At 36.2% G+C, this 57,671-nt stretch carries 55 protein-coding genes and 1 pseudogene (1 of these 56 running past the window's edge); 14 read left to right on the forward strand and 42 right to left on the reverse strand.

The window, feature by feature from the left end:
- Positions 1-316 precede the first annotated feature (316 nt).
- The 4 genes from ACQV2X_RS03800 to ACQV2X_RS03815 all read right to left on the reverse strand — a co-directional run bounded on the left by ACQV2X_RS03800 (position 317) and on the right by ACQV2X_RS03815 (position 6,714).
- Complete coding sequence (locus tag ACQV2X_RS03800) at positions 317-2,101, reverse strand: ABC transporter ATP-binding protein (RefSeq protein ID WP_428873375.1); 1,785 nt, start codon at positions 2,099-2,101, stop codon at positions 317-319.
- On the reverse strand, positions 2,088-3,851 hold the full coding sequence (locus ACQV2X_RS03805) for an ABC transporter ATP-binding protein (RefSeq protein WP_428873376.1): 1,764 nt from the start codon (positions 3,849-3,851) through the stop codon (positions 2,088-2,090). The genes ACQV2X_RS03800 and ACQV2X_RS03805 overlap by 14 nt, the downstream gene beginning before the upstream one ends.
- 132 nt (positions 3,852-3,983) lie before the next feature.
- Complete coding sequence (locus tag ACQV2X_RS03810; RefSeq protein ID WP_428876429.1) at positions 3,984-5,825, reverse strand: heavy metal translocating P-type ATPase; 1,842 nt, start codon at positions 5,823-5,825, stop codon at positions 3,984-3,986.
- A gap of 211 nt (positions 5,826-6,036) precedes the next feature.
- On the reverse strand, positions 6,037-6,714 hold the full coding sequence (locus ACQV2X_RS03815) for an LPXTG cell wall anchor domain-containing protein (protein ID WP_428894256.1): 678 nt from the start codon (positions 6,712-6,714) through the stop codon (positions 6,037-6,039).
- Positions 6,715-6,879: 165 nt separating this feature from the next.
- Here ACQV2X_RS03815 and ACQV2X_RS03820 point away from each other — a divergent pair, with 165 nt between their 5' ends.
- Entirely contained in the window at positions 6,880-7,161 is a 282-nt protein-coding gene (locus ACQV2X_RS03820) for a DUF1294 domain-containing protein (protein WP_428873381.1), read from the forward strand.
- Between the two features lie 45 nt (positions 7,162-7,206).
- On the opposite strand, the gene fsa is transcribed toward ACQV2X_RS03820, so the two are convergent.
- The 3 genes from fsa to ACQV2X_RS03835 form a co-directional block, all read right to left on the reverse strand.
- Positions 7,207-7,863, reverse strand: coding sequence for a fructose-6-phosphate aldolase (gene fsa / locus ACQV2X_RS03825; protein WP_428875247.1), 657 nt, complete (start codon positions 7,861-7,863; stop codon positions 7,207-7,209).
- Between the two features lie 98 nt (positions 7,864-7,961).
- On the reverse strand, positions 7,962-8,624 hold the full coding sequence (locus ACQV2X_RS03830) for an HD domain-containing protein (protein ID WP_428893166.1): 663 nt from the start codon (positions 8,622-8,624) through the stop codon (positions 7,962-7,964).
- Positions 8,605-9,282, reverse strand: coding sequence for a deoxynucleoside kinase (locus ACQV2X_RS03835; protein ID WP_428873385.1), 678 nt, complete (start codon positions 9,280-9,282; stop codon positions 8,605-8,607). Before ACQV2X_RS03835 ends, ACQV2X_RS03830 begins: the two co-directional genes overlap by 20 nt.
- Positions 9,283-9,457: 175 nt before the next feature.
- Here ACQV2X_RS03835 and nth point away from each other — a divergent pair, with 175 nt between their 5' ends.
- Positions 9,458-10,090 carry an endonuclease III gene (nth, locus tag ACQV2X_RS03840; protein ID WP_428875221.1) on the forward strand — a complete coding sequence of 211 codons (633 nt, stop codon included), beginning with the start codon at positions 9,458-9,460 and terminating at the stop codon, positions 10,088-10,090.
- Here nth and ACQV2X_RS03845 read toward each other — a convergent pair.
- The 5 genes and pseudogenes from ACQV2X_RS03845 to lspA all read right to left on the reverse strand — a co-directional run bounded on the left by ACQV2X_RS03845 (position 10,068) and on the right by lspA (position 13,088).
- Positions 10,068-10,418, reverse strand: coding sequence for a pyruvate kinase (locus ACQV2X_RS03845; protein WP_428873386.1), 351 nt, complete (start codon positions 10,416-10,418; stop codon positions 10,068-10,070). The two genes, nth and ACQV2X_RS03845, sit on opposite strands and share 23 nt — an antisense overlap.
- A pseudogene (locus tag ACQV2X_RS03850) lies at positions 10,418-10,630 on the reverse strand (hypothetical protein); the annotation flags it as partial. The gene ACQV2X_RS03845 and the pseudogene ACQV2X_RS03850, both read right to left, overlap by 1 nt.
- Positions 10,631-10,943: 313 nt before the next feature.
- Positions 10,944-11,672, reverse strand: a complete 729-nt coding sequence (locus ACQV2X_RS03855; protein ID WP_428873387.1) for a DUF2786 domain-containing protein — start codon at positions 11,670-11,672, stop codon at positions 10,944-10,946.
- A 22-nt stretch (positions 11,673-11,694) separates the two neighbouring features.
- Entirely contained in the window at positions 11,695-12,633 is a 939-nt protein-coding gene (locus ACQV2X_RS03860; protein ID WP_428875189.1) for an RluA family pseudouridine synthase, read from the reverse strand.
- A complete protein-coding gene (gene lspA / locus ACQV2X_RS03865; protein ID WP_428875190.1) occupies positions 12,630-13,088 on the reverse strand; it encodes a signal peptidase II in 459 nt (152 codons plus the stop codon). The genes ACQV2X_RS03860 and lspA overlap by 4 nt, the downstream gene beginning before the upstream one ends.
- Before the next feature lie 128 nt (positions 13,089-13,216).
- Between lspA and ACQV2X_RS03870 the strand changes: the two genes are divergently transcribed.
- Entirely contained in the window at positions 13,217-13,849 is a 633-nt protein-coding gene (locus ACQV2X_RS03870; RefSeq protein WP_428873392.1) for a YkyA family protein, read from the forward strand.
- Positions 13,850-13,868: 19 nt separating this feature from the next.
- Positions 13,869-15,224 carry a putative glycoside hydrolase gene (locus tag ACQV2X_RS03875; RefSeq protein WP_428873393.1) on the forward strand — a complete coding sequence of 452 codons (1,356 nt, stop codon included), beginning with the start codon at positions 13,869-13,871 and terminating at the stop codon, positions 15,222-15,224.
- A 43-nt stretch (positions 15,225-15,267) separates the two neighbouring features.
- Here ACQV2X_RS03875 and ACQV2X_RS03880 read toward each other — a convergent pair whose 3' ends face one another.
- The gene (locus ACQV2X_RS03880; RefSeq protein ID WP_428873394.1) at positions 15,268-15,717 is read right to left on the reverse strand and encodes a hypothetical protein; all 450 of its coding nucleotides are present in this window, start codon (positions 15,715-15,717) and stop codon (positions 15,268-15,270) included.
- Positions 15,718-15,927: 210 nt separating this feature from the next.
- On the opposite strand from ACQV2X_RS03880, the gene ACQV2X_RS03885 reads away from it, so the two are divergent.
- Positions 15,928-16,233: an N-acetyltransferase family protein gene (locus ACQV2X_RS03885; RefSeq protein WP_428894257.1), complete on the forward strand. Its 306-nt coding sequence runs from the start codon at positions 15,928-15,930 to the stop codon at positions 16,231-16,233.
- A 143-nt stretch (positions 16,234-16,376) separates the two neighbouring features.
- On the opposite strand, the gene ACQV2X_RS03890 is transcribed toward ACQV2X_RS03885, so the two are convergent.
- The 4 genes from ACQV2X_RS03890 to ACQV2X_RS03905 form a co-directional block, all read right to left on the reverse strand.
- Positions 16,377-17,003, reverse strand: a complete 627-nt coding sequence (locus ACQV2X_RS03890) for a hypothetical protein (RefSeq protein WP_428881777.1) — start codon at positions 17,001-17,003, stop codon at positions 16,377-16,379.
- Positions 17,004-17,027: 24 nt separating this feature from the next.
- Positions 17,028-17,384 (reverse strand): thiol reductase thioredoxin, encoded by a 357-nt coding sequence (locus ACQV2X_RS03895; protein ID WP_428873397.1) that lies wholly within the window; start codon positions 17,382-17,384, stop codon positions 17,028-17,030.
- A 55-nt stretch (positions 17,385-17,439) separates the two neighbouring features.
- Positions 17,440-19,104, reverse strand: a complete 1,665-nt coding sequence (locus ACQV2X_RS03900; protein ID WP_428894258.1) for an LPXTG cell wall anchor domain-containing protein — start codon at positions 19,102-19,104, stop codon at positions 17,440-17,442.
- Between the two features lie 80 nt (positions 19,105-19,184).
- Positions 19,185-20,330, reverse strand: a complete 1,146-nt coding sequence (locus tag ACQV2X_RS03905) for a CapA family protein (protein ID WP_428892639.1) — start codon at positions 20,328-20,330, stop codon at positions 19,185-19,187.
- Between the two features lie 200 nt (positions 20,331-20,530).
- On the opposite strand from ACQV2X_RS03905, the gene ACQV2X_RS03910 reads away from it, so the two are divergent.
- Both ACQV2X_RS03910 and ACQV2X_RS03915 read left to right on the forward strand, forming a co-directional pair.
- Positions 20,531-21,700 carry a helix-turn-helix domain-containing protein gene (locus tag ACQV2X_RS03910; RefSeq protein WP_428873400.1) on the forward strand — a complete coding sequence of 390 codons (1,170 nt, stop codon included), beginning with the start codon at positions 20,531-20,533 and terminating at the stop codon, positions 21,698-21,700.
- Positions 21,701-21,799: 99 nt separating this feature from the next.
- Positions 21,800-23,512, forward strand: a complete 1,713-nt coding sequence (locus ACQV2X_RS03915) for an Rqc2 family fibronectin-binding protein (RefSeq protein WP_428894259.1) — start codon at positions 21,800-21,802, stop codon at positions 23,510-23,512.
- Between the two features lie 49 nt (positions 23,513-23,561).
- Here the strand turns inward: ACQV2X_RS03915 and ACQV2X_RS03920 are convergent, their stop codons facing one another.
- The gene (locus ACQV2X_RS03920) at positions 23,562-24,491 is read right to left on the reverse strand and encodes a manganese-dependent inorganic pyrophosphatase (protein WP_428873403.1); all 930 of its coding nucleotides are present in this window, start codon (positions 24,489-24,491) and stop codon (positions 23,562-23,564) included.
- Positions 24,492-25,117: 626 nt separating this feature from the next.
- On the opposite strand from ACQV2X_RS03920, the gene ACQV2X_RS03925 reads away from it, so the two are divergent.
- Complete coding sequence (locus tag ACQV2X_RS03925; RefSeq protein WP_428875200.1) at positions 25,118-25,393, forward strand: hypothetical protein; 276 nt, start codon at positions 25,118-25,120, stop codon at positions 25,391-25,393.
- Between the two features lie 270 nt (positions 25,394-25,663).
- On the forward strand, positions 25,664-25,882 hold the full coding sequence (locus ACQV2X_RS03930) for a hypothetical protein (RefSeq protein WP_428894260.1): 219 nt from the start codon (positions 25,664-25,666) through the stop codon (positions 25,880-25,882).
- An 82-nt stretch (positions 25,883-25,964) separates the two neighbouring features.
- Here ACQV2X_RS03930 and pflA read toward each other — a convergent pair whose 3' ends face one another.
- The 4 genes from pflA to parE form a co-directional block, all read right to left on the reverse strand.
- On the reverse strand, positions 25,965-26,735 hold the full coding sequence (gene pflA / locus ACQV2X_RS03935) for a pyruvate formate-lyase-activating protein (RefSeq protein ID WP_428891755.1): 771 nt from the start codon (positions 26,733-26,735) through the stop codon (positions 25,965-25,967).
- Between the two features lie 87 nt (positions 26,736-26,822).
- A complete protein-coding gene (pflB, locus tag ACQV2X_RS03940) occupies positions 26,823-29,078 on the reverse strand; it encodes a formate C-acetyltransferase (protein WP_428873407.1) in 2,256 nt (751 codons plus the stop codon).
- 282 nt (positions 29,079-29,360) lie between these two features.
- A complete protein-coding gene (gene parC / locus ACQV2X_RS03945) occupies positions 29,361-31,835 on the reverse strand; it encodes a DNA topoisomerase IV subunit A (protein WP_428876251.1) in 2,475 nt (824 codons plus the stop codon).
- Positions 31,835-33,988: a DNA topoisomerase IV subunit B gene (gene parE / locus ACQV2X_RS03950; protein ID WP_428873409.1), complete on the reverse strand. Its 2,154-nt coding sequence runs from the start codon at positions 33,986-33,988 to the stop codon at positions 31,835-31,837. The genes parC and parE overlap by 1 nt, the downstream gene beginning before the upstream one ends.
- Positions 33,989-34,255: 267 nt before the next feature.
- Between parE and plsY the strand changes: the two genes are divergently transcribed.
- Entirely contained in the window at positions 34,256-34,864 is a 609-nt protein-coding gene (gene plsY, locus ACQV2X_RS03955; RefSeq protein WP_428873410.1) for a glycerol-3-phosphate 1-O-acyltransferase PlsY, read from the forward strand.
- Positions 34,865-34,912: 48 nt separating this feature from the next.
- Here plsY and ACQV2X_RS03960 read toward each other — a convergent pair whose 3' ends face one another.
- From ACQV2X_RS03960 to ACQV2X_RS04015, 12 genes are all read right to left on the reverse strand, one after another.
- Positions 34,913-35,806: an aldose 1-epimerase family protein gene (locus ACQV2X_RS03960; protein WP_428873411.1), complete on the reverse strand. Its 894-nt coding sequence runs from the start codon at positions 35,804-35,806 to the stop codon at positions 34,913-34,915.
- Positions 35,807-35,823: 17 nt separating this feature from the next.
- A complete protein-coding gene (gene hslU, locus ACQV2X_RS03965) occupies positions 35,824-37,230 on the reverse strand; it encodes an ATP-dependent protease ATPase subunit HslU (protein WP_428876253.1) in 1,407 nt (468 codons plus the stop codon).
- A 20-nt stretch (positions 37,231-37,250) separates the two neighbouring features.
- Positions 37,251-37,781 carry an ATP-dependent protease subunit HslV gene (gene hslV, locus ACQV2X_RS03970; RefSeq protein WP_428873413.1) on the reverse strand — a complete coding sequence of 177 codons (531 nt, stop codon included), beginning with the start codon at positions 37,779-37,781 and terminating at the stop codon, positions 37,251-37,253.
- Positions 37,782-38,714 (reverse strand): tyrosine recombinase XerC, encoded by a 933-nt coding sequence (gene xerC / locus ACQV2X_RS03975; RefSeq protein ID WP_428894261.1) that lies wholly within the window; start codon positions 38,712-38,714, stop codon positions 37,782-37,784. It abuts the gene before it with no gap.
- A gap of 208 nt (positions 38,715-38,922) precedes the next feature.
- Positions 38,923-40,983: a type I DNA topoisomerase gene (gene topA / locus ACQV2X_RS03980; protein ID WP_428873415.1), complete on the reverse strand. Its 2,061-nt coding sequence runs from the start codon at positions 40,981-40,983 to the stop codon at positions 38,923-38,925.
- Between the two features lie 90 nt (positions 40,984-41,073).
- Positions 41,074-41,940, reverse strand: coding sequence for a DNA-processing protein DprA (dprA, locus tag ACQV2X_RS03985; RefSeq protein ID WP_428876254.1), 867 nt, complete (start codon positions 41,938-41,940; stop codon positions 41,074-41,076).
- Between the two features lie 138 nt (positions 41,941-42,078).
- The gene (locus ACQV2X_RS03990; protein ID WP_428873417.1) at positions 42,079-42,864 is read right to left on the reverse strand and encodes a ribonuclease HII; all 786 of its coding nucleotides are present in this window, start codon (positions 42,862-42,864) and stop codon (positions 42,079-42,081) included.
- Positions 42,848-43,714: a ribosome biogenesis GTPase YlqF gene (ylqF, locus tag ACQV2X_RS03995; protein WP_428873418.1), complete on the reverse strand. Its 867-nt coding sequence runs from the start codon at positions 43,712-43,714 to the stop codon at positions 42,848-42,850. Before ylqF ends, ACQV2X_RS03990 begins: the two co-directional genes overlap by 17 nt.
- A 26-nt stretch (positions 43,715-43,740) precedes the next feature.
- A complete protein-coding gene (gene lepB, locus ACQV2X_RS04000; RefSeq protein WP_428873419.1) occupies positions 43,741-44,313 on the reverse strand; it encodes a signal peptidase I in 573 nt (190 codons plus the stop codon).
- A gap of 1 nt (position 44,314) precedes the next feature.
- A complete protein-coding gene (locus tag ACQV2X_RS04005) occupies positions 44,315-45,796 on the reverse strand; it encodes a S41 family peptidase (RefSeq protein ID WP_428875206.1) in 1,482 nt (493 codons plus the stop codon).
- Between the two features lie 23 nt (positions 45,797-45,819).
- Positions 45,820-46,533, reverse strand: a complete 714-nt coding sequence (gene deoD / locus ACQV2X_RS04010) for a purine-nucleoside phosphorylase (protein ID WP_428873422.1) — start codon at positions 46,531-46,533, stop codon at positions 45,820-45,822.
- 12 nt (positions 46,534-46,545) lie between these two features.
- Positions 46,546-46,764, reverse strand: coding sequence for a YozE family protein (locus ACQV2X_RS04015; protein WP_428873423.1), 219 nt, complete (start codon positions 46,762-46,764; stop codon positions 46,546-46,548).
- Positions 46,765-46,951: 187 nt separating this feature from the next.
- Here ACQV2X_RS04015 and trhA point away from each other — a divergent pair, with 187 nt between their 5' ends.
- The gene (gene trhA / locus ACQV2X_RS04020; protein WP_428875208.1) at positions 46,952-47,623 is read left to right on the forward strand and encodes a PAQR family membrane homeostasis protein TrhA; all 672 of its coding nucleotides are present in this window, start codon (positions 46,952-46,954) and stop codon (positions 47,621-47,623) included.
- Positions 47,624-47,680: 57 nt separating this feature from the next.
- On the opposite strand, the gene proC is transcribed toward trhA, so the two are convergent.
- The 4 genes from proC to ACQV2X_RS04040 are packed head-to-tail and all read right to left on the reverse strand — an operon-like array spanning position 47,681 to position 51,843.
- Positions 47,681-48,493 (reverse strand): pyrroline-5-carboxylate reductase, encoded by an 813-nt coding sequence (proC, locus tag ACQV2X_RS04025; protein ID WP_428873425.1) that lies wholly within the window; start codon positions 48,491-48,493, stop codon positions 47,681-47,683.
- A complete protein-coding gene (locus ACQV2X_RS04030) occupies positions 48,494-48,985 on the reverse strand; it encodes a dihydrofolate reductase (protein WP_428893481.1) in 492 nt (163 codons plus the stop codon).
- A 15-nt stretch (positions 48,986-49,000) separates the two neighbouring features.
- A complete protein-coding gene (locus ACQV2X_RS04035) occupies positions 49,001-49,939 on the reverse strand; it encodes a thymidylate synthase (protein WP_428875212.1) in 939 nt (312 codons plus the stop codon).
- A gap of 11 nt (positions 49,940-49,950) precedes the next feature.
- Positions 49,951-51,843 (reverse strand): ABC-F family ATP-binding cassette domain-containing protein, encoded by a 1,893-nt coding sequence (locus tag ACQV2X_RS04040; protein ID WP_428894262.1) that lies wholly within the window; start codon positions 51,841-51,843, stop codon positions 49,951-49,953.
- Between the two features lie 145 nt (positions 51,844-51,988).
- Between ACQV2X_RS04040 and ACQV2X_RS04045 the strand changes: the two genes are divergently transcribed.
- Positions 51,989-52,648 (forward strand): lysostaphin resistance A-like protein, encoded by a 660-nt coding sequence (locus ACQV2X_RS04045; protein WP_428873432.1) that lies wholly within the window; start codon positions 51,989-51,991, stop codon positions 52,646-52,648.
- A 12-nt stretch (positions 52,649-52,660) separates the two neighbouring features.
- Here ACQV2X_RS04045 and ACQV2X_RS04050 read toward each other — a convergent pair whose 3' ends face one another.
- On the reverse strand, positions 52,661-53,338 hold the full coding sequence (locus tag ACQV2X_RS04050; RefSeq protein ID WP_428885038.1) for a uracil-DNA glycosylase: 678 nt from the start codon (positions 53,336-53,338) through the stop codon (positions 52,661-52,663).
- A 120-nt stretch (positions 53,339-53,458) separates the two neighbouring features.
- Here ACQV2X_RS04050 and ACQV2X_RS04055 point away from each other — a divergent pair, with 120 nt between their 5' ends.
- Positions 53,459-54,022, forward strand: coding sequence for a 5-formyltetrahydrofolate cyclo-ligase (locus tag ACQV2X_RS04055; protein WP_428875215.1), 564 nt, complete (start codon positions 53,459-53,461; stop codon positions 54,020-54,022).
- A gap of 69 nt (positions 54,023-54,091) precedes the next feature.
- Entirely contained in the window at positions 54,092-54,985 is an 894-nt protein-coding gene (locus ACQV2X_RS04060; RefSeq protein WP_428873435.1) for a fructose bisphosphate aldolase, read from the forward strand.
- Between the two features lie 62 nt (positions 54,986-55,047).
- On the opposite strand, the gene ACQV2X_RS04065 is transcribed toward ACQV2X_RS04060, so the two are convergent.
- The 3 genes from ACQV2X_RS04065 to purH all read right to left on the reverse strand — a co-directional run.
- Complete coding sequence (locus tag ACQV2X_RS04065) at positions 55,048-55,941, reverse strand: mechanosensitive ion channel family protein (RefSeq protein ID WP_428873436.1); 894 nt, start codon at positions 55,939-55,941, stop codon at positions 55,048-55,050.
- Positions 55,942-56,012: 71 nt separating this feature from the next.
- Positions 56,013-57,266 (reverse strand): phosphoribosylamine--glycine ligase, encoded by a 1,254-nt coding sequence (gene purD, locus ACQV2X_RS04070; RefSeq protein WP_428875217.1) that lies wholly within the window; start codon positions 57,264-57,266, stop codon positions 56,013-56,015.
- Positions 57,267-57,281: 15 nt separating this feature from the next.
- Positions 57,282-57,671 carry the end of a bifunctional phosphoribosylaminoimidazolecarboxamide formyltransferase/IMP cyclohydrolase gene (purH, locus tag ACQV2X_RS04075; protein ID WP_428893482.1) on the reverse strand. It continues 1,176 nt past the right edge of the window, so only the last 390 of its 1,566 coding nucleotides appear in the window; its start codon lies beyond the right edge, outside the window; its stop codon occupies positions 57,282-57,284.

Below are 57,671 nucleotides of genomic sequence, written 5' to 3' on the forward strand. Positions count from 1 at the left end.
TTCCTTTCGCTAAGTTGTTTGTATATCTTTAGTGTAACAGAAGCTCCCTATTTTTATTTGTTTTATGTCACATATGTATTATCGCCTAACAATTGGTAAACCAATAGTAGCAATTTTACCCAAGACTCCTAAATATAAGCCTGCTTTATTAGCAAGATTTTTCTTATTTGTGCCTTTGAACCTTGTAATAATCTATCTAATAGATTCAATACATCAAGTAAGCCCATCATCAACTCTTTAAAGTTTTATTATTTAAGGATAATGTAAAAATTAAGAAAGAATTACTAAAACGCTGACTGAGGCTTTAGCAACTTAACTATTTTTCTTTTAAGGACTGTAAACGGTACATATCGTAATAGATTCCTTGATGAGCAATTAGTTCATCATGTTTGCCAACTTCAATAATATTTCCTTTATTCAAAACGTAGATTTGATCAGCTTTTTTAATGGTTGATAAACGGTGGGCAATCACTATTAAAGTAGCTTGTTGTCTAATTTTATCTAAACTTGTCTGAATATATTGCTCACTTTCAGTATCCATGGAGGCCGTTGCCTCGTCAAGAATTAAGATTTTAGGTTGGCGAATCACCGAGCGCGAAATATTGATTAATTGTTTTTGACCAGCTGATAGGGAAGCTCCTCCCTCGGTTACTAAATGGTCATAACCATCAGGGAAAGCTTCAATAAAGTGATCAGCTCCGGTGAATTTTGCAGCTGCAATTACTTCTTCATCCGAATAGTCTCCATGCAAACGAATATTATCCTTGATACTACCATAGAACATAAAAGCGTCTTGTTGTACTAAGGAGACTTGGTCTTTTAGGGTCTCTATGTCATAGTCTTTGATAGAGACTCCGTCAAAATTAATTTCTCCTTGATCAAAGTTATAAAACCGCATTAAGAGATTGATGATGGTCGATTTACCAGATCCAGTGTGGCCGACCAAAGCAATCATCTGACCTTGATGGGCTTGAATATTTATATCTTTAAGCACCAGTTGCTCTTGGTCATATGAAAAGCTTAAATCTTTAGTTGAAACTTCGCCATCCAATTGTCTTTGAATTTTCTTATTAGTTTGGCTGGGGTTAATATCTGAGTTTGATAACAGCTTACGCCCTCTGGAAGCAGATACCAGGCCATCTTGATAAACAGAAAGACTATCCAACATATTACCAATTGGATTAAAGAATGACTTGGAGTAAGAGGTGAAAGCATAAATTATACCGATATCTAAGTTGTTTCCTTTTAATAGTTGATTACCAAAAATCCAAATTACTAATACTAGAACAATTTGTTCAATCAAATTAACCGCTGGCATTAAAAAGATCGCATTCATTTTGAACATATTCGTTCTTGCTTTAACATATTCTTGGTTAACTTGGTCAAACTCATCTTTCATACGCTCGGTCTGATTAAACTGCTGAATTAACCACATTCCCATAGTCGATTCGGCCAATTTAGCATTCACTCGTGCCAGAGCAGACCGCATCTTGCGGTATACGACTGTCGATATTTTTTGATAAATATAAATTAGAATAAACACTAAAGGTAGAAAGGCAATAAACATCCAAGAAATACCAGCGTGTAAACTAAACATAGCTGTTCCAACGGTTACAGCATTAATGAAGCCATCAAAAAAAGTTAAGAAAACATTCCAGAACTCTTTAATTGTTTCAGTGTCATTTGTAATGCGCGAAACAACTTCGCCGTTAGGAGTTTGGTTGAAATAGTTCATACTTAACCGGCCTAGTTTTGAATACAGACGGTTACGCATACTTGCCACAGTGTATTCGCTCGCCATAAAGAAGTAAAAATCTTTGGCATAAATCAAGATCATTCTTATAATCAAGAGGCCCAAATAAGTTAAAGCCACTTTGATGGTGATATTAAAACTTGTCACTTGACCAGCTGAAATACTGTCTAAATAACGTTTAATAATAATCGGCAAATAGGCAGCAATAGATGAGGAAGCAATCATTGCAATGACAGAAATAAGAAACCGCCACCACTGATTGGAAGCGAAAGAGAAGAGATAACGTAAGATATCGATTTGTTCAAGAATTGAAAATTTAGTTTGTCTAGTTTTCTTATTCTTCTTCACCGACTTCACCTCCTAATTTCTCTTCTAATTGTTGTTGGGTAAACATATTGGCATACCAACCATTCAAGGCAACTAGCTCTTGATGGTTTCCTCTTTCAGTTATTTTCCCTTGGTCTAGCACAATAATCTCATCGGCATGCATAACAGAAGATAGGCGATGAGTCGCAATAATCGAAATGCCATTATCTCTTTCATCTTTTAACTTACTTAAAATAGCTTGTTCAGTTCTAGCATCCACTGCTGATAGGGCATCATCCATTAATAAAATTTGAGGCTGCATAGCCAGCGTTCTTGCAATTGAAATCCTTTGTTTTTGACCACCAGAAAGTGATACCCCTCTCTCACCTACTTCCGTCTCATAGCCATCAGTAAAATCAAGAATATCTTGGTGAATATCAGCTATTTGAGTGTAATGTTCCACTTGATCTTGTGACATATCTGGCCGGCCAAAACGAACATTCTCTCTAACAGAAGTTGAAAACAACAGGTTTGTTTGCGGAATATAGCCTACATGGTCTCTTAAGTAAGTTAAATCAATCTTAGTTAAATCTTGATTGTCAAATAAAATCTGACCTTGATCTAAATCATAGAGACGAACTAAACAGTTTAAAAGGGTCGTTTTACCTGAACCAGTTTTGCCGACAATTCCTAATGTTTGTCCTTCGCTTAGTTCAAAAGTAACATCTTGTAAATTAATTTCTTCACTAGTAGGATAGGTAAATTGTTTGATATCAACCTTTAGGTTTTTAAATGGAAGTTTCTTAATGCCATCTTTTGGATTAGTAACACTCGCCTTTTGAGCTAGGAGTTCTGTTACCCGGTCATAGGATGCATTCCCTCTTTCCATGGTATTGACTAAACGACCCACTGCTAAAAGAGGCCATGTCATATTACCTAAATAAGAAAAATAAGCAATCAATTGACCAATCGAGATTCTACCCTCACTGACAAAGTATGAGCCAAAGATAATTGTTAAAACATAAGTTAATCCTGTAATTAAGTTAATGATAGGAGAATAGGCTGAATTGACTAAGTGGACCTTACGATTTTGAGCAATTACATTATCAGTTGCTTTTACAAAGTCTAAGTGGTCTTCTTTTTCTTCGCCAAAGGCTTTAATGACTGTCATTCCAGCTACACTTTCTTGCACATGATCATTCATTTTAGAAAAAGCTCTTAGGGACTCTCTAAAGTATTTATTAATCCACTTACCTAAGTATCTTGAAACAAAAATAAGCAAAGGGAAAGGAACAATTGTATAGAGTGTTAACTTCCAATCAATAATAATTACCATGGAAAAAAGTGTGACGATTGTGATAGATAAGGCATCAGTTAAGGTTAAAATACCTCCCCCAGCTACAAAGCGTAACGCTCGTAGGTCATTAGTAGCGTGAGCCATCAAGTCACCGGTACGGTATTTTCCGTAAAAGGTTTGATCCATTTTTGTAAAGTGGTCATATAATTTATTACGCATAATCGACTCTAAAATAGTGGAATTAGTAAATAGATTCGATCGCCACATATAACGTAAGCCATACATCATTAGACCGACCAATAAAAGCAATAACATATACTGTAAAAGAGAGGATGAAGTTAGACTACCTTTTGCCATTTGGTCAACTACTTGACCAATTAATAAAGGAATTATTGCAGATAAAACAGCACAAGAAATCAACCCCCCTATTGCCAAGGTATAGGTCTTCCATCTTAATTTAAAAAACCATGCTAATTTGCGAAAAATTGCAAACATTATTTTTCTTCCTCTCTATATTTTTTTCAAGTAACTCTTATTGTAGTATATTTTAATCTCGATTTCATATTAAATGCATAAAACTCTCCCAAAATACCAAAAATGGGAGAGAACCGAGATTAAAAGTAAAAATTATTCATTTAAAGACTCGTTTTGTCTTAAAAGACGAAGACCGTTTAAAATAACTAAAATAGTAGAGCCTTCATGAAAAACTACACCTAAAGGTAAGTCTAAAGTACCTAGAAAGTTAAGGACAATTAATATAAAGATGACACTAATAGCAAAGATAATGTTTTGCTTAATGATTCGATTTAATTTATGACTCAACTGGTAAGAATAAAATAGTTTCAATAAATTATTTTTTACAACGATAATTTCAGATGACTCCATCGCGATAGAAGAGCCAGATCCCATGGCAATACCAATATTAGCATGGGCTAAAGCAGGAGCATCATTAATTCCATCGCCAATCATGCCCACTACCTTATCCTTTGCTTGACTTTCTTTAACATATTTTATTTTATCTTTGGGTAAGCATTCAGCCACTACATCTTCAATTCCTACCTGCTGACCTACTTTTTTAGCAACTTGATGGTTATCCCCAGTAATCAGGACAACTTCTACTCCGGCTTGCTGGAATTTCTTAACCGCTTCAATTGATTCGGAACGAATCTTATCAGCTAATGAGAGATAACCTAATACTTTTTCTTGATTAGCGATAAAGATAGTTGTATGCCCTTCTTCTATTCGATCAATATATTGTGCATAATTTGCTAAGTGTTCAAAAGTAGAAGGTTTTCCAACTTGAATTTCTCCCTTTTTCATCCCTTGTCCTGGTAATTCTTCCACCTTTTCATGGGTATCTACTTCCGACAAGTCTAGATCCTTAAAATGCTTAACAACTGCTAGAGCAATGGGATGGTTGGAACCTTGTTCCATATAAACTACTTCTTTTAAGTAGTCTTCTTCTAGCTCATAATCAACCACATCAAAGACACCTTGAGTTAGAGTACCAGTTTTATCTGAAAATAGAATATCCATGGTATTTAATGATTCCATGGCTGCTCCACCCTTGACCAAAATACCATTTTTAGCTCCATTAGAAATGGCTGATAAAGTGGCTGGAGTAGCCGTAGCAACTAACGCACAGGGACTAGCCACCGTTAGCAAGACCATGCCGCGGTAGAAAGCCTCTTGGAAGGAATAATCCACTAAAAAATATAAGGCAACAATGAATAAAGGCACAGCGATTAAAACACCCATAGCATAATGTGATTCAAAGCGATCGATAAAACTCGCTATTTTAGATGGATTGGACTGGGCCTCTTGAACCATCCGAATAATGGAAGAAAAGACTGTATCTTTACTTAGCTTACTTACCTCTAGTCTAAAAGAATTTCCTTCATTGATTGTACCAGCAAAAACTTCTTCGCCTTGATTTTTTTCTACTGGTAAAGATTCTCCGGTTAAAGCAGCTTCATTTATGATTACCGATCGATCTGAGAAACCATCGATTGGTAAGGCATCACCCTTAGCTACCAATACTTGATCACCTATTTCTAAACTATCTGTAGGCACTTCTTTCGTTTCACCATTTGGTAAAATTTTTAAGGCTACATTAGGCACATGCCCCATTAGTTCTTCGATGGCCTTAGTAGATTTATTGGTTGCATATTCTTCTAAAACTTCGGCCCCTGCAAAGATGAATAAAAGCATAGCTCCCTCAGACTCATAATTAATAATAACAGCTCCTAAAGCTGCTAAAACCATGAGGAGGTCTACATTCAATTTTTTTTCAATAAAAGTCTCACTGACAGCTTCTTTAGTGGCAAAAAAGCCTAAAAAGAAAATAGCTAAATAAAAAGCAAACCGACTCAAAAGAGGATTAAATGAAAATAAGAAACCTGCGATCATTAAGATAGTTCCTATGGCAAAAAACTGCCCTTCACGATTCCTAAAGATACTAACCACCACAAAATCTCCTTCTTTCTTTCGTAATTCTCTAACAAAAAAAGCGCACCAAAGACAGTTAATGAAAACTGTCTCACAGGTACGCTAAGGTATCTCTGCTGTCCTCGCAATGAGGACCGGGCTGCATGATTATATCACCGCTTGATCAGAAATATTTAATTGTTAAAGTTTATAATCATATTATACCGTCTATTTATTTTTTGTCAAGGTGTTTTTAAATCTTTTCGAAATGATCGACTAACATGGCTGGAACAAGCTGTTTATTAGAAACTTTTAAGCCTTGCATCTTACCATAAACTTTGACATGATCGTCTGTATTTAGCGTTTGGTCCGTCTCGTTAATGAATTTTAAAGCTACAAGATTAACGGGTTCTTCTTGGCTAGTAGATAAAGAACCTAAGGCGATAGCACCTTCTACTCCTAAATCTTCAGTAAAGAACGATGCGATTTTCCCTTCAAGTTGCACCCATTCATCTTTTAAGCCATTATTATCAATTAGTTCTTGATAGTGAACAAAACGATAAGAAGAATGGTCGAATGATTCACTTGAGGTAAATGCGTTTTGACTATTATTTAGGGGGGGAGTTTTTCCGTCCTCTGCTTCACTTGCTTCATCAAGATTTACTCCTATTTCATCATTATAATGCTGAGCTTTTTGAGCTGCTTGACCTTCACGTAAAGGAACGTTATCTTTGAACGGATCTTCCCCTAAAGCATTGGTTGAAGAATCAATATCAGAATTAATATGAACCGGACCTAAAGGATCGTTCATAGTCTTGTCAGTAACCTGAGGTTTATTATTTGAATCTTTACTTTTACGTGATAAGAAGTAAATGGCTCCTAAAATAATAACCAATCCGAGTATCAATAATAAAGTACTTGTATCTATCATATACATTCTCCTCTGTCATTTTGTTATAACCATTATAACTCATTTACTTGTCTTTAGAAAAATGTTTTGCTTAAATTAATAATCAGTTTATTTTGCAAGAACCATCGCTGTATTTAGCCCGTTTAGCGTTATAATAATATTAACTTATTAATAGAAAGGTGACTTATGCCGACTTATATTTACTTTGTCATAGGACTGCTTGGTCTTTGGAATATTGTTGTTTTTTCACTCTATGCTGTTGATAAATATAAAGCCAAACATCAGCTTTGGCGTATTTCAGAAAAAAGCTTATTAATAGCCACCTTTTGTTTAGGGGGCTTAGGTGGTCTAATAGCTATCTATCTTTGCCGTCATAAGAGCCGTAAAGGGATATTTTTAGCAACTGCCCGATTATCCTGCTTAATGATTGTGGCCTTTGTGGGTTATCTGACTGGTCTAAATTTTTAAAAATAATTAATTAAAAAGGATCTAAAAGCTAGATCCTTTTTCTTTTTATTTAGATTGTTTATGCTGAAAAGCTTCCCAGTCTTTTAAGAAGCCAGCAATTCCTTTGTCAGTTAATGGATGAGACCATAATTTAGGGAATAGACTGCCGGGTACCGTTGCAATATCTGCTCCTGCAACAGCTGTGGCTTCAAAATGTCCAATATGACGAATGGAAGCAGCAATAATTTCAGCGTCTAATGCATAGTTATCTAAAACTAAGCGTAAGTCAGCAATCAATTCCATACCATCTTCTCCCATATCATCGATTCGTCCAATAAATGGAGATATATATGTGGCACCTGCCTTAGCCGCTAAAAGGCCTTGAGCCACTGAGAAAATAAGTGTGACGTTAGTCTTAATTCCTTCTTTAGACAATGTATTAACAGCTTTTAAGCCTGCTTCAGTCATCGGAATTTTAACCACGATATTATCTGCCCATTGGGCAACTTGTCTAGCTTCTTTAACCATGCCTTCATAATCTAAGGCAATGACTTCAGCCGAAACAGGTCCATCAACAATTGAACAAATCTCTTTGATAACTGTTTCAAAATCTTTTCCCTCTCTAGAAATTAATGTAGGATTGGTAGTAATGCCATCCACCAAACCTAGGTCGTTGATGCGCTTAATTTCTTCAACATTTGCAGTATCTAAAAAGAATTTCATATAGGGCCTCCTAATTGTATTCGTTTACTTCTTTGAGTATAACAAGCTTAAAGAATTATTTCAATCTTGAAAACTTTATAGTCAACTGCCCAGGCCATTTAACTCAATTGATTGGTATTTGAGAGGGTATCTTGATCAAAAGCTTGTAGAAAGTCAATCATTAACTGATGACGATTTTTAGCCATTTCCTGCCCAGCTTTAGTATTCATTAAGTTTTTGAGCTTTAATAACTTATCATCAAAATGTTGGCGTACGTTTCTTACTTGACGATAAGTTTCTTTGGAGCATACAGCTTGTGCCGAAGTATGAACAGCTTTCGGATCATAAAGACTATGCCCCTTGCTACCTCCGTAGTAGAAAGTTCTAGCAATACCAATCGCACCGATTGCATCTAGGCGATCGGCATCTTGAACAATTTGGCCTTCCAATGTTAAGTGTTGTTTTTCTATTAAATTGGCAGCAAAAGAGAGGTTTTTTATAATACTTAAGACTTGCTCTATTTCTTCCAGAGACATTTGGGCTTCTTTAAGTATATGTCTTACATCTTTTTCCGTAAGGAGGTAATCAACTTTTATTTTTTCATCTAATAAATCATGGGTATAAGCAGCTGCCAAAACAACATCAACATTAATAGGCTCTTGTATATGTTTGATTATTTGCTCACAATTGGCAACCACCCGTTGGATATGTAACCAATCATGCCCACTTTTTTCTTGTCTTAAATAAGTTTTGCTAAAGTCTTTAATCTTGTCCATATCCATCGGCAGGAACCCCTAGCTCTTCTAGTTTAACAATAACCATTTGTATCACTTTTTTTGCATCAGCAGGATTATTTAAGACATCCAATTCATCAATCGATATCTTTAAAACTTGGGAAGCATGATAATGGTTATCTACCCAATCATCATAACCTTGCCATAGACGATAATAATACTCGATTAATTCAGGGTCTTGTTCAAAATCGCGACCTCTTTGATTGATTCTTTTTAAAATGCTTTCAAAAGATCCATGTAAATAAACCATCAGATCGGGTGCTTTTTTGGGTAAATCTTCTAATTCTTCCATCATATTGTCTAATAATTTCTCATAAATAATAAATTCTTCGTCCGAAATTTTACCCGCTTGATGGTTGACCTTGGCAAAATACCAATCTTCATAAATGGAACGATCTATTATATTATGTGGGTGATAAAAAGCTTTCTTGATATCACGATAACGACTGGACAAAAAGTCTAATTGTAATAAAAATGGATACCTTTTTCTTTCTTGTTCTTCTTCACTTGCGGTGTAGTATAAGGGTAAGATATGATTATCATCTACATTTTCGTAATACACCTGGCTCTTTAAGGCCTTACCTAAAAAAGTCGCTAAGCTTGTTTTGCCAGCTCCAATCATTCCTCCAATAACTATCATAGCCATGGTTTCCTCCTAAATTAAAAAAATAACACAAGATGTAGTGTCGTTTTTTAATACTAACACAAAATCTTGTGGATGACTATCTTTTTATCTGTAAAAAAATATTTGAGAAATTGACAGAGATTACTTATGATAGTCATTAAAGACTGATAATTGATTAATTTTTAGAAAGGGTTTTATTATGCTAACTAACCACTGTGCACGTCATGTATTAGAAGAAATCATTGCTCTATTTCCAGATGCTAAAGCAGAATTAAATTTCTCAAACCGCTATCAATTATTAGTAGCTGTATTATTGAGTGCTCAAACAACTGATGTAGCGGTTAATAAAGTGACGCCTGCCTTATTTGCCGCCTACCCTAGTCCTAAAGAACTTGCAAAAGCGAGCCCGCAAGAGATAATGCCTTATTTAAAAACAATCGGCTTGTATCGCAACAAGGCAAAATATCTCCACAAATGTGCCAATCAATTAATGGAACGCCATCAAGGTGAAATTCCTGGTAATCGTAAAGATCTTGAAGCCCTGGCCGGAGTTGGTCGTAAAACAACCAACGTGGTCTTGAGTGTCGGCTTTGGAATTCCTGCCTTTGCAGTGGATACGCATATCCATCGTATCTGCCTCCATCATCAGATTGTTGATCCTGGTGCGAGTGTTCGTCAAGTTGAAAATCGTGTAATGGAGGTCTTGGATAAAGACCAATGGACTCAAGCCCATCAATCTTTAATCCTATTCGGTAGGAGAATTTGTCATCCGCGCAATCCAGAGTGCCATAACTATCCTCAACTCTTTACTTGTCAAGAGGAGGAGTAGACCCTAGATTTGCACGATTTAGAACGCTAAGTTGTGGTGTCTTTTGGTCGAGGCGACCTTGCATTCTTTTAAAGATAGGATCAAGCATTTTAACCGTTGCCACTGCATAATCGCCTTTGTTTATCATAACACAATCTGAGCGAGCTCCCTCAGTGACATCTGTTACTTCAGAGCGACTCGGCACACCGGTTTTAATTAATTTATCGAAGACTTCTGTGCCCCAAACGACGGGGTCATCAGCTGCTTCAGCCATCCACATGATTGGCTGTGGAAGTTCGGCTAAGCGAATATAAACTCTTTCAACAGCTAAATCGCCACGCGCGATCATTAAAGCGAAAGGCTGCTAGCTCGCAGCTGTAAGATAATTTCAGCTAGCTTCGTAATGGCTTGGACGGTTTCTATTTTAACCATAATTGGCATATAACTCGCAGCCTTACCTAATTCAATTTGAAGTTGTTTTTGAATTTCTTTAATATCCTGAGCAGTTCTAATGCATGAGCAAGCAATTACATCGGCACATTGACAAGCAAAAGCGATACCTTGCTTGTCTTTTTAATTTAAAATATCTGTTTCAAAAATTGTTTGAGGAAAGTGAAGTCCCTTTTTCAGCTTTTTGGCGCTTGGATCTTCTCTTTACTTTTTTATCCCTAATACAGCATACTTATCATTTGCTTTACTCACTTTTGTAGTAATTACCCCATCATCAATTAAAACCGAATCTCCAATTTTTAAAGCAGAATAAATCGTCGGAATTTGACTTGCTCATATAAAAAGATCCATTCTACAATTAATCATTTGGCTAAGAGACGCCGATTGGCTTCAATCATAGTAAATCTCCAATTATAAAATTGTTTTAATGATTGGACTCTGCTTGGTGATTTATCTGAGCTTGGGTGAGATTGACATTTTTTCCTTTTTGAAAGCCGTCTTGATAGGCATGGTTAGATCGCGAAAAGGAAGGTTGATTAAATGTGAGTGAACCCGTTATTTCTCGGTTAAATTTTTCTTTGACAGCTTCTGGCGTTTGAATAATCAGGGCATACTTTTCATTTTCATTCATCATGGCTTGACGTTGGATATCAAACTTTTCCTTAAGTCCGTCCATAAATCCTTGATAATAGGATTTTCTCAACTGAGATAGAGGATTGCTGCTTAAATCTTCTTCACTTAATTCAGCTAGATGAATTTTAGAATAATACTTCATTGTATCCGCTGCTAAATTAAACATTTGAAAAGCAAGATCCACATCTTCTGGAAAACCCATTAAAACAATTTTGCGTTGAACCGAATGCTGATGAGGTAATCGGTTACTTTGGATATAAAACATGCAACGAAAATTATCGGCGATAATCCTAACTAAAACTTTTTCCCACCAATACAAGCGTTTATAGACTGATAAGGAGCGTAAAATGATTTCTGGACTTTTTTTATCAGAAACTTCTTGCTGAGAGATTTTATGTTTTAACATCAGTTTTTGAGCCATCAGCAAAGCAGTTTGGCTCTCTTCATCATTTCCGCCATCTTCAGCTAAAGTCAATAAATTTCGGATCTTAGCTAAAATCTTTTGATTAGTCTCAGACATCTCTACTTCCCTCCTTTTCTAACTATTTTAGACTATTTATAATTTTTTGCATCTTTAAGGGCAATGGACATTCAAAATGTAAGGGCTCATCTGTAACAGGATGTAATAAATCAATGGCCTTTGCATGTAATAGTTGCCCGTCTTTTTGATTAGCTAATTCCCCCGGTAAATTTTGAAGATTTCTGCGATAAAGTGGATCGGCTATAATTGGATGACCTATAGCTTCCATATGGATGCGAATTTGGTGAGTCCGACCAGTCTGTAACTTTAATTGCATTAATGTGGCGTATTGAAAACGTTCCAGCACTTGAAAATCAGTAATAGCTTCTTTACCCGAGGGATCCACATGCCATCTTAAGCGATTGGATGGGTCACGTTTAACAGGCATTTCAATATGTCCGGAGTCGCTTTCAACTTGCCCATTAACTAAAGCGACATAAGTCCTCCCCATGGTGTGATCCACCAATTGTTGACTTAAGTGACGATGGGCTTGATCATTTTTTGCTACTACTAATAAACCAGAGGTATCTTTATCAATTCGATGAACAATTCCTGGTCGGTAAGATTGAAAGCCTTGGGATAGCGCTTTTCCTAAATAATGATAGAGGCCATTCACTAGAGTTCCGTTAGTGTGTCCTTTAGCAGGATGGACAACCATCCCAGCTGGTTTATTAACAAGCAAAAAACTGTCATCTTCAAAGATAATCTCTAACTCCATCACTTCAGCAATCAACTCGAATTCTTCAGGGCTGGCTTCTTTTTCAGGAAAATCAATCGTAATCATCTCATCCCCTTTTAAAATGGCGTTAGCTTTTAAAAATTGATTGTTAACTTTTACTCTTTTTTCTTTAATTAATTTTTGTAATTGCGATCTACTAAAATTTGGATAATAATTAGTCAAAACTTTATCTAAACGGTCTTGATCTGCTTCATTATTAGAGAGCTTTAATGCTTCTGTCAAATTAAATCACTTCCTTCTTCGGTCCATATAACCATTATAATCAATAAAATAACGCCTAGAGTAAGCGCCACATCTGCCAAATTAAAAATTGGAAAATCAAACAGACGAATCTGTAACATATCTACTACATAGCCTCTCACTAAACGATCAATTAAGTTGCCAACTGCCCCTCCTAATAAAAGTGCATAAGCAAGTTTAGTCCAAGGGCTATGGTAGCGATTTTTCCAAATTAAATAAACTAAATAGAAAATCACTAAAAAAGTTACCCCTATTAAGAAAAAACGTTGGCCGGCAAATAAGCCCCAACCCGCTCCTGTATTATGAATATAGTTTAACTGAAAAAAATCAGGAATAATTTCTAGCGTTTGATTTAGCGTTAAATGATTTTGGGTCCATATTTTTAAAGCTTGATCCAGTATTACGATTATAGCCGTTATGATAAAAGTGGTCGTCATTTAATCCTCCTTGTCCAAATTAATTCTAATTTGTTATAATATTTGTGTTTACAATACCTATTATTATATACTAGATGTATTAAAAAGTTCAATTTAGATAAACTATAAATGAATGACAAGGAGAAACGATGAAAACAAAAAAAATATTAATCCTCCTAAGCCTATCTATTCTCATTATTGCTTGTGGAAACTCATTAGAAAGAGCTAAACGAACTGTTGGTCTCATCCAAGACAATGTTACTCTAATTATTGGAAATATTAGTGAAATTCAAAACCGTGAATTGGATCTTCAACAAGATTTTGAAGCGACCATTAATTTAAGTGAAGATTTATCCGGCTTTGGACAGAGTGATAATCCTCTTAACAAAAACATCGCAAAGCGCAAAGATTTATTAGCTGAAATGGAAGAAAGCCGTCAGCAATTACTTGAATTATGCCAAGAGCTTAAAGACATACCAGAAAACGATCAACTTCCCAAAGATCAAATAACAAAAGTTATTGAATATACGACCAATCTATGTGATAAAACAGATATCTATATTTCTAATTATCTTGAAAACATTGAAATAGAAGATCAGTCTTATCAATCTATCACTAGTGAAGAAATTGATCATGAGAGTTTCTTCGCTGTTTTTGATAATGTTAATCTTTTATATACGGAAAATAATATGAACTTAGATCAAATTCTCGAATACTTTGAACCTTTAAATACACTCTTAGTTAATTTAAAAGTCTACCTTGTTAATCTTACAGGCAAATAATTAGAAAGCGGTGATTTAAATGAATAAAAAACGCATTTTACAATTGACTTTACTTTCCTTTTTAATGCTTTTGCTAGTAGCATGTAAACCAAAAGTAGAAGATAAAAAAGAAGCCAAAAAAGTCCAACTTCCAGAAGTAGTCTTAGCCTATTCAGATGAAGAAGTAGTGGCATTCAACAACCGCATTAATCAAGGAGAAAATAATACTTATGAGGGCTTATCGCCTCACAATAATCCTATTCTTACCGCACCTGAGAAACTACCTTCTGTCCTCTTTTATGATTCAGGCATCGATATTACCTATCCTGAAGAAGGTGTTAAAGGCATTTATCTTGCTCCTTCTGTTTTTTCTGATCCTGAACGACTAAACTACCTATTAGATTATGTTGAAACCACCGCCTTAAATGCAGTGGTTATTGATTTTAAGGATGATGAGGGGGTTATTCAAACAAAATTAGAAACAGACAATCCTTTAGTTAATCAAAATTCTTATAACAATGTAGATATTAAAGAACTTTTGAAAGAATTAGAAAAACGTCAAATTTATCCAATCGCTCGCATTGTAACTTTCAAAGATCGACTAGTGGCTGAAGCCAAACCTGAATATTCCTTTAAAGATAGTGAAACAGGAGAAATTTGGCAGGATGGTAATGGTGCTAAATTTATTAATCCATTCCTTCCAGAAATTTGGGACTACAACATTACTATTGCTATCGAAGCTGCTAAATTAGGTTTTAAAGATATTCAATTTGACTATGTTCGTTTCCCTGAAGGTTTCCAAACTTTCTCAGATCAACTAGATTATAATATTGGTAACTATCAAACCTATGTAACCGATGACCCTGAAAAATTTGGACAAGAAAGGGTTTATGCCATTAATGATTTCTTAGAAGAAGCCAATGATAAATTAGCCCCATATGGCGCAGATGTTTCAGCTGATATCTTTGGATATACTGCAATTGCTGGGGACGCTCCTGATGTACGTGGAATCGGTCAAAATTTTGAACAAATTGCTGAAAGAGTCGATACGATTTCTTCTATGATCTACCCTTCTCACTGGGGTTTAGGATTTTTTGGTATACCGGCTCCTGACTTAGAACCTTATAACTTAGTTGATCAATATATGTATTCTGAAAACCTCATCCTAAAAAATATTACCAATGCGGCAAATAGTCGTCCATGGTTACAAGACTTTACTGACTGGAATCTGGCACCTGGTACCTATCAAGAATATGGACCTCTTCAAGTTCAACAACAAATTGTTGCTTTGGAAGAAAATGGAATTACTGAATTTCTTCTTTGGAATCCATCTGGTATCTTTAACGAAGGCGTAGATTACGCTCCTGAGTCTTCAGGTAATGAATACTATTACTAAACCATACAAAAAAGAAGCTGGATATTCAGCTTCTTTTATTTTATTATTTATCAACTTTTAGAGGACGTATCATGCGACCTTGCAGGTCGTATATGTAATCTTGAACTTTTTTACCGTCTCCCATAGCCTCGACTAAACGGTCGCGATAAGGCTCGGCTAATTCATCAAATAAAACTTGCTCATCTTCTAATAAATATTTCTTCCTTAAGGATTCAATTTCTCCTTGACTCCTTAATTTTACTTTCAATGAAGGAAGTTCCTCATCCATCTCCCTTTCAACAATACGATAATAATAATTATTATCCCCGTAAGTGATTTCTAAAGCTCCTGAATTGGTTCGTCTTTCCACAACATCTTTGTAATTATCTTTTTGTAATTCCCACCAAGCTTTTATCCCTCTGAGAGCTTCTGACTCTGTAGCGTAAGATCCATGTTCTTTCACAACATTATCACGACGATTCATCCAATAATTGGTATAAACTTTATGACTCATCTGATCATCCTTTCTAACTTAATTGACACTTTCATTATAACTATAAAGGTAAACGCTTTCAATGATTTTTGATTTTAAGCTCAAATATTTATTATAGAATATCAAAAGGAGGTGTCTTATGCCACTTATAAGCATCAAGGATGCTAGACCTTGTGATATTGACGATATTCAAACAATTTATAAGACTTTATTCAAAACAGTCAGCTAACTTTGGAAAGTCCTGTTCTTTCTAACCAAAAATTTGAAGAAAAAGTCACTCGCTATCAAGAAAGTCATGCCGTTCTTCTAATTCTTATGGATCAAGAGATAATTGGCTTCGCCTATGCCTACCCTTTTTCGCCTCGCAGAGCATATCAACATTCAGCAAATATTGCTATGTATTTATTAGCTGAGCATGATGAATGGACACTTAAAAATTTACTCTATCAAGAACTAGAAAGTCGATTAAAAGCCAAAGGAATCATCAACTTGCTTACATGTCTACCGATTCATCAACAAAATCAGATCGATTTTTAAAAACCTAAAGTTTTATAATCAGAGGAAATTTTCCTAAATTTGAACGCAAATTCGATCAAATTTGGGAATGGGTTTGGCTAAGTAAAGAATTATGATTTAAAAAGCTCGATAAGGACACTTAAATCCGTACCGAGCTTTTTGACTTAATATTTAGTAACTTTCTTTCCACGATAATCAAAGCGGTAATACCCTCGTTCTATTAATTGATCAGCGTATTTTTCCTCTAGATGCAAAATATAGATATTATCGTCCAATGTTGGATCGATAGTTAATTGATAATCTACAGCAGAGAAAAATTTATCTTCATCAATGAGACGTTGAATCATCACTTCAAAAGCGCGTTTTACAAATCGATCTTGAATTTCATTGTTTTTAAATTGAAAAATAGAATAAGTTTTAGCTGGTGGTAATTGAGTATAGGCTTGTTCAAAACTTTCACTGGATTCAATTTTTTCTATCGTTTCGATAGTTGTTGAGATTCTGATTTGATCAGATTCTTGAGATGAAGTAGAACTTTCTTCAACCGTTGTTTGACTAGTTTGGTCAGGCTTGGTCTTAGTGCTTGACTCAGTTATTTCTGTTGTTGAAAGTGCTAAGGAATCAGATGATTCCTTAGCAACTTGAGATTGTATTCCAAAACTTTGACCTGCTTCTTGAATAGAGTCACTTTTTAGCCGTAACAACATGGTAGCTGAGAATAGAATAATCATAATGAAAAACCAGACAATTGGGCTTTTAGGAGTTTTTACTTGTTTTTGTTTGTCTTGCAATGTTACTCTCCTCTGTTAACTAAGCTAGTATGCTCTAGCAAAATCAATAATCTCTTCTACTTTCATAGAAGAATCGCAAACTGTTTCTGTACGATTCGAATCAGCATAAACTAATCCAGGAACTGTGACAACGTTATATTTTTCACGGAACATTTGTGTTCCTTCTAGGTCATTTTGAGTTTGTGAATGTAAGAAATAAACATTTAAATCACTTGTAATCGCAGCTTCCGCTAACTTACTAACAAACAAACGGCAATATGGGCAAGTCTCACGACCTACAAAAATAAGATTCCCTTCTTTTGCTTCTATTAATTCAAAAGCTTCATGACTATCTATTTGCTTAAAGTGCTTAACTGCTTCATTAAAATCATTTATATCCATATAAAACGCCCCTTTCGATTAGGTTTATTATATCGAAAGTTTTTAAATAGTGAAACTAAAATAGATCCTCCTCATTGAAAAGATGATCTTGTATTCGCTTTTTATGCTGAAGCTGTTTAAAGTAGCGGTTAATTAATAAGGCGATTAAGCCAATTATCAATAGAGACCATGCGATATTGAGATAGAACTTTTGCTCACCAGTAGTTGGTAAAAGTTGTGATTTTTTATCATTTGATTGCGTCTTGTCTTTGATATTTTTATCTTTATCAGAGGGTTTAGCTAAATTACTGGCTTTTTTGCCTTTAGTCTTATTGGCTAGTTTGTCTTTTAAGAAGGCTAAATTATCCTGTTTATCCGTTTCATTTGCTATTTGCTTATCTTCTAGTTTGAGTAACCCTCTATCATTTAGGTTCTTTTTGACCTGATCTACTGGCTGATCATGCTTTACATCTTCTTTAGCCATATCTGCTGATTCATTATTAGGCGTTTGAGTTTGAAGTAAGTCTTTTGCCTGATATTCTAATAAATAGCCCGAATCAGCCCCTAAATTAGCTGACCAAGTCTGATTATTCTCATTATATAAAACTAATTTCATTTGATAACGGTCATGAAGTGTTTTAATTTGTTGGATGTTTTCATCACTAATTAATTGATGCTGGTTAAGATAATTTGCAAGATAATGCTTAAGATTTTCAAATAATTCACTATTAATTAGATAAAAGTAATGTAATTGGCTTTCTTTTAGATTTAATAAATTACTATAAACAGTGTGATAAACTTCAGCCTTATTATTTATATAATAATTATTCAAGGCTTGGTAAGCCATCACTTCGATATCAAATAAGCTCAATTCTTTTGCATATTGGTAAGAGGTAAAAGTAAAATCATCTAATACAATCACTTCCTTGTCAGTAAGCTTATTATTTAGTTCTTCAACAGTCATCTTTTTATTAAAAAGATCATAAATTTGTTGAAAAGTAACTTTAGCATAGGCTTTGGGGACAATCTTTTGTAAATAATTATCGATTGAGACGATTAAAGTCGCTAGATCAGAAGCGTCTAATTGCATATTTTCTTGATTGATAAGGTAAGCATTTGTTGAATAAGGATAAAGCTGGCATTGACTAAGTTGGGCCATTGTTTCCTTACTACTTTGAATTTGATCCCCTAAAGTTTCGTTATCATAGAGTAATTGTTGGTATTCTGCTTCTAATTCGGCTTGTTCACTAATATATTGATCCAAAATTTGATTCAACTCTTCAATGTAAGCTTGCCATTCTATAACTGTTTCATCTTGACTGATTAAGGCTAATTGCTCTTGAGCAGATAGGGAAACAAAATCTTGCTGCTCAATTGATAAATTTTGGTAAAGAGTTTCAATGACCTCTTCCAATGCAAGATTTGCCTCGTTCAAGGAATTGCTAGGCCCTTCTTGAATAGAAATAATTTCTTGGTTCAAAATTTGATAGCGTTCATTAATGGCTGTCATGCGCACTTGATTGGCTTCAAATTGATTTTGTAACTCTTTATCTGAGATTATTTCTTGACTATTTGAAGAAGTCAGTGGTGTCTCTCTTAAAAGTATTTGACAAGCTTCTAAAGATACCATATTTTTATCGGTTTGGCTTTTGAGATAAGTCATTTCACCTTTTTGAGCATGAACATTCGGTAAACTAAAACTTTGAGTAAAGAGCATTAAAACAACTATTATCCTTTTCATAATTCACCCAATCCTCTATTTTGTAAGTAACTAGTTGTAAATACAGAATAGAGAGTAAAAAGATGCTATCCTTTATAGAGTTAATCTAAATAAGGTACAAAATCAAGGTCTTTTTCATAGTTAGTGAATCGTTGCTCTACTTCTTCATATAAACGATCACCGTTCCACAGACCAAAGTCTTGAGCCTTTGCTAATGGAATTACTTGATAAAAAGACCATTCTGGATAGCCAACATTATAAGTTGGCATCAATCGCATAGAATCTAAAGTAACTTTTCCATCAACATCCATCTTAAAGGTATACTCTCCAATTCCACCGACTTTTTCATATGCTCTTACTTGGCCAGACAAAAAATTACCATGAGAATACCAAGCACCTTGATGATCGTTAAAACGTTTCATAGGTTGCATAATGTGAGAATGTCCTCCTAGAACAAAGTTTGCTCCTGCATCAATAGCCAATTGAGTTAATCTAATTTGAGAATCAACTGGTAAAAAAGCATCTTCGCCAAATTGATAAATAACGATAGCTACATCACATTGTCTTTTTAAATGTTGAATTTCTAATGGGATAAGTTCTTCATCAATCAGAGTCACTAAGTATCTTTCATCTTGAGGAATTGGGTTACCATTCGTACCATAAGTATAATTTAAAAATCCTACTCGAATGCCATTTTTTTCAATGATCCGTAGACGGTTGTAATCGTCCCAAGATGAATAGGATCCGACATATTCCATTTTCTTATTTTTAAGAATTTCTAATGAAAGATGCGCCCCCTTAGCTCCGAAATCCATGGTATGGTTAGTGGCGGTTGAAACAATATTTACATCCATCGCTAATAGACTATCGACAATTTGATCTGGAACATTGAAGAAAGGATAAGATGATACTCCCATTTGATTTCCGGCCACCAAGGTCTCCATATTGGCTGTCGTGATATCAGCATTAGCGACATATTTTGCCACTTCTTTAAACATTGGATCAAATTGATAACTCGTTGAACCAGTTTGGGCACTCCAATAAACACTATCATGTAATAAAATATCGCCAATTGATCGAATGGTTACATATTTTACTTTAGTATCTTCTTTGACTGCTTGAGTTTCTTCAGCCCTAACCTCTTCTTCTGCATAAACTCTCGTAAAAAATGGCTTAGAAATAAAGAGAATCATCCCAAAGAAGTTAATAGCGAACACATACTTCAAAATTCGATTTATTCTTTTCATCACATTACCTACTTTATCTTAAATTTTAAATATATTATAACAAACAAAACCTTCTTACTCTAGCTTCATTGAATTAAAAGAACTTATTTAAATATAAGTTAATTTAGATAATTTTTAGAACAATTTTAACTTCTAAAGATTAATAGTGCTTTTATCCTAATTAAGATATAATAGACATAAGAAGCAGAAAGGAGTTTACCATGTATAAGCAATCGACCAAGAACGCCACTTCGAAATATTTTACCTCCGTCAAGACTAACCACCAACAAATTAAACCCTTTAATCGTTTAGTAACCATTAAAAGGGATCGATCACAAGCTCTACTACGTTTTAATAAGCCAGTTATCCTAACTGAACATAAAGGATTAGCTCTATTAGTGATGACGGATACTCCAGATAAAAAAGAATCCTTTCAATTTTTTATCTTACAAAATGCGGTTCAGCTTAATGCGGGTGTATACTTTAATACACTCTCTCTAACTGCAGAATGTAAACTTTATTTGGAACCCAGCCAAAATGAAGAACCACAAATTATTACTTTAAAAGAAGCTATAAAGGTAGAAAAAGAAATAAAACGCCTTAAAATTGAAAATGTCTTCGGTCTTGATTACCAAGTCTACTCAAGCGGTGAACGGATACTCAACCATCCACAAAATTACTATGAGTTAATTATCGTCGATCAAGGACAAGCTTCGATAGAAGTAAGCTATAATAAGCAGATTCTTTTATCAAAAAATTCCGCCTGGTTAATTTTTCCAGGACAAAAAAATCAAATTGCCTTTAAAGAAGAAGGGATGACTACACTGATTTCCATTTTATTTTCTGGTCAAGGCTTAGCCGAATCGATCGCTCAAAGGCCAATTCATCTTGGTCATCGTCAAATTCAACTTGTAAGTCGCTTGGTCAATTTAGCGGCTATTTCTGAGGATAAATGTCCTTTCTATTATGATGAAATGGTCACAAGTCTCCAATTAATACTTACGCAAATTCACAACGGTGAGAATAAAACAGAAACTGAAAGGTCTACCTCCATGCGAGAAAATTATGAAAATGACTTGTTCCAATCAATCATTGATTTTCTCCAAGAGAATGTCGGTCAGCTTCATCAAGTAAATGATCTGGTAGAAGTCTTCAATATTTCTCGCTCCAGCCTCCAAAGCTTATTTAATAAATATACAGGACAAACCCCTAAACAATACATTAACAGCTTACGTTTAAAACAAAGTAAGCTATTAATTCATGAATCTAAAATGACTCTTTCTGAAATCGCTAATGAATTAGGATATGGTTCCATCCAATATTTTTCAAGAGCTTTTTCGAAAGAATTTGGTATTAGTCCTTCTAACTATGCCAAATCAATAGTGAAATAATTCATTTCTATGTAAAGAAATCACTTCAATAGGCCCTTACTAGCTTAAAGGGCCTATTTGTTTTATAATAAATAACAGACATTTTTGAGGAGTGAGACGATGACATTTGACGGATTTTTTACACGAGCTTTAGTAGAAGAGTTACGATCACAATTAAAAGCAGGACGTGTACATAAAATTTACCAACCCTTTGAACAAGAATTACAAATAGTTATACGTGCTAACCGAACCAATCATCGCCTAGCCGCCACGGTTCACCCGAATTATTTTTCTTTATACTTAACTCAAGAGAAATCAGCCAATCCACAACAGGCCCCTATGTTTTGCATGTTATTAAGAAAATACTTGGAATCTGCCTTCATTATTGATATCAAGCAATATGAGAACGATCGGATTATTGATTTCTATTTTACCGGTCGTGATGAAATAGGTGTTGACCAAGAATACCTGCTAACCTTTGAATTGATGGGGCGACACTCAAATATCCTTCTAGTCGACCAGAATAAACAAACCATTATTGATTGTATTAAGCATGTTCCAGATAGTCAAAACGCTTATCGTTCACTCACTCCAGGAGCAGAATTCAAGCGACCTCCCCGCAACAGACAACAAGTAAACTTATTTGAATTGAATGATTCTCAATTGTTTGAATTTAGTCATCAGAATGAAGCGATTCTAAGAGAAGGGAGAGCCTTCCAATGCGTACAAGGAATGGGAAAACTTCTTGCACAAGAGATTGCTTTTTGGATGTCTGATGAAGGTGGGAATCTATCTAGTTTGGCCAGTTTAGAAAGAGTTAAATCAGCCATTGAATTCCCCTCTCCTACTCTTTATCAAACGGAAAAAAATGTTTATTTCTATGCTTTTAAATTGGCAAATTTACCAGGAACAGAAGTGGCCTTCGATTCTCTTTCCGAATTAATTTATGCATATTCTCACCAAAAGGTTCATTTAGATAGGGTCAAGCAATTATCGGGTAATATTATTCATAAATTAAAGCAAGTGATTGATAAAAATCAAAAAAAATTGAAAAAACTTTCAATTGACCGACATGTTGCAGCAAGTGCTGATGACTATCGCATTAAAGGTGAACTTTTAAATGCCTTTGCCTATCAAATTAATGATAAGGAATACCAGGTGACCTTGGCTAATTTTTATAATAATGACGAGCCAATGGATATCCAATTAAATCCTCGATTAAATGCTGTTGAAAATGCTCAAGTTTACTTTAAAAAGTATCAAAAATATCGGGATGCTCTCAAATATATTAATCGTGAAGAAAGCTTAACCCGCGCTGAGATTGATTATTTAGAAGGTATTTTAGTCCAACTTAAGCAAGCTGATCTTGAAGATGTTGAATCGATTAAGCAAGAATTAATTAATGAAGGCTATGTGGGACAGAAGCCTTCTTCAAGTAAAAAGCGAGCAAAAAACCAATCTAAACCCCGTCGCTTTAAATCTAGTGATGGTGTCATGATTTATGTCGGTAGAAACAATCAACAAAATGACGACTTATCCCTCAAAAAAGCATCTAAAAACCATTGGTGGCTTCATGCAAAGGACATCCCTGGTGCCCACGTTATTATCGAAAGTGATAAACCTAGTGAAGAAACCTTTGTAGAAGCTGCTCAATTAGCGGCCTATTATTCTAAATTTTCACAATCTGCTAATGTGCCTGTTGATTACGTCCAAGTTAAACATTTAAAGAAACCTAACGGTTCTAAACCTGGCTTCGTTATTTATGAAGGCCAAAAAACACTTTATGTGACACCTCAGGCATCTGTTATTAAACGTCTTTCATTAAAAGAATAATGAATTCCAGCCCCCAACTTTAATATAAAGTTGAGGGCTGGAATTCATTTTATTTGTTAAATGCTGCTGTTAATGGAGGAACCACTTGTTTCTTACGTGAAACTACTCCTGGTAAATCAAATTGATGATCTTCAACTTTAGTATTGAAAGCTGCCTCTACAACACTAATATCCGCCCCTACCACCAAACCAATAGAATCGGATTCTAAGACATCCGTAATCACTAGCACATAGAGTTTAAGATTCATTTCTTTTCGCTTATCTTCCATTACTTTTAAAAGATTTTCTTTACGACTTAAAATCTCGTCAAAGCCGATAATGTTTGTCTGACCAATACGAATATTTTGATCGTTCATGACAAAGTTTTTAGCATCCCCATCAACAATTTCCTCATCCGATTGCTTACTAAGATCAGCTCCAGCCTTTAAAAATTCTAAACCATATGATTGAATATCAACTTGGGCTATTTCAGCCAATTTTTCAGCGATTTCCTTGTCTTTTTCGGTTGTTGTTGGAGATTTAAATAACAAGGTATCTGAAATAATAGCAGATAACATCATGCCGGCAATATCTGCTGGAATTTCATAGCCATATTCTTGAAACATCTTATAAAGAATACTGGCGGTTGACCCTAAGGGCTCCGCACGGTAATAAAGAGGCTGAGCTGTATTAAAGCCTGAAATGCGGTGGTGGTCAATGACGTAATCAATTTGAACTTGATCAATATCGTCTATTGATTGTTGTGGCTCATTGTGGTCCACTAGAGCAACTTGGCTCACTTCATTAGCAGCTGTATTAATAATTCTTGGTGGTTGGATACCAAATTTTTCTAAAGCAAAAGCTGGCTCACTTGATATTTCACCCAGTGCGACTGCTTCTGCTTGGTGTCCTTCTTGCTTTAAGAAATAGGCAAAAGCGATGGCTGAAGCAATAGTATCTGTATCTGGCTTTTTATGCCCAAAAACTAAGTATTTTGTCATATTTATCCTCCTAAATTAAATTACAGTCTAAGTTTATCACTTTTTAATAAATTTTTGAATCCTTATTGACATAGGATAATTAAAGTAAGTTTTTAAAAAGATAAAAATAATAAATATTTTCAAAAATTTTTACAGGATTATTTAGTTAGATTATAGGCTTTTGCTTTAATATAGATTAGCTATATTGATAATACAATTTAATATTATGTTTTTCTACTTATGGTAGAATTATAAAAGAAATAATAAAGGCATGATTGTGTGGATGCGTTTTAACTAGAACTAATGGTCTTATTTTCATTGTTTTATCCATAATCGCAGTTGCGTTATTCTTGCAAAGATACAAAGTTTTTAAATCGTTAGGACCGGTCCTGACTGTTGTTGTAATTGGAATTATTTTTTCTAATACAGGAGTCGTGCCTATCAGTCATAAAGTGTATAGTGCTATAAGTTCACTTCTAGTTCCCATCAGTATTATTATTTGCATGCTAAGTATGGATTTAGTTGAGTTGAAAAAGTAAAAATCCGGTGATTGCTTTAAGTTCAGGTATTTTATCACTTATGGTGATTGCAACTATCTTAGCCTTCATTTTTCCCCTTATATGGATGAAGGATAAAAGATCGCTGGGATGTTTGTTGCGACCTACACTGGTGGTACTCCTAACTTAACGACTATTGCAACAGTTTTAGATGCTAGTCATCAAACCATTGCGGCTGCTAACGCGTCAGATTACGTTATTGCTACCCCTTTAACAAACTTTATGCTCGCCGCGCCAGCTATGCTTAAAGCTTCAAAAGCTTGGGAAAAGTTTTGGCCTTATCATTTAAGTGAAGAAGAACCTTCAACTAGTGACACGAAAGCATTGATGTCAGATAAAGAGTGGTCCATTAGAGAAACTACTTAGCTATTAACCATTGGTTTTGGTATAAATATTTTGACTACAGCATTTTCAAAAGCTTACATGCCGGAGACTATTTGGAAGGCTGTTCGTTTAATCTTGTTAACGACCGTTTTATCGGTCTAGCTCAATAATAAACTATGTGCTAATTTAGATTTAGGACTCTTCTTATCCTTAATGTTTTTTCAACTATTAGTTTTGCAGTTGACTGGCAGCAATTTGTAGGTTCTACCTTAACCATGACACTTTATGTTTTTTCGAATGTTAGTTGGAGGTTTGACTTTACACTTGTTGATCTGTCGTCTATTTAAGATAGAATATGGATACATGATTCTTTCAATTGTTGGTTGTATCGTCGGTGGTCCAACAGCTTCTCTAACAGCAGCAGCAGCTAATTGGAAGTCTCTTATTGATAGTGGTTTAATTTTAGGAGTTTTAGCAGGAGCTGTAGGTATTGCTGTCGCTTATTTTACAAAATTCTTAGTTGGCGGTTAATTGATCTTATTACTAATTAGAAAAAATTGCTAAAAAAATTCTGTAGCCACCCATTAAATTTGAATGGTTACAGATTTTTTTATTATGATTTTAGGTAGCCGGTATATTCTGCACAGCGCAGTATACGGTTGGCATTTTCGACTCTTTCTTTAGTTGGAGGTTCTACACCTTCTAATTTGTATCGATAGCCTAATGCAGTGTATTTATAAACACCCATCATATGGTAAGGTAAAACTTCAAACTTTAAGACGTTATTTAAACTGGCTACATAATCGGATAAACGGTATAAATATTCATCAAAATCCGTTCTTGTTGGAACCAATACATGACGGATCCAGACGGCTTTATTAATATCTGATAAATAGCGTGACATTTCAAGAATATTATCATTTGGATGGCCGGTTAGTTTAATATGGCCTTGACGATCGATATGTTTTATATCAAACAAAAGCAGATCCGTATACATCATCAGTTCTTGAAATTTACTAAAAAAAGGCTCTTCATAAGTGAAAGGCTGGCCACAAGTATCTATGGTTGTATGTACTCCATTGGCCTTACATATTTTGAAATATTCGATTAAAAAATCCATCTGTAATAAGGGTTCCCCACCTGATACAGTGACTCCCCCTTCATTTCCCCAGAAAGCACGATACTGAATGGCTTCATTAAATAAGTCTTGTGGGCTGTATTCCTTGCCACCCGTCATCTTCCAAGTATCTGGGTTATGGCAAAATTCACATCGCATTCGACAACCTTGCATAAAAGATATAAAGCGAATACCCGGTCCATCAACTGAACCAAAACTTTCTGTGGAGTGAACATAGCCTTTAATTACTTGTGCTACTTCTGACATTTCAATTCCTCCATCTAACTTTTAGAAAAAGGAACTGAAATAAAATTCAGTCCCTTTTTCTGAAGTTTTTAATTAATTGTTTAAAGTTTACATTGAAGCGTGCATTGTACGGTTAATAACGTCTAATTGTTGTTCGCGTGTTAGCTTGATAAAGTTTACAGCATAACCTGATACACGGATTGTTAATTGTGGATACTCTTCAGGATGTTCCATCGCATCTAATAAGGTGTCACGGTTAAAGACGTTGACATTTAAGTGATGTCCACCACTTGTCGAGTAACCATCTAACATATTAGCTAGGTTAGCTTTTTGAGTGGCTTCTTCTTTACCAAGCGCTTTAGGAATAATTGAGAAGGTATTGGAAATACCATCTAAAGCGTACTCATAAGGTACTTTAGCCACAGAAAGTAAAGAAGCTAAAGCACCATGGGTATCGCGACCATGCATTGGGTTAGCCCCTGGTGCAAATGGTTCTCCTGCACGACGTCCGTCCGGTGTATTACCAGTTTTCTTTCCATAAACAACGTTTGAAGTAATAGTTAAAATTGAAGTTGTTTGTAATGAATCACGGTAAGTTTTATGTTTACGAACTTTTGTCATAAAGTTCTTCAATAATTCTACAGCAATTTGATCCGCACGATCATCATTATTTCCATATTTAGGAAAATCTCCATCAATTTCGTAGTCAATCACTAAACCATTTTCATCACGAATTGTTTTAACTTTAGCATACTTAATTGCAGATAGAGAATCTACTGCAACTGAGAAGCCTGCAATACCAGTTGCCATTGTACGAAGAACTTTTGTATCGTGTAAAGCCATTTCTAATGATTCGTAAGAATACTTATCATGCATATAGTGGATGATATTTAAAGTATTTACATATAACTCAACAATCCATTCCATCATATCATCATATTTAGCCAAAACTTCATCGTAATCTAAATATTCAGATGTAATTGGCGCATATTGAGGGCCAACTTGCGCTTTAGATTTTTCATCTACCCCACCATTAATGGCATAAAGTAATGTCTTAGCAAGGTTAGCACGCGCTCCAAAGAATTGCATTTGTTTACCTACACGCATAGCAGACACACAACACGCGATCGCATAATCATCACCATATTCTGGACGCATGATCTCATCGTTTTCATACTGAATAGCAGAAGATATAATCGACATTTTAGCTGCATATTCTTTAAAGGCTTGAGGTAATGATGGTGACCAAAGAATTGTTAGGTTTGGTTCCGGAGCCGGACCTAAGTTTGTTAAGGTATGTAAGAAACGGAAAGAGTTCTTAGTAACAAGTGGGCGTCCATCTAAACCTATACCAGCGATTGATTCGGTTACCCAAGTTGGGTCACCAGAGAATAATTCATTGTATTCTGGTGTACGTGCAAATTTAACCAAACGTAATTTCATCACGAAATGATCAACTAACTCTTGTGCTTCGACTTCAGTCAATGTGCCCTTAGCTAGGTCACGTTCGATATAAATATCTAAGAAAGTAGAAGTACGTCCTAATGACATAGCCGCTCCATTTTGTTGCTTAACGGCAGCTAAATAGCCTAAGTATAACCATTGGAAAGCTTCTTTTGCATTCTCAGCTGGACGTGAAATATCAAAGCCATAAATTTCGCCTAATTCTTTTAATTCTTGTAAAGCACGGTATTGTTCAGTAACTTCTTCACGTAATTGAATCACATCGTTATCCATTGTACCATTTCCGATGTTAGCAAAATCTTTTTGCTTTTCTTCCATCAAACGCTCTACCCCGTATAAGGCTACACGACGGTAGTCACCAATAATACGACCACGGCCATATGCATCAGGAAGACCGGTAATAACACCAGAGCGGCGAGCAGCGCGCATTTCTGGGGTATAGACATCAAAAACACCTTGGTTATGAGTTTTACGATATTGTGTAAAGATATGTTCTGTTTCTGGATCTAACTCATAGCCATAAGCTTCTAAGGAATTCTTAGACATACGAATTCCACCGTAAGGTTGTAAGCTACGTTTAAAAGGAGCATCTGTTTGGAAACCAACGACTGCTTCTTTGTCTTTATCTAAATAACCTGCTTGATGAGAAGTGATAGAAGAAACTACTTTAGTATCCATATCAAGAACGCCACCTGCTTCCCGTTCTTTTTTATTAAGGTCCATCACTTGGTCCCAAAGATCTTTTGTATTTTGTGTAGCATCTGCTAGGAAACTTTCATCCCCTTCATATAAGGCATAGTTTTCTTGAATAAAATCACGAACATCGATTTCTTTTTGCCATTTGCTTCCTTGAAAGCCATCCCATGCTTTATTTAATTCGGTTTTATTTGCAATTTCCATTTTAATTCTCCTTTTTTAAAATGATCCGACAATTTCTACACCCATAATATAACACAAGAAAAGTTCAATGTAAACAGTTATTGTGAATTATATAATTAGTGTTAAGCTTTACATATCAGTGTTTTGTTAGAAAAAACAAAATAATAGAGTGTATTCTGTGCTCATTGTAGCAATAAGATTATAACAGTTGTTTGCTTTCTGTTTTTTTTTAGTACACAGAGTTTTAGTTGTTGATTTTGCAAATAAAAAACAAGCATCTGGTTCAGATACTTGTTTTTTATCTTATTCTTCATCTAACATTTTCAAGCGTGCAGGATGGATGTCTATCACCTTACCTAGTTGATCAAGCTCAACAATCTGACTGCCATTATTCTGGCGTTTACTAATATTGATATCAAAAGCCATCATCTCTAATGATTTACCGGTATCCCCTTGAATAATAATCGGTATATTCCCTTTTTGTAAGGCTAAAGCTTTTAAAATCCGATGGGGGTTTGATTTTATTTCTTTTAGAATGAGCGTTCCAACACTGGCGCGATTAGCACTAGCCAGTTCTTCACTATCCATTCGTTTAAGATTTCCTCGATTGGTTAATAAGAAGACTTGTGGTCTTGAAGCTGCTTGATCGATTAAGAGCATCGATACAAGATAATCATCCTTTTTCAGTTTCATACCTACGACCCCTTGTGCTTTTAGTCCTTGAATTGAAACTTGTTCTAAATCAAACCGTAAACCGTAGGAGCGGTGGGTCATACTGGCGATTTGATAGTTCTTGTCTGCTTTAGCTAATCGAGCTGCTACTAATTGATCGTGGTCATCTTGCAATTTAATTGCAGTCATTGTCCGAGTTTTATAGGATCGATAAGTTGAGAATTCTGATAAGAGGGTTTGTTTAATGCGACCTGCTTGTGTCATCATGACAATTCGGTCTTCACTCGGATTATCCGAAGCTTTTTGCGCAAACACCGCAATGATGGACTCCTCTTTATCTAATTGATATTGCTGAGACCAATGTAAACCCAGATCTTTCCAACGAATGTCTGGTAATTCGTGAACAGGTAAATGAATATAATTACCTTTAGATGTGATAATCACAATCGCATCATGAGTCGAGAGTTCTTGAACAAATAATGGATAGTCTAAATCTCTAGATCCTAAATCAGTGGAATCGGAAGCCGTAAATGACCTAACCGAAGTACGTTTCAAGTATCCTTCCTTAGTCACAGACACATAGACTTGCTCTTGTGGGATTAAAAGAGTCTTTTCCAAGGTAATTTCTTCCACTTCCTCTTCTAATTGACTCATTCTCAAACTATTAAACTTTTTCTTAATTTCCTTTAATTCCTTAACCAAAACCTTGTCTAAAGTACTGGCATTAGAAAGGATATTCTCGTACATATGGATTCTTTCGTTAAGTTCAAATTTTTCTTGTTGTAGGCCAACAATATCCGTATTAGTTAAACGGTATAACTGTAAGGAAACAATTGCTTCAGCCTGTGCCATTGAAAAATTATATTGTTGATGTAAATTATCTTTAGCATTGGCCTTGTTTTCAGATTGGCGAATAGTGGTAATTACTTCATCTAAAATAGAAATAACTCGGATTAAGCCATCAACAATATGAAGACGGTCTTGATCTTTCTTAAGAAGAAATTGAGTTCTTCGACGAATAATGTCTTTTTGATGGTCAAGGTAAGCTTGTAACATTTTTTCTAAGGAACAAAGGACTGGTCGACGATCGTGAATGGCTATCATATTGAAGTGATAATTTACTTGTAAATCGGTGTTTTTATAGAGGTAAGCAAGAATTGGTTCGACCTCTACATCTCTTTTTAGTTCAATGACTAATGAAACACCATTAATATCTGAATCATCGCGAACATCAGCAATCCCTTCTAGCTTTTTAGAAAGACGTATTTCATCTAATTTTTGAATAAGTTTGCCTTTATTAACGTCATAGGGTACTTCACTCACAACAATTTGAGACTTACCACCCTTTAATTTTTCAACTTCTAATTTAGATCGAATAACAACTTTACCTTGACCCGTTTGATAGGCTTCTTTAATGCCCGCCTTACCTTGGATAATACCACCCGTTGGAAAATCTGGTCCTGGTAAATACTTCATTAACTGGTCAACACTGATTTTATCGGGATGCTTAATCATATAAATTAAAGCGTCAATGACTTCCCCTAAGTTGTGTGGAGGAATATCGGTTGCATAACCTGCTGAAATACCGGTTGCGCCATTCACTAGTAGATTAGGAAAGCGAGCGGGTAAAACACGAGGTTCTTCAATGGTATCATCAAAGTTCAGAATCCAATCGACTGTTTGAGAATGGATATCTCTTAAGAGTTCCATGGCGATACTTGAAAGCCTAGCTTCTGTATAACGCATTGCCGCAGCTGGGTCGCCATCCATGGAACCATTATTACCGTGCATGTCGATCAAAGGTTGGCGGTTTTTCCAACTTTGAGACATACGAACCATGGCCTCATAAACCGATGAATCTCCATGTGGATGATAATTACCGATCACATTCCCCACTGTTTTGGCTGATTTGCGATAAGCTTTTTCAGCAGTATTTCCTTCGGCAAACATAGCATATAAAATACGTCTTTGAACGGGTTTTAAACCATCGCGAATATCGGGTAACGCTCTATCTTGAATGATATACTTGGAATAGCGACCAAATCGATCACCGATAACCGATGAAAAATTTAATTCTTGGACTCCTTTATTTTCTAGTTCAGTCATTATAAATCACCTCCAAATAAATCAATTTGTCCATTTTCATCCACTAAATCCTTACTTGGATTTTCATTAAGGTCAGTAGACGGCTCTTTTTTTGATAGCGTATTTTGTGTTTTCGCAGATGCTTTTGAAGCTGGGTTTTTAGCCACTAACAAGGCTTCCTTGTCTTCTTGTGCTAGAGAGTGGTTGGTTTGGGTGTTTTCTTTTAATAGAGAATCTTCTTCATCCATGGTAAATTGAACATTTTTTTCAATCCATTTACGGCGAGGATCTACTTTACTACCCATTAAAGTCGATAAACGCTTTTCGGATAACGAATCATCATCAAGAGTTACTCTTATCAATAAGCGTGAGGAAGGATTCATAGTCGTATGCCATAATTGATCCGCATTCATCTCTCCGAGCCCCTTATAACGTTGTAAGATGTAGCCTGGTCCCACTGCTTTAATTTTTGCTTGTAGTTCTTCATCTGTCCAAGCGTATTCGATTCTTTCATTCTTACCTTTTCCCTTTGATACCTTATATAGAGGCGGCATGGCCAAATAGACCTTGCCTGCTTCAATCAATGGCTTCATATAGCGGTAGAAGAAAGTTAAAAGCAGTACTTGAATGTGAGCACCATCCGTATCCGCATCCGTCATAATGACCACTTTATCATAGTTAGCAGCTTTAATATCAAAATCAGCCCCTACCCCTGCACCAATTGTGTAGATGAGGGTATTAATTTCTTCATTTTTCATAATATCGCTTAAAGATGCTTTTTCAGTGTTGATGACCTTACCTCTTAAAGGCAATATGGCTTGAAATTTACGATCACGCCCTAATTTAGCTGAGCCACCGGCCGAATCTCCCTCCACGATATAAAGTTCATTCTTTGAAGCATCTTTTGACTGGGCCTTAGTAAGCTTACCTGAAATTAAGCGTTCTTGTTGTTTATTAGAGTTAGAAGAACGTGAAGCCTCACGCGCTTTGCGAGCAGCTTCTCGTGTTTGTCTAGCCTTTAAAGCTTTTCTTAAAATAGTTTGCGCCCAATTACCGTTTTCTGCTAAATAATAACCTAAGTGCTCTGTTACAAAAGATTCAACAATGGTACGTGCCTTTGGACTTCCTAATTTGTCCTTCGTCTGTCCTTCAAATTGTAGATATTGCTCAGGAATACGAACCGATACAATGGCTGCCAGTCCTTCCCGGATATCGGACCCTTCTAAATTTTTATCCTTTTCTTTAATCAAACTCATTTTACGACCGTAGTCATTAAATACCTTGGTAATAGCTGTCTTCATGGCCGTTTCATGCGTGCCACCACCATTGGTACGAACATTATTAGCAAAAGAAAGAATGGTTTCTGAATAACCATCATTATACTGCATGGCAAAATCAATCTCAAAATCTTCTGATTGGCTTGAAAAAGCCACCACATTTCCCATGACTTCTTTATCTTCATTAAGATATTGAATAAAATCTTGTAAACCATCTTCATAATGAAAAGTCTCTGAAATGTCTTTTCTTTGATCATGAATTTCAATGGTAATTCCTTTTAAAAGGAAGGCTGACTCTCTCAGCCTTTCGGAAATGGTTTCATAGTTAATGGCAGAAGATCCAAATATTTTTTCATCCGGCATAAAATGAACACTTGTACCAGTGTCTGATTGATTATTGTGCTTAGTCTTTTTTAAAGAGCTGGCAGGACGTCCGCCCTCTTCAAACCGCATATGGTATTGGTATCCCTCTCGAATAACCGTCACTTCCAACCATGAAGATAAAGCATTTACGACCGAGGCTCCTACTCCATGAAGCCCTCCAGCGGATTTATATCCACCTTGGCCAAACTTCCCACCAGCATGTAATACAGTGAAAATAACTTGAACCGTAGGAACCCCTGAAGCATGCCTACCAATCGGCATGCCCCGGCCATTATCAGTAATGCGAATCGAGCCATCTGCTTCTAAAGACACAACAATTCGATTTGCAAAACCTGATAGAGCTTCATCTACAGAATTATCAACAATTTCATAAATAAGATGGTGAAGGCCCTTTTGATCAGTCGATCCGATATACATACCCGGTCTTTTTCTTACGGCTTCTAGACCTTCTAATATCTGAATGGCATCATCATTATAATTGCTTAAATTCACTTTAGAATTTTTGTTTGCCATTTTCTCACCCTTTTAATGTTATTTAATAAGAAATAGTCATGCGTTTTTTGAATAATCTTTTAACGATAGTATCTATTCAGTATAAAGGCTCTATTTCCCAACTCTATTATCATAGCAGAATAAATCCTGCTTTGACACTTTTGATTTACTTAAAGTTGTTTTGATGCCTAAAAGTCAAAAATATTGCATTTTTATAATTAAGAAATTCGCTTGGTGAAAATTATTCAATCATGTTAGAATGAAGATAGTAAACTAGGAGGTTAATAAATGTTAGCTATCTTAATGATTATTGTCGGATACTTGGCGGGATCGATTCCCTCAGGTGTCTGGTATTCAAAATATATCCACAATATCGATGTTCGGACCCTCGGTTCAGGCAATTCTGGTGGTACGAATATCGGCAGAAATTTTGGACCGATTGCAGCCATTGTGGTTATTATTGTGGATATTTTAAAGGGCTATCTTCCAGTTTTAATGGCCCAACAGCTCTTAGGCTCGGATAGTGATTTAGCTATTATGCTAACGGCTATTGCTGCTGTTCTGGGACATGCCTATCCAATTTTCAGTCAATTCCGTGGCGGAAAAATCGTTGCAACATCGGTAGGTGTACTATTGGCATTTAACTTTTATATTGCTTTAGCCATGGTCGCTCTCTTTATAACCATTCTCTTATTGACATCAATTGTGAGTATTGCTGCCATGACCTCTTTTTTGCTGGTCGCTATTTGGATTATTCTACGAGAACCTTTAGTATATTCTTGGGGCTTTGCCTTTATGGCTGTTTTGATGGTCTATCGTCATCGAGAGAATATTCAAAGACTGCTTAAAGGAGAAGAAAGTCGAGTGACCTTCGGTTTAAATCCTAGAAAAAAATAAATTAAAATAGCTAAGGCATTTTCCTTAGCTATTTTTATCTTTTTAATTTTATTCACCCTTGAAAAATTCCATCGTCAAATCATGAGTACTGATGGATTGGGGGGCTAAACTATGAATTCCCCGTTTATGCTTAAATAGCTCAGGCTCATTGGCAATATCCGGTAAGCCAGACCATGCTTCTACGGCTAAGAAAGGAGCTCGCTTAGGATAAGGAGACCATAAAGCAACATAGTCAAAGCCAATAGAACGAAATTTAATTTCAACATCATTGATAGCATCCATTAAGATAAGTTCAGCTTTTTCACTCACTTGATAGATTAAGGCATCATTTCTAAATTGTTTGTGACGCAGCTTTTGATTAATCACTTCTGTATACTTAGCTCTTTCTAAGTTGACTAGGCCATCATTATTAGTTTGTAAGAGATAATAATACCCTTCTGGATTTAATTGGTAACTTACTTGATTGAATTCCGGATAATTTCTTCCTACTGTATGTGGGAGATTAAAGGCCGGATGATAACCCACTGAATAATATAAAGGTTTTTCAAGTGAAGGATTATAAACTTCAAAAGTAATTGTTAACTTATGATCATATAAAACATAATTAACCTGAAGCGAAAATTCAAAGGGATAGGATTCTAGCGTGTTTTTATTGTTTTTTAAGTAAAAACTTGCAGAAGATTCGGTTTGACTTTGAACAGTAAAGGTATAATCTCTAGCAAACCCATGGCGACTCATTTGGTAGAATTTTCCACCATAAAGATACTGATCATCCTGTAGGCGCCCAACGATGGGAAAAAGGATGGGGGCACTGCGAGACCAATAGAAAGGGTCTGCTTGCCAGAGAAATTCATAGTCTGTCTTTAGATCAGTAATTGACTGGACTTCTGCCCCATTCTCAGTTATCTCCACTTTTAAAAAACTATTTTGAATGGTTACCATAGGCTTCACCCATTTCTTTATAAGATATAGTGGCTAAGATCTTGATTCTCAACCTTATCTGCTAATTTATCATCGACGTATTTTTCAGTAATTTCAATTACCATTGGTGTGTCTGCTGCTTCAAATAATAAATCTTCTAAAACTGTCTCAATAATCGTATGTAGGCGTCTTGCTCCAATATTATCTGTATTGCGGTTTAAGGTTTCCGCATAGTAGGCCATTTTCTGAACTGCTTCATCGCTAAAGTTAACAGTCACCTCTTCAGTAGCTAAAAGGGCCTGATATTGGATAAGTAAGGCATTTTTAGGTTCGGTTAGAATTTTAACAAAATCGTCAGCGGTTAAGTCCTGAAGATTGACTCGAATTGGAAAGCGTCCTTGTAACTCTGGAATTAAATCAGAAGGTTTAGCAACATGGAAAGCACCTGATCCCACAAAGAGAATATGATCAGACTTTATAATACCGTATTTGGTTTGAATTTGACTACCTTCAACGATTGGTAAAATATCACGCTGAACACCCTGTCTTGAAACTTCTCCCGATTGATTACTTGAAGAGGCAATTTTATCTAACTCATCAATAAAAATAATACCGTTTTTCTCAGCTAGTTTTAAGCCTTTTTGATGAATATCCTCTTCGTTTACCAATTTGTCTGCTTCGTCTACTGTTAATAACTTAAGCGCTTCTTTGACAGTCACTGTACGCTGAATCATTTTCTTCGGTCTTAAAGCGTTGAGGGATTCTTGCATATCCATCATTTGCTCCATAGCAGGATTAAGTGAGTTTAACTGTAGTTTCTTTTCTTCCATTTCAATAGTCACTTCTTGTTTATCCAACACACCCTCACGAATTTGCTGGCGAATATGACGACGGTTGGAAGCCACTTCTTCCGTCACTTCTTCTTTTTCTGCTTCTACTTCACCACGCATTTGGCGCATAAAAGCTTCCATATCTGGCAAGACGAAGCCACCGGCATTGTTAGGATCTTTTTTTACTTCCTTCTTTTTCTTCTTACCAGGGACTAGTGCTTTAGCAATTCGATCAATTGCTTTTTCACGTGCTTCATCTTCAACCTCTTGGCGCATTTCATCACGAACGATACGAATTGCTTGCTCTACCAAGTCTCTGACCATTGATTCTACATCACGACCAACATAACCAACTTCGGTATACTTAGTGGCCTCCACCTTTAAAAAAGGGGCCTTAATAATCTTGGCTAGACGTCTAGCAATTTCTGTTTTTCCAACTCCGGTTGGACCAATCATTAATAAATTTTTAGGTTTTACTTCATCTTGCATTTCGGCTTCAAGGCGTAACCGTCTTTGTCTATTTCGAATAGCAACGGCTATTGAACGTTTGGCTTCTGCTTGACCAATGATATATTTATCTAATTCTGCAACTAATTGTCTGGGACTTAATTCCATTCTTACATTCTCCTTTAAATCTAGGATTCAAAACTTTCGACCATGATTTGTTTATTAGTATAAACATCAATTTCTGCAGCAATTTCTAGGGCTTGAGAAACGATCTCTTTTGCACTTAATTGCTCACTTGTTCTAAGCATGGCTCTAGCTGCTGCCAAGGCATAATTGCCCCCCGAACCGATGGTTAAAATACCGTCATCCGGTTCGATAACTTCTCCCGTGCCGGATACTAATAAGAGACTTTCTTTATTCATAACGATTAAAAGGGCTTCTAACTTTTGTAAAGAGCGATCTGTCCGCCATTGTTTGGCTACTTCTACAGCTGCTCGAGTTAATTGGCCTTGATGGGCTTGTAACTTCGTTTCAAACATTTCTGACAAGGTAATAGCATCAGCAACTCCTCCGGCAAATCCAATAACCACTTGATCGTTAAAAATTCTACGAAGCTTGCGGGCACCACCTTTCATAATGACCGTTTCTCCCATTGTGACTTGACCATCTCCCGCCATTGCTAATTTATTATCTTTTTTAACTGCACATATTGTTGTCATTTATTCTTCCTCCTGCTTCTTTCTACGAGCTCTCGGATGAGCTTTTAAGTATTCTGATCGCATTTTATCGCCGGTTATATGGGTATATATTTGTGTAGAAGATAAATTCTCATGGCCTAGGAGTTCTTGGACGGAACGTAAATCTGCCCCACGATTTAATAGATGGGTCGCATAAGAATGTCTCAATTTATGGGGATTAATCTTTAAATTAAGCTGACTTTCTTCTACTATTTTTTGTAAAATATGGCGCACTTGATCAGGGTTAATTACTTTCCCTTTTTCCGATAAGAATAATATATCATTATTTCTTTGATTCTGCATGGACCATTTACTTAATAACTCTTTACGCTCCGTTTCAATATAATCTTTTAAAGCTCGCATAGCTGGATCTCCAAAAGGGACAATTCGTTCCTTATTCCCCTTGCCGAACACACGTAGAATTTGCAAGGAAAAATCAAGTTGGTCTAGTCTTATCTGACAGCATTCTGAAACGCGGATACCCGTTGCATACATCAATTCAAGGATGGCGAGGTTTCGCTTGGGATAATCTAAAAGACTAGTTTTAGCTACTTTAATGAGACTTTCAATTTCATTTTCATAGAAAAAAGAGGGTAAATGAGTCTCTTTTGCTTTATAAGTAATTAACTCCATTGGATCTTGGTCAATCCAATGCCGACGCAAACAATAATTAAAAAAAGAACGTAAAGAGGATAATTTTCTGGCAATCGTTTTGGGATTAAGCGAGCGTTCGTTTAGATAGGCTAAATAAAGCCTTAAATCTTGATAGGAAATTTGCTCTAAGCTAACTTCTCCTGAACTTTTAATAAAAAGCCAGAATTGGTTCAGATCTCTTTGGTAGGCGATGACTGTATGTTGAGAATAACGACGTTCGTTCAATAAATAATTCAAAAAATTAATAATCTTCTCCTGCATCATTTATCACCTCAATTTCCTCTTTTTTATTATACCTTTTCTTTGAATTCATAGCCAATTAAGCGCCATATTCAAAATGCAGGCTAAAAGTAAATTTTATAGTTCAGTTAATATTGCTAAATAGATAAAAAACCGAACACTCACAAAACTGTGAAGCATTCGGTTTTAGCTAAATTGATTGAATTAAAGAAGTTTTTTTAAAATTCGCTTAGCTTTCTATGGCTTCAGTATAATCACAAGAAGAACATTGAACTTGCTTGCCTTTACGAGATTTCTTTTCGATAAGATACTCATTACATTTTGGACAATTACGACCGATTGGTTTGTCCCAAGAAACGAATTCACATTCTGGATATCTTGAACACCCATAAAATATTCGGTTCTTCTTCGATTTTCTTTCGATAATTTCGCCCTCTTTGCATGTAGGACATTTTACACCAATTTCTTTGACGATGGCTTCAGTATGACGGCATTCTGGAAAATTGGAGCAGGCATAAAACTTACCATAGCGACCAATTTTGATGACCATTGGATTGCCACACTCTGGGCAGTCAAAACCAGCTGGTTCATTTTTTATCTCAATTTTTTCCATCTCTTCTTCTGCCTTGTCTAAATCTTTAGCGAAAATCTGATAAAAATCATTCAGAACTTTCTGCCATTCTACTTTATTTTCCTCGATTTGGTCAAGTTTATTTTCCATCCCAGCTGTAAATTCAGAATCAACAATATCTGGAAAGTAAATTTCCATCATGTCATTGACAATTTCTCCTAGTTCTGTCGGCGTAAAACGTTTAGCTTCCATTTTAACATAGTAGCGTTTACGCAAGGTTTCTAAGGTTGGTGCGTAAGTGGAAGGTCGCCCAATCCCCAACTCTTCAAGCATTTTAACTAGGCTGGCTTCATTATAGCGTGCTGGTGGTTGAGTAAAATGCTGACTTGGATCAATCTTTTCAGCTGTAACTGCATCTCCTTCTTTCAAAGCTGGCAGATAGTTATCTTTATCTGATTTACTTGGATAAACTTTCAAGAAGCCTTCAAATTTAATGCGTGAACCATTCGCACGAAAGAGAACATCATTTTGAATGATATCCGCTTTAATTGTATCATAGACGGCATTTGACATTTGTGAAGCCACAAAGCGTGCCCATATTAAAGCATAGAGACGGAATTGGTCCTTAGTTAATGAATCTTTAATCGATTCGGGTGTTAAACTGACATTTGAGGGACGTATAGCTTCATGAGCATCCTGAGCCCCTGCTTTATTATTGACCTTATGTCCTGCTCCCAAATACTGCTCACCATAGGTATCTTTAATAAAATCTCCTGCCATCTTTTTGGCTGTTGGTGAAATTCGAGTCGAATCGGTACGCATATAAGTAATCAAGCCGATGGTGTTACGACGAATAGATATGCCTTCATAAAGCTGCTGAGCAATCATCATGGTTTTGCCGGTACGGAAATTCAAACGATTGGCAGCATCTTGCTGCAAGGTAGAGGTAGTAAACGGTGCATTGGGCTTACGAAAACGTTCTTTTTCAGTAATTGATTGAATATTAAATTCACCTTTAAGGTCAAGACGTTTCATAACTTGATCAACTTGCTCTTTATTCTTGAGCTCAGTTTTTTTACCGTCTAGTCCATAGAATTCTGCTTCAAATTTCGACCGTCCTTTTTTAAAGTTCGCTGGAATTTTCCAATATTCTTCTGGTTTAAATTGGCGGATTTTCTTTTCACGGTCAATAATTAGTTTTAAAGTGGTCGATTGAACACGCCCTGCTGATAAACCACCTTTAATCTTCTTCCATAATAAAGGTGAGATAGAATAACCCACTATTCGGTCTAAAATTCTTCTTGCTTGTTGAGAATCCACTAAGTCTTGATCGATTTGTCGTGGTTGCTTAAATGCTTCTTTAACCGATTCTTTAGTAATCTCATTAAATACTACACGGTTAGCCGCTTGCGGATCTAATTTTAATAGATAGGAAAGATGCCAAGCAATTGCTTCTCCTTCACGGTCCGGGTCACTTGCTAAATAGACTTTTTCAGCCTTATTGGCTAATTTTCTAAGCTCCTTAATGGTATCGCCTCTGCCCCTAATTGAAATATAATGCGGTTCAAAATTATTTTCTAAGTCAATGCCCATTCGTGATTTCGGTAGATCTCTGAGATGACCTTTTGAAGCAACGACTTTATAATTTTTGCCTAAATATTTATCAATGGTTTTGGCTTTGGTTGGTGATTCGACTATGACGAGATATTTATAGGCCAAGTAACAATCACTCCCTTTCTTATTCCTTTGCTCATATGCAAAATCGTAACAATCTTATGCTAAACTTTCAATTATGTCAATGAATACTCTTTATTTTATCTTTTGCCGTTGATAATCTAGAGCTATCTCTTCTATTAATTGGTCCAAATCGACAATCGGTCTTGCCCCTGCTTGTATTAAGTGATTGCATCCATAAGATTGCGGGTCATCGATGGGTCCAGGTAAAGCATAAATTTGACTATTATATTCCAAGGCATAATTAGCAGTAATTAATGAGCCCGATTTCTTGGCTGCTTGAATGACAATCACTACGGGGCATAGTCCAGCCACCAAACGATTTCTTGCAATAAATTGATACTTTCGAATAGCTTGATGGGGTAGGTACTCACTTAATAACAAATGACTGCTTGCTATTTGTTCTTGGAGCTGATGATGTTCTTTGGGATAATAATGCTCAAAACCATTGGCAACAATAGCGATGGTTCTCCCTTCTTTTTCACTCATACAAGCCTTATGCGAAATAAAATCCGCTCCTTTAGCCAAACCTGAAACAATCACAAAGCTCGCTTTAGTTAGTGCCTTGCTAATTTTTTGTGCGCTTTTTTTTCCATAAGCCGATAATTTTCTAGATCCAACAATCGCAACTAAAGGTCGATTTAAAAGGTTAAGATCTCCTCTATAAAAAAACAAAATAGGTGGTTGGGGAAGCTGAAGCCAGCGATAGGGATAGGATTTTTCACCAAAGAGAATCGCTTGCTTTTCTAAATTAGTTAGAATCTCTTGACAACTTTCCCAATCCTTGAAGAGTGCCTCTTCCTTAAATGACCACATGTTATTAATAAGTAAATAATGAACACTTGCTTGACGAGAGAGATTTTGTCTAACTTTAAAATAATGCCACAAATGACGGTATTTAACGCCTTTCATCTGTAAATAGATTAACTCTCTTTTTATCATGGCCTACACTCCTTAAGCTTTTACCCTTAAGATACAAAGTAATTAGGCCATAAGTGCTCTGCGATCCTCATTAAAAGCTTTAAGACATACAAAAGAGCAAATATTTTTCAATACTTGCTCTTTAAAATTTTGGCCAACTTACGAACCATAGAATTTATTAATTTTTTGAACAGGACTAAAGGATTGTCTATGAATAGCCGTGTAGCCGTATTGTTCTAACGCAACCAGATGTTTCTTAGTTGGATAGCCCATGTGCTGGTCAAAACCATATTCTGGATACCATCTTGCATAATCCACCATCAGCTGGTCACGATGGACCTTGGCAATAATAGAAGCAGCAGCTATGGAAAGTGAGCGTTGATCACCTTTCACCACTGCTTTTTGTTGAATCTGTAAATCTAATTTCATGGCGTCTACGACAACAAAATCCACTGCTTTGTTGAGCTTTAGAACAGCTTCTTTCATGGCCATACGACTGGCCTCATAAATATTAATGCGATCAATCGCTTGAGGAGATACGCTTGTGATGGCATAAGCTTTAGCTTGTTGTTTTATCATTTCAGCTAAGTCTGAACGCTTTTGATGCGTTAAGGTTTTCGAATCATTGACGTCCACCCAATCACTGGTATCTTGAGGTAAAATAACTGCCGCTGCTACTACTGGACCAGCTATCGGACCTCTCCCCACTTCATCAACTCCTGCAAGCACAAAAGACTGGTTAGCATCCAATAATTGGCGATCAAAGTCTAGGCGTTTTTGATAAGCTTGATAACGTTGGTTATAAGCAATTAACACTCGTTTATGACGTCTTACTAGCTCTTGAACTCCTTTTCTAGGATCTTCTTTTAATTGATTGAGGTAAACATCTTCAAGGTCTTCAATTGTTTTTAGCTGCGCTTTGATTTCTTTAATGGTTTGTTTCAATGTTAACCCTCTCAATCGGACGATCGAGTGTAATCGAACCCAGTTTATGTTGACGAAAATCAAATATTAAACGCTCAGCTGCTTGGGTATAGTCTTGATCCAGTTTTAATGTCTGTGTCAAACTAGTTAAAATTTCAGCCGCAGCCATCTCTTGATGATAGTCTTCTAAATGATAAAATTCTTTTAATAAACCAGGGTAAAATTGTTCTAAATGACCGATCAACACTAAAGATAGCTCCTGCATTTCGACTAATTGGTCTTTAATGGCTCCGGTTAAGGCTAAGTGATAACCCGTCAAGGGATCTTCAAACTTAGGCCATAAGATACCAGGCGTATCTAGTAATTCAAACTCTTTCCCAATTTTTAGCCACCGCTGCGCTTTAGTAACCCCTGGTTTATTGCCAGTTTGTGCTTGATTTTTTCCGACAAAGCGGTTAATGAGCGTTGACTTGCCGACATTGGGGATGCCTAAAATCATCAGACGAATCGCTCTAGGTTTTACCCCTTTAGCTTTTTGTTTGGCAAAAAAATCTACCATTAAGTCTTTGCAGGCCTTCTTAAGTTCATTCAAACCCAATTGATGCTGAGCATCAATTGCTAAAGCAATTTGACCTTGTTCTTGATAGTGTTGAATCCAATGTTTAGTTAAATTGGGGTCAGCTAAATCTGCTTTATTTAAAGCCAGAATTGAAGGTTTCTGATTAATAATTTCTGTAATCACAGGATTACGGCTGGATTCAGGTATGCGAGCATCTGCCAATTCAATTACTAAATCCACTAAATTAAGTTTTTCCTTTGCTTCCCTTTTAGCCTTTGCCATATGGCCTGGAAACCACTGAATCTGATTCAATTTATCCCTCCTTTTTAATAGACTCTTTATTCTATAGCTTGCAGTTTCCCTACTTTTCCTATTCGATCAAGAGGATAATAAATAAAGTTAGCTTCTCCTTCAATTTCATCAATATCGACATAACCAAATTGGCGACTGTCTCCTGAACCAGGTCGGTTATCACCCATCACAAAAACTTTACCTTCTGGAATAAGCGAATCACCTGTTATTTCCCACAGAGTGAAGTCTTCAGTATAATTTGTCTCCATATTAGATTTAGCCGGCTCCAAATAAGGTTCTTCAATCAACTGATCATTGATGAATAACTGATCTTCTCTTACTACAATCGAATCTCCTGGAAGGCCAATTAAACGCTTCACATAGGTTCTGCCAGAACCCATAGGATCAGGAAAGACAACAATGTCAAAACGGTCTAAATCAAATTGTTTCCACATTATCAAATGGTCTGCTTGATAAAGAGTGGGATTCATTGATTTACCTTCAACTTGAAAGGGCTGTGCAAGATAGTTACGTACAGCTAAAAAGAGAAACAAAGCAGCAAGAATCACAAAAATGATATTTACGAACTCTATTAGAATTGTTTTAAAAAATTTCCCCATCTTATTCTCCTAATAAGACCTCGATAGCTGCTTGATATTGTGGGTCTTCTGCTTCTAAATAAGCTCGCGTTTCTTCAACCAATTTGTCACTGGTTGCTGAGTCAATAACACCGTTTACTTCTAGCTTAAAGTCCTTTTGAAAGTTCCTTACAGCTTCTTCCATTTCAGGACTAAAATAAGCCGTTTTTTCCTCTTGATAACCCAATGCTTGTAACATTAAACTAGCTGATTGAACGTATTCGGAGGCATCGCCTATTTTTAAATCTTCTTCTTGATTTAACACAATCGTATTAGCGACTTCTGGTGCTTCTACCACTTGATCAGGTTCGATTCCTTTCTCATGAATCCACCCCCCACTAGGTGTAAGCCATTTTGCTACGGTTAATTTTAATTCCCCATATGAGGATTCTGAAATCATTCTTTGAACCGTCCCTTTTCCGAAAGAAGTCACCCCGATCACAGGGGCATCCGTATTTTCTTTAATGGCAGCAGCTAATATTTCACTAGCTGAAGCCGAGCCTTCATCGATTAATAATACATAAGGCTCTGTAATTTGAAAATCACCATAGCGCTCGTCAGAAGCCACATACTCAAACGGCTCACTCAGACGATCATCTGTTTGCATAATGACTTGATCATCATCTAAGAACATATTACTAACTTGTAAAGCTGTTTCCAACATTCCTCCAGGATTATAGCGGAAATCAAAAATAAAGCGATCGACACCTTTTGACCGTAAGTCTTTAACGGCCGATACCATTTCCTCATAAGTTGATGAAGCAAATTGGCTCACTTTAACGACTCCCACTTGGTCATATTTATCATCTTGTTCATAGTCGACCGTAGTAAGAGGAATTTCTTCTCGAATCATAGTTACTTCAAAGGTTGATTGACCTCTCTTGATCGTTAAAGTGATCTCAGACCCCAAGGGTCCACGAATCTTTTGCACGATTTCACTGGTGTCTAATCCCTGAAGATCCACATCATCGGCTTTTAGAATAATATCATTGGCTTTGATACCTGCTTTTGCAGCGGGAGTTCCGTCAATCGGAGCTATAACCGTAGGCAAACTATCTTTTAACATAAATTGAACCCCTATACCGGTGAAGGATCCTTCCAGAGAATCATCAAAAGGCGTTATTTCAGTAGGGTTTAAAAATTCAGAATAGGGATCATCCACCGCATCCACCATGCCTTTTAGAGCTCCTTCTAAAAGCTTTTCTTTATCTAATTCCTCAATATAATTGATTTGTAAAGAATTATAAACTTCTTGGATAATCGCTAAATCTTCTTTGGTTAATTGATCTTCTTTTTCAACTGAAGGACTGCCAAATAGCTTTCCCATAGCTGAAATCGGTAGCGCTTTATAATTCATAACCAAAGCAAAAAGCGAAAAGATTAAAAAAAGGCAAAGCCATTTATCTTGAGTCCACTGAAGAAGGTTGTTTTTTTGCTTCTTGATAAATTTGCATTTAAAAATCATTTCATCTCCCTTCTTTCTATTGTTTAATCCAATTTTAAAGCTGTTTCTAAAGCTATTTCCATCATGTCTGTAAAGGTTTGTTCACGCTCTTGAGCGGTTGTCTCTTCACCAGTTAATAGATGGTCAGAAATCGTACAAATAGCTAAAGCTCTGCGCTGATATTTTGCTGCCACGGCATAAAGTCCGGCTGCTTCCATTTCAACTGCTAGAACACCATATTGAGCTAATTTTTCTTTATCTAACTCATCATTATAAAAACGATCGCTAGAAAGTACATTCCCTACATGAACCCGGTCTCCTACTTTTGTTTGTGCCAAATGATAAGCGTGATCAAGACTTTGAAAATCAGCAAGTGCAGCATAGGAAACTTGTCCTTTAAAAATATTACTTAAAGCTGAAGAATCGGTTGTAGCTCCTTGGGCTAAGACTATGTCTCTAACTTTGACATTTTCTTGCATACCACCGGCAGATCCTACCCGAATAATTGTTTGCACATCATAGTCACGGTAAAGTTCCTCTGCATAGATCATAGCTGATGGCATCCCCATTCCAGATCCTTGAACCGATACTTTTATACCGTGGTAATCTCCTGTGTAGCCAAACATATTGCGCACTTCGTTATATTGAATAACATTTTCTAAAAATTGGTCAGCAATATATTTTGCTCTTAAGGGATCACCGGGAAACAGAACTATCGGGGCTATTTGCCCATAGTGGGCTTGAATATGTGTACTCATCAAATCTCTCCTTTAAATTGCATATTGATATTGGTGCCAGGCATCATCAAAAATACTTAATAGTCTTGAATAGTGACTATTTTTTTCTAAATAATCAGATATTTCTTGAAAATCATGACTTTGCTTGGGAAAAGCAATGTCGTTACTGACTGCATTGGCTAAGCGACTCATGGGATCATTGGCCGCTTCATCAGCATATCGCATTATAAATTCATAAAAACTAGGTCCCATCCTAGACCTCCTATTCTTTAAAGATCATTCTTTGATAAAGTTAAATACTCTGGGTTTCGTGGAATTATTTTTATTATAGCATTTGTAATCCTAATAAATAAATCAATTATTCCATAAACCGACTTTTCTTTCATCTAAACCCTAACTTAAGTATAATTGAATTAGTATAAAAGAAGGAGCCGATTAAATGTTTAATTCATCTTCGTCCAATCCGACAATGACACCATCTAGAAGTAGTCATTCATTCAAACAAGTCGAAACTTGGAATGCTATCACTCATGGAATCGCTGCTGCTTTATCTTTGCTTGGGACTTATATACTCATTAAAAAAGGATTAGCTCAAAGATCCAGCATCGATATGATTGCCTATATCGTTTATGGCTTTTCTTTGGTGGCCCTTTTTACTAATTCAACCCTCTACCATTCTTTTTCCCACAGTAAATATCGACGTGTTTTACAAAAACTGGACCATTCAGCGATCTATTTATTAATTGCCGGAACTTATACTCCCTATCTCATGATAGCTCTTAATAATCACTTGGCTTATCTCTTTCTTGCTCTCATCTGGATGTTGGCAATAGCAGGGATTGTATTTGAAGTCTTTGCTATCGACTGTTTTCCAAAGTTATCGACCTATCTTTATTTAGCATTAGGATGGCTGTGCCTATTAATTATTTATCCCCTCTTTAAATCAATAGACCTTTGGGGAATAATTTATCTGGCTCTAGGTGGGATCGCCTATTCTCTTGGTACGATATTTTATTCTATGAAATCTAATCGCTGGATGCACGTTGTTTGGCACCTCTTTGTTATTTTAGGAGCAGGTTTAATGTTTTACTCAATTTTTCAATACCTATAAACTTCAATCAATAAAATCCATCTCTCATTCTAAAAAGAATAGGAGATGGATTTATTCTTATGTTCTCTCTACGGTTGCTGAAACAGCTTCAAATATAGCCGATCGAAATCCATTCGCTTCTAAACTTCTAACACCGGCAATGGTCGTACCCTTAGGACTGGTCACAGCGTCTTTTAATTGAGCAGGATGTTGATGACTTTCCAGGACCATCTGACCGGCACCAGCCACTGTTTTAGCCGCCATATCGATGGCTTGCTGACGGTTCAAGCCATAATAAACGCCGGCATCACTGATAGCTTCAATCAACTGGTAGATAAAGGCAGGACCTGATCCTGCAATAGCAGAAGCAACATCAAATAAGCTTTCTTCGATCAACTGAAGATGTCCCAAGGGTTGTAATAAGTTCTTAAATTCATTAATTACTTGGTCATTGAAATTTTCTTTCTGGTAACAATAAGAAACATAACCTTGTCCGATGGCAACAGGGGTATTAGGCATTATGCGGATAAGATGATGCCCTTGAGGAAGTAGCTTTTGAATACTACTTAATGACCTACCCACTACCATCGATATCCATAATTTAGAATCAAGTAATTCAATAGAATTAAGGGAGTCCAACAAGATATTTAAGTCTTTCGGTTTGACTCCGATAAAAAAGATTTGAGCAGAAGCTAAAAGTTTTTCAAGACTATTTACTGCTTCAACACTCTCACCACAGTCCTTAGCCAAGCTTTGACTTTTATAATTGTCTTTATCATATAAGTAAAAGGCTAAATTGGAAAAGTTAGTCGAAAGAGACTTTATAATCGCTGATCCCATATTGCCACAACCAATGCAGCCAATTGCTTTAAAAGTGGTAAAATCAGTCATTTATTTTCTCACCCACCACTCAAAACGATGAGGGTATTCATTATCTGCATCTGCAGGAACTTCAACCAGCTTATCCAAACGGAACTTTTCTTGATCAATATCCGCCATATAGGTATCTGCAGGAAACTCTCCTTCGATGACGGTACGCACAATCTTATCGACGTGGTCCATCAAAGTTTTGAAAACACCTGCTCCTCCAATAACCATTAATTCTTGATCTTTTGCTAGCTCTAAGACATCTTCTACACTATGTACCAAGTTCAGCTGTGCAATATCTTGACCATAATCTTCTTGACTGGTTAATACAACCGTCTTGCGACCTGGTAAAACTCTACGGTCCATTGATTCGAAAGTCGTTCTCCCCATCAACAGAGTATGTCCCATGGTAACTTCTTTAAAAAAATTGAGGTCGTTAGGTAAATGCCATGGTAAGTCCTTTTGATAACCAATTGCGCCTTTTAAATCTTGGGCATAAACATATGTAATCATCATTTCTCCTCCTATTTACTAAACTGAGATAGCTGCTTTAATTGTTGGATGTGGATGGTAGTTTTCAATCTGAATCTGATTCAAATTCAATTGATCGATGGATTGAAAATCTGAAATGTTAAGCTGGGGAAGCGAACGTGGAGAACGCTCTAAAAGTGTCCGTGCTGCCTTTAAATGGGTTAAATACAAATGGGCATCCCCTAAAACATGAACAAATTCACCCGGCTGTAAATGAGTTTCTTTGGCGATTAAATGGGTTAATAAAGCATAAGAAGCAATATTAAAAGGAACGCCTAAGAACACATCTGCTGAGCGTTGATAAAGCTGACAGGATAAACGGCCTTTACTAACATAGAATTGAAAGAAGCAATGACAAGGTGGTAAGACCGCTTTATCAATAGCTGCAGGGTTCCATGCCGTTACGATATGCCTTCTAGAATCTGGATTATCTTTAAGAGATTCAATGACCTGCTGAATTTGATCGATGGTTTCACCATTCGCCTCCCAAGATCGCCATTGTTTGCCATAGATAGGACCTAAGTCACCATGCTTAGCCGCAAACTGATTGCTAGCTATAATATTAGCTTGAAAACTAGACATCTCCATCTGGTAGTTTTCTGCAAATTCTTTATCTTCTAGGATACGTCGACCAAAATCAGTCATGTCCACTCCTTTGTAGTCAGCTGATTGCGTATAGTTTTCAAAGGCCCATTCATCCCAAATATGATTGTTATGGATTAATAAATATTTAATATTGGTATCCCCCTTTAAAAACCACATTAATTCCGATTTAACTAGACCAAAAGGCACCCGTTTAGTAGTCAAAAGAGGAAAGTCTTTACTGAGATCAAATCGCATTTGATAACCGAAAGTTGATAGCGTACCAGTTCCTGTGCGATCGGACTTTTTGTCACCATGGTCTAGAATATGACTGATCAGTTCTTGATATTGTTTCATCCGTCTACCTCCTATTGGTCCAAATCACTTAAATAGTCATAGCGTTCATAAAGTTCTAGTAAGTTAGCTTCTAGAAACTCAATTTCAGTATGAAGATCCATTAGCTTACCAGCATCTTCTGAATGTTCTTCCATCAGTTTTTGCTTTTGCTCTATTTGGCTTTCTAACTCGACTATCCGTTCTTCAAGACCTTGCAATTCTTGTTTTTCATGATAGGTCATTCGCTTTTTTTTATTTAATTGAGACTTTTGAGCGCTTTCTTTGTTGGCTTGCTTACTTGGTTTTGCTTCATTCTCAATATGATTATCCTTAGTTTCTAAGTATTCTGAAAAGCTTCCCCAGTATAAGTCAAACTTCCCTTCTCCTTTTAAGACCAGTAATTGATCGACTGTCTTATCTAAAAAATAACGATCATGAGAAACAATAATCACTACGCCTTCAAAAGATTCTATATAGTCTTCTAAAGTATTTAAAGTCTCAATATCTAAGTCATTGGTTGGCTCATCCAATAAAAGAACATTGGGTTCTTGGATTAAGAGGGTTAATAAGTAAAGTCTTCTTTTTTCTCCACCAGAAAGTGACTGTATCATTGAACCATGACTCTCTTTGGGAAAATTGAAACGCTCTAACATTTGCGCAGCCGAAACTCTTGAACCGTCTGGACGTTTGAACTGATCCGCTACTTGGGTTAAATAGCTTAAGATACGCATAGCTTGTGGCAAATCTTCATCTAATTGACGATAATAAGCAATATTAACTGTTTGTCCTAACCGACATATACCCTTTTTAAGTGGATGCAAGCCTGCCAAGCAATTTAAGAAAGTTGATTTCCCCACTCCGTTAGGACCCACAACTCCCAAACGATCGCCCTTAACAAATGTCTTAGTTAGACCGTTAATGATAATCTTATCAGCAATTTCGACTGTAAGGTCTTCTAATTCAATAATTTGATTACCCATCCGCTGTTGTGAAAAATTAAAATCAATAGCATCTTGAGATTGGTCTCTTAGGCCGATCGAATCCTTCAATTGGTTAAAGCGATCAATCCTAGCTTGTTGTTTGGTTGATCTGGCCTGAGCGCCTTGACGCATCCAGGCGAGTTCTTGTAAGTAGAGCCGATCTTGTTTTTGGGCTTGTTTGGCTTGCATTTCGATCAATTCAGCCTTTTTAGTTAAATAAGTCTGATAATTGCCTTCAAACTCAGTAATGCGTCCATATTGTAATTCAATAATTTTATTGACTGAGCGTTCTAAGAAGTAGCGATCATGAGTGACTAGTAATAAAGCACCTTTGTAAGAAGCTAAATATTTTTCCAACCATTGGATTGACTCTACGTCTAAATGATTGGTCGGCTCATCTAAAATTAAAAGATCCGGTTCAGCAATTAAGACTTGAGCGATCCCAATCCGTTTTTGCTGGCCCCCTGAACATTCTCCAACCCTTTTATTTAGATTATAGATTTTTAATTGGGTCAGAATAGACTTAGCCGATATCTCAACTTCCCAAGCAGATTTCAAGGTCATTTCATCTGATAATTTGGTGAATTGATCTTGTAAGAAATGATTGGTTGGGTCAGCCTCTAACTCCATGCGGCATTTTTCATAAGTTAATAACAATTGAATATCCGCTGCTTTTGAATCATAAACCGTTTCTAGGATGGTTTTATCTGGATCTAAACGAGGGTTTTGCTCCAGATAGGCAATTTCGTATTGATTAGGGGCTTTAATTTGACCATTATCATAACTATCGATTCCTGCAATTACTCTTAAAAAAGAAGATTTTCCAGTTCCATTCGGTCCAATAAGCCCCACTCGATCACCTGTTCGGATTGAAAAATCGACTTGGTCGATCAATTGCTTCACACCATATGATTTTGATAGATTTTGTATACTTAGTTCTTTCATAGTCTCTACCCCTTTTTTACAATCAACTTATTATAGCATACAAGCAACTTATCTTGAAAAATATCAAAATCATTCAGCATTAGATAGACTAGTCTTTTTAGTAGGATAAGATATAATAATATTATCAAAATTTTAGGAGGTTATTATGAAAAATAGAGCTTGGAAATTACTTTTTACTTATATCCTTTTCTATCTTATCACCCCCGCTATTGCTCTTGCCTTAGGTGTGGCAGAAGAGTCGATACCATGGGTTTTACTAGTCAGTATGCTAATTATTTGCTTTGTTGCTTGGTACTTGTATGGAAAATATACAATGGATCAATGGCAGCGATTACTCCAGCAAACTAGTTGGAAGAGTCTTTTAGGTAAAACTATCCTTTGCTTCTTAATTATTGGCATTGTACGTATTATCCTACTTAGTCTAATTGAGCCTTATATAGACTTGGAGGGTATGGGGGCTAATCAACAAGCCATCCAGGATTTAATTGGGAACGTTCCTAGTTATTTTACTTTCTTTATGTTAGTTATTTTTGCTCCTTTTGTGGAAGAACTAATCTTTCGTCAAGCCATCATCGGTCCCTCAGTCCACAAAGGCAAATCGTTCAAATGGTCAATGACAATCTTATCGATTTTACTATTTACAGGAGCGCACATGGCTACTTTAGCAGATGCTGTCATCTATCTTCCGTTGACTTTAGGTCTCACTTATTTTTATTGGAAGTATCAAGCCAATGTAGCGGCATCCATGAGTTTTCATTTTATCAATAATTTGATTGCTTGGATTACGCTTACTTTTTTCACCTAGTTATAGTTTTAGCTAAGGTGCCCACTTGATAGGCTGATAGCCTTTTTCAATTAAAAAGGAATTGGTTTTCGAAAAAGGCTTGGATCCAAAAAAACCACGATAGGCTGCTAGGGGGCTCGGGTGACTGGACTTGATCACTCGATGCTTGGAACGATCTATCAACTTTTCAAGTGATTGTGCTTTTTTACCCCAGAGAATAAATATAAGAGAGTTTGGATGATGATTAAGGCATTGAATGATTTGGTTGGTGACGAATTCCCATCCGATTCCTTGGTGAGAGTTCGCTTCACCTGCTCTGACGGTTAACACGCGATTTAATAACAGCACTCCTTGTCTCGCCCAGTCTGACAGGTCTGTTTCTTTTCGGATAGGGACTTTGAGATCATCTGATAATTCTTTAAAAATATTTTTCAAAGAAGGAGGCACTGACTGGCCCTCATTCACTGAAAAAGCCAAGCCGTTGGCTTGATTAGGACCATGGTAAGGATCTTGTCCAATAATAACTACCTTAGTATCAAAATATGGACACAGCTCTAAAGCTTTAAAAACTTCTACTGCTGGTGGATATATGACAGCCTCTTCCTGGTTTAAATAATTGTTTAATTGATTCAGGACAAGCGATTGTTCTTGCTTGTCTAAACAAGCTGTCCAATCGGCTGCGATTTCTTTTAAATCAGCTAATTGATACATAAAAACACCTCTTTCTTTTATTATCATTGTAATTTAAAAGTATACAAGTAGAAAGCAGTTGATTTATCTTTTATAAACTAATGGTATAATTATAATAAGTATTTTATTAGGAGGTTCAAAATGAAGAGTAAGACAGAATTAAGAAAAGAAATTTTTGCAAAAAGAGCCCAACTTACAAGTGAATATCGTCGCTTTGCCGAAGAAAAAATTTATCAACAGCTTTTCCAACTGGATGAATATAAAAAAGCAAAAAAGATGATGGTTTATTATTCTACTGATGAAGAAATGAACACTCATCCCATCATTCAAAGAGCATGGAAAGACGGAAAAACAGTGGGTATTCCTCGAGTTTTCCCTGGTCGTGTCATGGAAGCCTTAGTATATAAAGAAAATTCTCCTCTAGAAAGATCCGCTTTTGGAATCTTAGAGCCAGAAAAAATCAGTCAAAGACTTGAACCAGAAGACATCGACCTTATCATTATGCCATGCGTAACTTGCAATAACCGTGGCGAACGCCTTGGTTATGGCGGAGGCTACTATGATCGTTACTTACTTAGAGCTAAAAATGCCTATTTAGTTCTACCTTATTATGCCCAATTACAATACGATGACATTCCTACAGAAGACCATGACAAACAAGTTGATATGGTGATGACTGAAGAAGGCACTTACCTTATCGATTAAAATGAAATAGATTGCATATTTTAAGATTTAAAGCTATCATAAGCATAGTAAACGTAAAGGAGTAATGGAATGAATTCACAACAATTTGAACAAATTAAAAACGGCAAAGGTTTTATCGCTGCGCTTGATCAATCTGGAGGATCCACACCAAAAGCTTTAAAGGCATACGGAGTAAACGAGGACCAATATTCAAATGAAGATGAAATGTTTGATAAAGTTCATGAAATGCGTAGACGTATCATGACTGCCCCTTCTTTTAGCAACGAAAAAATCTTAGGCGCTATTTTATTTGAACAAACAATCGATCGTGAAGTTGAAGGCAAAAAAACAGCTGACTATCTTTGGGAAGAGAAAAAAGTAGTTCCTTTCCTTAAAGTGGACTTAGGACTCATGGAAGAAGCAGATGGTGTTCAACTAATGAAACCTATCACCCTTCTTGATGAATTGTTAGAAAGAGCTAATGAGCGTCATATTTTTGGAACAAAAATGCGTTCTACTATTAATTCATATTCTGAAGTCGGAATTAAAGCAGTTGTTGATCAACAATTTGAAATTGCTAAACAAATTATTGCTGCAGGACTCGTTCCAATTATCGAACCTGAAGTAAATATTCATGCAGAAGATAAAGAAAAGATCGAAGCAAAATTAGCTGAAGAGATTCTGGCTCACTTAAACAAATTGGAAGAAAATGAATTAGTGATGCTTAAAATTACTATCCCTACTAAGCCTTCTACCTATGAAGAAATTGCCAACCATCCAAATATGGTAAGAGTCGTTGCTTTATCAGGTGGATATCCTACCGAGGAAGCTAATGCCCGCTTGAAGAAAACACCTAACTGCATCGCTTCATTCTCCCGTGCTCTTTCACAAGATTTAAGAGCCAGTCAAAGTGATGAAGAGTTCAATCAAACTATTAAAGAAGCCATCGATGGTATTTACGATGCTTCAGTTAACAAAGCTTAAATATTAGGTTTATACATAAAAAGCTAACCTCAAATGAGGTCAGCTTTTTATTTGGCTATTATTTATTCTGCTTCCATGAACTGTTCTTCATTTAATGCTACTTGAACTCGCTCTTGATTACCCATGGCTAATTTCACCTTAGCTTCAGATAAGCCTTGGATAAAAGCTTTATAGTATCTAGCTTGAACGACTAACATGTCATCAACACTCTTGGACCATATCCTTATTTTATAAATCAAACGTCCTTGTGAGTCACGAAAGACTCCTAAAAATTCTGGAGCACGTAAAATCAACTGATCATCTTGTGGCACTTTTAAATAGATTTCTTGAAGCCGAGCTTCAAGCTGATCTATATTTTGTTCAGGATAAATGAACAAATCAATATCCACACGGATACTATTGAGTGAGAGATTGGACATTTGAGTAATACTGCCGTTGGGAATGAAATGATGAATTCCATTGTAATCACGGACGACCGTATTTCTTAAACCAATGGAATAAACGGTTCCACTGTAGCCATTAATATCTACCGCATCCCCAACATCAAATTGGTGTTCCAAGAGAATGAAGAAACCATTAACAACATCTGAGACTAAATCTTTAGCACCCAAACCAATGGCTAAACTGACAATTCCAGCCCCAGCTACTAAAGTACCAACTGGAACACCCATGATACTTAAGACCGTATAGGCTAAAAAGAAATAAAAAAGATATTGAACCAAGTTAGTCAATAAACGACTAATTGTATGATTGCGTGCTTTTTTAGCAAAGCGAATACGTGAAGACCTTTTACCCAGAAAGTAACTCTCAATCATTTTAATTAAAACTTTTTTTAAAGTGTAAAGTAGAATGACTGAGAAAATGATTTTAAATAAGCTAATCAAAATATCTTGTGATAGCTGAATAATATCAATTTCCGTTCGGAATTGTGTGACGATATCTGAAATAAAGTCCATAGCCAACCTCCTAATTTATATCCTTAAAATGAAAGTCGATTGAAAACCGATATTTTCATTCTAAAGGAATGCTATGGCTTAAGCAAGTTGACCCCTATGTCTTTACGGTAATAAATTTGATCGAGTGCTTGTTTTGATAGATACTCATAAATTTTGTCTTGTGCTAATTGCTTTGTGTCAGCTAAACAAGTAACCATGGCAATTCTTCCCCCGCTAGAAACAAGTGGGCGGTAAGAAGAAATCCCTGCATAGTAGATTTTCATAGTCTCATCCATAGAAGACTTTAATGAAAACTCAATCCCACGTGTAGGATTTTGTGGGTAACCTTCAGCCGCTAAGATAACTCCCATGCATGCTTTTTCTTCCCTCCACTCCACTTGGGTCTCACGACCATGCAGCAAGTCATTGATCAATTCTGCAAAATCTGTTTTCAATAAAGGCAAGACGACCTGGGTTTCTGGATCACCGAAACGTGCGTTAAACTCAATCACTTTTGGTCCTTCAGCTGTGTTCATTAGCCCTGTGTATAAAACACCATTAAAAGGAGTCCCCTCTTTATCCATAGCCACTAAAGTAGGCTCTACAATCGTTCGAAGGGTTTCTTGATATAGTTCTTCTGAGATATCTTCAACGGGGGCAAATGCTCCCATACCGCCTGTATTAGGCCCCAGATTACCATCTAATAAACGTTTATGATCTCTAGCTGGCAAAGAGTGGCAAACTTTACCTTTATAAACCATTGAAAAGATTGAAAACTCTGGTCCAAGCAAACATTCTTCAATTACGATTCTTTGCTTTGCTGGATCTTTTTCAAAAGCTAATTTAATCGCATTCTCTGCCTCTTCTTTACTTAAAGCAACGGTAACTCCTTTACCTGCAGCTGGCCCATCGACTTTAACTACAATCGGAGTCGACTGGTTATTCAAATAAGCGAGTGCAGCCTCTTGCTCAGTAAAACTAGCATACTGGGCAGTTGGAATCTTATATTTTTGCATTAATTTTTTGGCAAACAATTTAGAACCTTCGATTTGAGCAGCAGCTTTACTTGGCCCAAAAGCAATTTGACCTGCTTGGGTAAAATGGTCAACAATTCCTTCAAATAAAGGTCCTTCCGGACCTACAAAAGTCCAATCAATTTGTTCTTGTTTGGCAAAATTGATTAAGTCTTCAAAAGCATTCTCAGCGATGTCTACACAATTTATGCCATCTACTTTCATACCTGGATTGCCAGGAGCACAAAAAACCGATTCGACTAGGGGACTTTTTAACAAATGATAGGCAATCGCATGTTCGCGTCCTCCACTACCAATAACTAATAATTTCATGATTACCTCTTTCTCTTAATGACGGAAATGACGGACTTTGGTCGCTAACATAGCAATACCGTATTCATCGGCTTTGGCAATTACTTCCTTATCACCAATGGAACCACCTGGTTGTACAATTGCCTGAACACCATATTGATGGGCTAACTCAATTGTATCTGTCATTGGTATAAAGGCATCTGAAGCTAATACCATCTTAGAAAAGTCGGCACCTAATTCTTTAGCATGATCCAAAGCAATTTTAGCAGCTCCTACACGGTTAGTCTGACCTGCACCTACACCATAAGTCTGCTGACCATCAGCCACAACAATGGCATTTGATTTAACATGCTTAACCACTCTCCAGGCAAATGATAAAGCCGCTCTTTTTTCATTAGAAGTTGAAACTGTCCCCATTTGCTGCCA

This window comes from Facklamia sp. P12945, from assembly GCF_050409485.1.
In the GTDB taxonomy this organism is placed as follows: domain Bacteria; phylum Bacillota; class Bacilli; order Lactobacillales; family Aerococcaceae; genus Facklamia.

Bases quoted from the DNA above. Each gene is read 5' to 3' on its own strand.
- ACQV2X_RS03805 (WP_428873376.1), bottom strand. From the start codon at position 3,851: ATGTTTGCAATTTTTCGCAAATTAGCATGGTTTTTTAAATTAAGATGG.
- ACQV2X_RS03815 (WP_428894256.1), bottom strand. From the start codon at position 6,714: ATGATAGATACAAGTACTTTATTATTGATACTCGGATTGGTTATTATT.
- ACQV2X_RS03820 (WP_428873381.1), top strand. From the start codon at position 6,880: ATGCCGACTTATATTTACTTTGTCATAGGACTGCTTGGTCTTTGGAAT.
- fsa (WP_428875247.1), bottom strand. From the start codon at position 7,863: ATGAAATTCTTTTTAGATACTGCAAATGTTGAAGAAATTAAGCGCATC.
- ACQV2X_RS03830 (WP_428893166.1), bottom strand. From the start codon at position 8,624: ATGGATATGGACAAGATTAAAGACTTTAGCAAAACTTATTTAAGACAA.
- ACQV2X_RS03835 (WP_428873385.1), bottom strand. From the start codon at position 9,282: ATGGCTATGATAGTTATTGGAGGAATGATTGGAGCTGGCAAAACAAGC.
- ACQV2X_RS03845 (WP_428873386.1), bottom strand. From the start codon at position 10,418: ATGATCGCGCGTGGCGATTTAGCTGTTGAAAGAGTTTATATTCGCTTA.
- ACQV2X_RS03855 (WP_428873387.1), bottom strand. From the start codon at position 11,672: ATGTCTGAGACTAATCAAAAGATTTTAGCTAAGATCCGAAATTTATTG.
- lspA (WP_428875190.1), bottom strand. From the start codon at position 13,088: ATGACGACCACTTTTATCATAACGGCTATAATCGTAATACTGGATCAA.
- ACQV2X_RS03870 (WP_428873392.1), top strand. From the start codon at position 13,217: ATGAAAACAAAAAAAATATTAATCCTCCTAAGCCTATCTATTCTCATT.
- ACQV2X_RS03875 (WP_428873393.1), top strand. From the start codon at position 13,869: ATGAATAAAAAACGCATTTTACAATTGACTTTACTTTCCTTTTTAATG.
- ACQV2X_RS03880 (WP_428873394.1), bottom strand. From the start codon at position 15,717: ATGAGTCATAAAGTTTATACCAATTATTGGATGAATCGTCGTGATAAT.
- ACQV2X_RS03895 (WP_428873397.1), bottom strand. From the start codon at position 17,384: ATGGATATAAATGATTTTAATGAAGCAGTTAAGCACTTTAAGCAAATA.
- ACQV2X_RS03900 (WP_428894258.1), bottom strand. From the start codon at position 19,104: ATGAAAAGGATAATAGTTGTTTTAATGCTCTTTACTCAAAGTTTTAGT.
- ACQV2X_RS03905 (WP_428892639.1), bottom strand. From the start codon at position 20,330: ATGAAAAGAATAAATCGAATTTTGAAGTATGTGTTCGCTATTAACTTC.
- ACQV2X_RS03910 (WP_428873400.1), top strand. From the start codon at position 20,531: ATGTATAAGCAATCGACCAAGAACGCCACTTCGAAATATTTTACCTCC.
- ACQV2X_RS03915 (WP_428894259.1), top strand. From the start codon at position 21,800: ATGACATTTGACGGATTTTTTACACGAGCTTTAGTAGAAGAGTTACGA.
- ACQV2X_RS03920 (WP_428873403.1), bottom strand. From the start codon at position 24,491: ATGACAAAATACTTAGTTTTTGGGCATAAAAAGCCAGATACAGATACT.
- ACQV2X_RS03925 (WP_428875200.1), top strand. From the start codon at position 25,118: ATGTTTGTTGCGACCTACACTGGTGGTACTCCTAACTTAACGACTATT.
- pflA (WP_428891755.1), bottom strand. From the start codon at position 26,735: ATGTCAGAAGTAGCACAAGTAATTAAAGGCTATGTTCACTCCACAGAA.
- pflB (WP_428873407.1), bottom strand. From the start codon at position 29,078: ATGGAAATTGCAAATAAAACCGAATTAAATAAAGCATGGGATGGCTTT.
- parC (WP_428876251.1), bottom strand. From the start codon at position 31,835: ATGACTGAACTAGAAAATAAAGGAGTCCAAGAATTAAATTTTTCATCG.
- parE (WP_428873409.1), bottom strand. From the start codon at position 33,988: ATGGCAAACAAAAATTCTAAAGTGAATTTAAGCAATTATAATGATGAT.
- plsY (WP_428873410.1), top strand. From the start codon at position 34,256: ATGTTAGCTATCTTAATGATTATTGTCGGATACTTGGCGGGATCGATT.
- ACQV2X_RS03960 (WP_428873411.1), bottom strand. From the start codon at position 35,806: ATGGTAACCATTCAAAATAGTTTTTTAAAAGTGGAGATAACTGAGAAT.
- hslU (WP_428876253.1), bottom strand. From the start codon at position 37,230: ATGGAATTAAGTCCCAGACAATTAGTTGCAGAATTAGATAAATATATC.
- hslV (WP_428873413.1), bottom strand. From the start codon at position 37,781: ATGACAACAATATGTGCAGTTAAAAAAGATAATAAATTAGCAATGGCG.
- xerC (WP_428894261.1), bottom strand. From the start codon at position 38,714: ATGCAGGAGAAGATTATTAATTTTTTGAATTATTTATTGAACGAACGT.
- dprA (WP_428876254.1), bottom strand. From the start codon at position 41,940: ATGATAAAAAGAGAGTTAATCTATTTACAGATGAAAGGCGTTAAATAC.
- lepB (WP_428873419.1), bottom strand. From the start codon at position 44,313: ATGGGGAAATTTTTTAAAACAATTCTAATAGAGTTCGTAAATATCATT.
- ACQV2X_RS04005 (WP_428875206.1), bottom strand. From the start codon at position 45,796: ATGATTTTTAAATGCAAATTTATCAAGAAGCAAAAAAACAACCTTCTT.
- deoD (WP_428873422.1), bottom strand. From the start codon at position 46,533: ATGAGTACACATATTCAAGCCCACTATGGGCAAATAGCCCCGATAGTT.
- ACQV2X_RS04015 (WP_428873423.1), bottom strand. From the start codon at position 46,764: ATGGGACCTAGTTTTTATGAATTTATAATGCGATATGCTGATGAAGCG.
- trhA (WP_428875208.1), top strand. From the start codon at position 46,952: ATGTTTAATTCATCTTCGTCCAATCCGACAATGACACCATCTAGAAGT.
- proC (WP_428873425.1), bottom strand. From the start codon at position 48,493: ATGACTGATTTTACCACTTTTAAAGCAATTGGCTGCATTGGTTGTGGC.
- ACQV2X_RS04030 (WP_428893481.1), bottom strand. From the start codon at position 48,985: ATGATGATTACATATGTTTATGCCCAAGATTTAAAAGGCGCAATTGGT.
- ACQV2X_RS04035 (WP_428875212.1), bottom strand. From the start codon at position 49,939: ATGAAACAATATCAAGAACTGATCAGTCATATTCTAGACCATGGTGAC.
- ACQV2X_RS04040 (WP_428894262.1), bottom strand. From the start codon at position 51,843: ATGAAAGAACTAAGTATACAAAATCTATCAAAATCATATGGTGTGAAG.
- ACQV2X_RS04045 (WP_428873432.1), top strand. From the start codon at position 51,989: ATGAAAAATAGAGCTTGGAAATTACTTTTTACTTATATCCTTTTCTAT.
- ACQV2X_RS04050 (WP_428885038.1), bottom strand. From the start codon at position 53,338: ATGTATCAATTAGCTGATTTAAAAGAAATCGCAGCCGATTGGACAGCT.
- ACQV2X_RS04055 (WP_428875215.1), top strand. From the start codon at position 53,459: ATGAAGAGTAAGACAGAATTAAGAAAAGAAATTTTTGCAAAAAGAGCC.
- ACQV2X_RS04060 (WP_428873435.1), top strand. From the start codon at position 54,092: ATGAATTCACAACAATTTGAACAAATTAAAAACGGCAAAGGTTTTATC.
- ACQV2X_RS04065 (WP_428873436.1), bottom strand. From the start codon at position 55,941: ATGGACTTTATTTCAGATATCGTCACACAATTCCGAACGGAAATTGAT.
- purD (WP_428875217.1), bottom strand. From the start codon at position 57,266: ATGAAATTATTAGTTATTGGTAGTGGAGGACGCGAACATGCGATTGCC.